This is a genomic window from uncultured Tateyamaria sp., assembly GCF_947504105.1.
In the GTDB taxonomy this organism is placed as follows: domain Bacteria; phylum Pseudomonadota; class Alphaproteobacteria; order Rhodobacterales; family Rhodobacteraceae; genus Tateyamaria.
Genome location: NZ_CANNGP010000001.1, coordinates 112,275 through 168,303 on the forward strand (window position 1 = coordinate 112,275; position 56,029 = coordinate 168,303).

54 protein-coding genes and 2 tRNA genes (2 of these 56 only partly in view) are annotated in these 56,029 nt (G+C 59.4%); 27 read left to right on the forward strand and 29 right to left on the reverse strand.

What is annotated here, in order from left to right; genetic code table 11:
* The 3 genes from Q1A75_RS00550 to Q1A75_RS00560 all read left to right on the forward strand — a co-directional run.
* On the forward strand, positions 1-83 hold the end of the coding sequence (locus tag Q1A75_RS00550; protein WP_299552801.1) for a MerR family transcriptional regulator. The gene continues 1,030 nt to the left of window position 1, outside the view; only the last 83 of its 1,113 coding nucleotides appear in the window; its start codon lies beyond the left edge, outside the window; it ends in the stop codon at positions 81-83.
* A 69-nt stretch (positions 84-152) separates the two neighbouring features.
* Positions 153-229, forward strand: a tRNA-Pro gene (locus tag Q1A75_RS00555).
* A gap of 67 nt (positions 230-296) precedes the next feature.
* On the forward strand, positions 297-1,379 hold the full coding sequence (locus tag Q1A75_RS00560) for a 2'-deoxycytidine 5'-triphosphate deaminase (RefSeq protein WP_299552798.1): 1,083 nt from the start codon (positions 297-299) through the stop codon (positions 1,377-1,379).
* Here the strand turns inward: Q1A75_RS00560 and Q1A75_RS00565 are convergent.
* The 8 genes from Q1A75_RS00565 to Q1A75_RS00600 form a co-directional block, all read right to left on the reverse strand.
* Complete coding sequence (locus tag Q1A75_RS00565) at positions 1,376-2,608, reverse strand: hypothetical protein (protein WP_299552797.1); 1,233 nt, start codon at positions 2,606-2,608, stop codon at positions 1,376-1,378. The two genes, Q1A75_RS00560 and Q1A75_RS00565, sit on opposite strands and share 4 nt — an antisense overlap.
* 101 nt (positions 2,609-2,709) lie before the next feature.
* Entirely contained in the window at positions 2,710-2,940 is a 231-nt protein-coding gene (locus Q1A75_RS00570; protein WP_299552794.1) for a hypothetical protein, read from the reverse strand.
* Between the two features lie 72 nt (positions 2,941-3,012).
* The gene (gene scpB / locus Q1A75_RS00575) at positions 3,013-3,675 is read right to left on the reverse strand and encodes an SMC-Scp complex subunit ScpB (RefSeq protein ID WP_299552791.1); all 663 of its coding nucleotides are present in this window, start codon (positions 3,673-3,675) and stop codon (positions 3,013-3,015) included.
* Positions 3,650-4,453, reverse strand: a complete 804-nt coding sequence (locus Q1A75_RS00580) for a ScpA family protein (protein ID WP_299552788.1) — start codon at positions 4,451-4,453, stop codon at positions 3,650-3,652. Before Q1A75_RS00580 ends, scpB begins: the two co-directional genes overlap by 26 nt.
* Positions 4,446-5,453 (reverse strand): glycoside hydrolase family 3 N-terminal domain-containing protein, encoded by a 1,008-nt coding sequence (locus Q1A75_RS00585; RefSeq protein ID WP_299552785.1) that lies wholly within the window; start codon positions 5,451-5,453, stop codon positions 4,446-4,448. The genes Q1A75_RS00580 and Q1A75_RS00585 overlap by 8 nt, the downstream gene beginning before the upstream one ends.
* A complete protein-coding gene (locus tag Q1A75_RS00590; protein ID WP_299552782.1) occupies positions 5,450-6,442 on the reverse strand; it encodes an SPOR domain-containing protein in 993 nt (330 codons plus the stop codon). Before Q1A75_RS00590 ends, Q1A75_RS00585 begins: the two co-directional genes overlap by 4 nt.
* 112 nt (positions 6,443-6,554) lie before the next feature.
* The gene (gene argS / locus Q1A75_RS00595) at positions 6,555-8,297 is read right to left on the reverse strand and encodes an arginine--tRNA ligase (protein ID WP_299552779.1); all 1,743 of its coding nucleotides are present in this window, start codon (positions 8,295-8,297) and stop codon (positions 6,555-6,557) included.
* A 60-nt stretch (positions 8,298-8,357) separates the two neighbouring features.
* Positions 8,358-9,491, reverse strand: coding sequence for a deoxyguanosinetriphosphate triphosphohydrolase (locus Q1A75_RS00600; protein WP_299552776.1), 1,134 nt, complete (start codon positions 9,489-9,491; stop codon positions 8,358-8,360).
* 80 nt (positions 9,492-9,571) lie between these two features.
* On the opposite strand from Q1A75_RS00600, the gene Q1A75_RS00605 reads away from it, so the two are divergent.
* On the forward strand, positions 9,572-9,895 hold the full coding sequence (locus Q1A75_RS00605) for an iron-sulfur cluster assembly accessory protein (RefSeq protein WP_299552774.1): 324 nt from the start codon (positions 9,572-9,574) through the stop codon (positions 9,893-9,895).
* A 3-nt stretch (positions 9,896-9,898) separates the two neighbouring features.
* Here Q1A75_RS00605 and Q1A75_RS00610 read toward each other — a convergent pair whose 3' ends face one another.
* Together Q1A75_RS00610 and Q1A75_RS00615 are read right to left on the reverse strand one after the other, a co-directional pair.
* Positions 9,899-10,954, reverse strand: coding sequence for a hypothetical protein (locus tag Q1A75_RS00610; protein WP_299552771.1), 1,056 nt, complete (start codon positions 10,952-10,954; stop codon positions 9,899-9,901).
* Between the two features lie 48 nt (positions 10,955-11,002).
* Positions 11,003-11,308, reverse strand: a complete 306-nt coding sequence (locus tag Q1A75_RS00615; protein WP_299552768.1) for a DUF6749 domain-containing protein — start codon at positions 11,306-11,308, stop codon at positions 11,003-11,005.
* A 358-nt stretch (positions 11,309-11,666) separates the two neighbouring features.
* Between Q1A75_RS00615 and xth the strand changes: the two genes are divergently transcribed.
* Positions 11,667-12,449 carry an exodeoxyribonuclease III gene (gene xth / locus Q1A75_RS00620; protein ID WP_299552765.1) on the forward strand — a complete coding sequence of 261 codons (783 nt, stop codon included), beginning with the start codon at positions 11,667-11,669 and terminating at the stop codon, positions 12,447-12,449.
* Positions 12,450-12,470: 21 nt separating this feature from the next.
* On the opposite strand, the gene Q1A75_RS00625 is transcribed toward xth, so the two are convergent.
* The 5 genes from Q1A75_RS00625 to Q1A75_RS00645 form a co-directional block, all read right to left on the reverse strand.
* Positions 12,471-13,034 carry a hypothetical protein gene (locus tag Q1A75_RS00625; protein WP_299552762.1) on the reverse strand — a complete coding sequence of 188 codons (564 nt, stop codon included), beginning with the start codon at positions 13,032-13,034 and terminating at the stop codon, positions 12,471-12,473.
* 155 nt (positions 13,035-13,189) lie between these two features.
* Positions 13,190-13,774, reverse strand: coding sequence for an HNH endonuclease (locus tag Q1A75_RS00630; RefSeq protein WP_299552759.1), 585 nt, complete (start codon positions 13,772-13,774; stop codon positions 13,190-13,192).
* A 314-nt stretch (positions 13,775-14,088) separates the two neighbouring features.
* Positions 14,089-14,754 carry an alpha/beta fold hydrolase gene (locus tag Q1A75_RS00635; RefSeq protein WP_299552757.1) on the reverse strand — a complete coding sequence of 222 codons (666 nt, stop codon included), beginning with the start codon at positions 14,752-14,754 and terminating at the stop codon, positions 14,089-14,091.
* Positions 14,751-15,380, reverse strand: coding sequence for a DNA-3-methyladenine glycosylase 2 family protein (locus Q1A75_RS00640; protein WP_299552754.1), 630 nt, complete (start codon positions 15,378-15,380; stop codon positions 14,751-14,753). Before Q1A75_RS00640 ends, Q1A75_RS00635 begins: the two co-directional genes overlap by 4 nt.
* A complete protein-coding gene (locus tag Q1A75_RS00645) occupies positions 15,377-16,060 on the reverse strand; it encodes a precorrin-6A/cobalt-precorrin-6A reductase (RefSeq protein WP_299552751.1) in 684 nt (227 codons plus the stop codon). Before Q1A75_RS00645 ends, Q1A75_RS00640 begins: the two co-directional genes overlap by 4 nt.
* Positions 16,061-16,151: 91 nt before the next feature.
* Here Q1A75_RS00645 and Q1A75_RS00650 point away from each other — a divergent pair, with 91 nt between their 5' ends.
* Positions 16,152-17,375, forward strand: a complete 1,224-nt coding sequence (locus tag Q1A75_RS00650; RefSeq protein WP_299552748.1) for an MFS transporter — start codon at positions 16,152-16,154, stop codon at positions 17,373-17,375.
* Between the two features lie 28 nt (positions 17,376-17,403).
* On the opposite strand, the gene Q1A75_RS00655 is transcribed toward Q1A75_RS00650, so the two are convergent.
* The 4 genes from Q1A75_RS00655 to cysS form a co-directional block, all read right to left on the reverse strand.
* Positions 17,404-18,168 carry a squalene/phytoene synthase family protein gene (locus Q1A75_RS00655; protein WP_299552746.1) on the reverse strand — a complete coding sequence of 255 codons (765 nt, stop codon included), beginning with the start codon at positions 18,166-18,168 and terminating at the stop codon, positions 17,404-17,406.
* On the reverse strand, positions 18,165-18,890 hold the full coding sequence (locus Q1A75_RS00660; protein ID WP_299552743.1) for a class I SAM-dependent methyltransferase: 726 nt from the start codon (positions 18,888-18,890) through the stop codon (positions 18,165-18,167). The genes Q1A75_RS00655 and Q1A75_RS00660 overlap by 4 nt, the downstream gene beginning before the upstream one ends.
* The gene (gene cimA / locus Q1A75_RS00665; RefSeq protein ID WP_299552740.1) at positions 18,887-20,503 is read right to left on the reverse strand and encodes a citramalate synthase; all 1,617 of its coding nucleotides are present in this window, start codon (positions 20,501-20,503) and stop codon (positions 18,887-18,889) included. Before cimA ends, Q1A75_RS00660 begins: the two co-directional genes overlap by 4 nt.
* 148 nt (positions 20,504-20,651) lie before the next feature.
* The gene (gene cysS / locus Q1A75_RS00670) at positions 20,652-22,052 is read right to left on the reverse strand and encodes a cysteine--tRNA ligase (RefSeq protein ID WP_299552738.1); all 1,401 of its coding nucleotides are present in this window, start codon (positions 22,050-22,052) and stop codon (positions 20,652-20,654) included.
* A 213-nt stretch (positions 22,053-22,265) separates the two neighbouring features.
* Between cysS and Q1A75_RS00675 the strand changes: the two genes are divergently transcribed.
* Positions 22,266-22,622 carry an MmcQ/YjbR family DNA-binding protein gene (locus Q1A75_RS00675; protein ID WP_299552735.1) on the forward strand — a complete coding sequence of 119 codons (357 nt, stop codon included), beginning with the start codon at positions 22,266-22,268 and terminating at the stop codon, positions 22,620-22,622.
* A 113-nt stretch (positions 22,623-22,735) separates the two neighbouring features.
* Positions 22,736-23,908, forward strand: coding sequence for an aminotransferase class I/II-fold pyridoxal phosphate-dependent enzyme (locus tag Q1A75_RS00680; RefSeq protein WP_299552732.1), 1,173 nt, complete (start codon positions 22,736-22,738; stop codon positions 23,906-23,908).
* A 2-nt stretch (positions 23,909-23,910) separates the two neighbouring features.
* Here the strand turns inward: Q1A75_RS00680 and Q1A75_RS00685 are convergent, their stop codons facing one another.
* Complete coding sequence (locus Q1A75_RS00685; RefSeq protein WP_299552729.1) at positions 23,911-24,501, reverse strand: outer membrane beta-barrel protein; 591 nt, start codon at positions 24,499-24,501, stop codon at positions 23,911-23,913.
* 391 nt (positions 24,502-24,892) lie between these two features.
* On the opposite strand from Q1A75_RS00685, the gene Q1A75_RS00690 reads away from it, so the two are divergent.
* Positions 24,893-26,434 carry a trimethylamine methyltransferase family protein gene (locus Q1A75_RS00690; protein ID WP_299552726.1) on the forward strand — a complete coding sequence of 514 codons (1,542 nt, stop codon included), beginning with the start codon at positions 24,893-24,895 and terminating at the stop codon, positions 26,432-26,434.
* Between the two features lie 350 nt (positions 26,435-26,784).
* Here the strand turns inward: Q1A75_RS00690 and Q1A75_RS00695 are convergent, their stop codons facing one another.
* Complete coding sequence (locus Q1A75_RS00695) at positions 26,785-27,033, reverse strand: hypothetical protein (RefSeq protein ID WP_299552723.1); 249 nt, start codon at positions 27,031-27,033, stop codon at positions 26,785-26,787.
* A 236-nt stretch (positions 27,034-27,269) separates the two neighbouring features.
* On the opposite strand from Q1A75_RS00695, the gene Q1A75_RS00700 reads away from it, so the two are divergent.
* Positions 27,270-27,737: a sigma-70 family RNA polymerase sigma factor gene (locus Q1A75_RS00700; protein ID WP_299552720.1), complete on the forward strand. Its 468-nt coding sequence runs from the start codon at positions 27,270-27,272 to the stop codon at positions 27,735-27,737.
* 312 nt (positions 27,738-28,049) lie between these two features.
* Here the strand turns inward: Q1A75_RS00700 and Q1A75_RS00705 are convergent, their stop codons facing one another.
* Positions 28,050-31,706 carry a vitamin B12-dependent ribonucleotide reductase gene (locus Q1A75_RS00705; protein ID WP_299552717.1) on the reverse strand — a complete coding sequence of 1,219 codons (3,657 nt, stop codon included), beginning with the start codon at positions 31,704-31,706 and terminating at the stop codon, positions 28,050-28,052.
* Positions 31,707-32,298: 592 nt separating this feature from the next.
* Between Q1A75_RS00705 and Q1A75_RS00710 the strand changes: the two genes are divergently transcribed.
* Positions 32,299-32,685, forward strand: coding sequence for a hypothetical protein (locus Q1A75_RS00710; protein ID WP_299552714.1), 387 nt, complete (start codon positions 32,299-32,301; stop codon positions 32,683-32,685).
* A gap of 6 nt (positions 32,686-32,691) precedes the next feature.
* Here Q1A75_RS00710 and Q1A75_RS00715 read toward each other — a convergent pair.
* The 4 genes from Q1A75_RS00715 to pdxH form a co-directional block, all read right to left on the reverse strand.
* Positions 32,692-32,768, reverse strand: a tRNA-Pro gene (locus Q1A75_RS00715).
* Between the two features lie 55 nt (positions 32,769-32,823).
* A complete protein-coding gene (locus Q1A75_RS00720) occupies positions 32,824-33,333 on the reverse strand; it encodes a DUF192 domain-containing protein (protein ID WP_299552711.1) in 510 nt (169 codons plus the stop codon).
* Positions 33,300-33,836 carry a cold-shock protein gene (locus Q1A75_RS00725; RefSeq protein WP_299552708.1) on the reverse strand — a complete coding sequence of 179 codons (537 nt, stop codon included), beginning with the start codon at positions 33,834-33,836 and terminating at the stop codon, positions 33,300-33,302. Before Q1A75_RS00725 ends, Q1A75_RS00720 begins: the two co-directional genes overlap by 34 nt.
* 120 nt (positions 33,837-33,956) lie before the next feature.
* Entirely contained in the window at positions 33,957-34,655 is a 699-nt protein-coding gene (gene pdxH / locus Q1A75_RS00730) for a pyridoxamine 5'-phosphate oxidase (protein ID WP_299552705.1), read from the reverse strand.
* Between the two features lie 53 nt (positions 34,656-34,708).
* Between pdxH and fabI the strand changes: the two genes are divergently transcribed.
* The 7 genes from fabI (at position 34,709) to Q1A75_RS00765 (ending at position 42,453) form a co-directional block, all read left to right on the forward strand.
* A complete protein-coding gene (gene fabI, locus Q1A75_RS00735) occupies positions 34,709-35,515 on the forward strand; it encodes an enoyl-ACP reductase FabI (RefSeq protein WP_299552702.1) in 807 nt (268 codons plus the stop codon).
* A 3-nt stretch (positions 35,516-35,518) separates the two neighbouring features.
* Positions 35,519-36,127: a LysE family transporter gene (locus tag Q1A75_RS00740; RefSeq protein WP_299552699.1), complete on the forward strand. Its 609-nt coding sequence runs from the start codon at positions 35,519-35,521 to the stop codon at positions 36,125-36,127.
* A gap of 3 nt (positions 36,128-36,130) precedes the next feature.
* Positions 36,131-36,634 (forward strand): xanthine phosphoribosyltransferase, encoded by a 504-nt coding sequence (gene gpt / locus Q1A75_RS00745; RefSeq protein ID WP_299552696.1) that lies wholly within the window; start codon positions 36,131-36,133, stop codon positions 36,632-36,634.
* A 63-nt stretch (positions 36,635-36,697) separates the two neighbouring features.
* Positions 36,698-37,873 carry an aminotransferase gene (locus Q1A75_RS00750; protein WP_299552693.1) on the forward strand — a complete coding sequence of 392 codons (1,176 nt, stop codon included), beginning with the start codon at positions 36,698-36,700 and terminating at the stop codon, positions 37,871-37,873.
* 77 nt (positions 37,874-37,950) lie between these two features.
* Positions 37,951-39,798, forward strand: a complete 1,848-nt coding sequence (locus Q1A75_RS00755) for a peptidylprolyl isomerase (RefSeq protein WP_299552690.1) — start codon at positions 37,951-37,953, stop codon at positions 39,796-39,798.
* Positions 39,798-41,306, forward strand: coding sequence for an anthranilate synthase component I (trpE, locus tag Q1A75_RS00760; RefSeq protein WP_299552687.1), 1,509 nt, complete (start codon positions 39,798-39,800; stop codon positions 41,304-41,306). Before Q1A75_RS00755 ends, trpE begins: the two co-directional genes overlap by 1 nt.
* Before the next feature lie 109 nt (positions 41,307-41,415).
* Positions 41,416-42,453 (forward strand): succinylglutamate desuccinylase/aspartoacylase family protein, encoded by a 1,038-nt coding sequence (locus tag Q1A75_RS00765; protein WP_299552684.1) that lies wholly within the window; start codon positions 41,416-41,418, stop codon positions 42,451-42,453.
* Between the two features lie 2 nt (positions 42,454-42,455).
* Here Q1A75_RS00765 and Q1A75_RS00770 read toward each other — a convergent pair whose 3' ends face one another.
* Positions 42,456-43,928 carry a divergent polysaccharide deacetylase family protein gene (locus Q1A75_RS00770; RefSeq protein WP_299552681.1) on the reverse strand — a complete coding sequence of 491 codons (1,473 nt, stop codon included), beginning with the start codon at positions 43,926-43,928 and terminating at the stop codon, positions 42,456-42,458.
* 168 nt (positions 43,929-44,096) lie between these two features.
* Here Q1A75_RS00770 and Q1A75_RS00775 point away from each other — a divergent pair, with 168 nt between their 5' ends.
* The 6 genes from Q1A75_RS00775 (at position 44,097) to lexA (ending at position 49,002) form a co-directional block, all read left to right on the forward strand.
* Positions 44,097-44,678: an aminodeoxychorismate/anthranilate synthase component II gene (locus tag Q1A75_RS00775; RefSeq protein ID WP_299552857.1), complete on the forward strand. Its 582-nt coding sequence runs from the start codon at positions 44,097-44,099 to the stop codon at positions 44,676-44,678.
* On the forward strand, positions 44,675-45,691 hold the full coding sequence (gene trpD / locus Q1A75_RS00780; RefSeq protein ID WP_299552678.1) for an anthranilate phosphoribosyltransferase: 1,017 nt from the start codon (positions 44,675-44,677) through the stop codon (positions 45,689-45,691). The genes Q1A75_RS00775 and trpD overlap by 4 nt, the downstream gene beginning before the upstream one ends.
* 84 nt (positions 45,692-45,775) lie before the next feature.
* Positions 45,776-46,591 carry an indole-3-glycerol phosphate synthase TrpC gene (gene trpC, locus Q1A75_RS00785; RefSeq protein ID WP_299552675.1) on the forward strand — a complete coding sequence of 272 codons (816 nt, stop codon included), beginning with the start codon at positions 45,776-45,778 and terminating at the stop codon, positions 46,589-46,591.
* A complete protein-coding gene (gene moaC / locus Q1A75_RS00790) occupies positions 46,592-47,065 on the forward strand; it encodes a cyclic pyranopterin monophosphate synthase MoaC (protein ID WP_299552672.1) in 474 nt (157 codons plus the stop codon).
* Positions 47,062-48,237, forward strand: coding sequence for a gephyrin-like molybdotransferase Glp (glp, locus tag Q1A75_RS00795; RefSeq protein WP_299552669.1), 1,176 nt, complete (start codon positions 47,062-47,064; stop codon positions 48,235-48,237). Before moaC ends, glp begins: the two co-directional genes overlap by 4 nt.
* A 66-nt stretch (positions 48,238-48,303) precedes the next feature.
* A complete protein-coding gene (lexA, locus tag Q1A75_RS00800; RefSeq protein WP_299552666.1) occupies positions 48,304-49,002 on the forward strand; it encodes a transcriptional repressor LexA in 699 nt (232 codons plus the stop codon).
* 81 nt (positions 49,003-49,083) lie between these two features.
* Here lexA and Q1A75_RS00805 read toward each other — a convergent pair whose 3' ends face one another.
* Complete coding sequence (locus Q1A75_RS00805) at positions 49,084-51,165, reverse strand: ComEC/Rec2 family competence protein (RefSeq protein WP_299552663.1); 2,082 nt, start codon at positions 51,163-51,165, stop codon at positions 49,084-49,086.
* An 80-nt stretch (positions 51,166-51,245) separates the two neighbouring features.
* On the opposite strand from Q1A75_RS00805, the gene gltX reads away from it, so the two are divergent.
* The 3 genes from gltX to Q1A75_RS00820 all read left to right on the forward strand — a co-directional run bounded on the left by gltX (position 51,246) and on the right by Q1A75_RS00820 (position 55,866).
* Positions 51,246-52,646, forward strand: a complete 1,401-nt coding sequence (gene gltX / locus Q1A75_RS00810; RefSeq protein WP_299552660.1) for a glutamate--tRNA ligase — start codon at positions 51,246-51,248, stop codon at positions 52,644-52,646.
* Positions 52,647-52,750: 104 nt separating this feature from the next.
* The gene (gltA, locus tag Q1A75_RS00815; protein WP_299552658.1) at positions 52,751-54,046 is read left to right on the forward strand and encodes a citrate synthase; all 1,296 of its coding nucleotides are present in this window, start codon (positions 52,751-52,753) and stop codon (positions 54,044-54,046) included.
* Positions 54,047-54,201: 155 nt separating this feature from the next.
* A complete protein-coding gene (locus Q1A75_RS00820; RefSeq protein ID WP_299552655.1) occupies positions 54,202-55,866 on the forward strand; it encodes a calcium-binding protein in 1,665 nt (554 codons plus the stop codon).
* 147 nt (positions 55,867-56,013) lie between these two features.
* On the opposite strand, the gene Q1A75_RS00825 is transcribed toward Q1A75_RS00820, so the two are convergent.
* A protein-coding gene (locus Q1A75_RS00825) for an enoyl-CoA hydratase-related protein (protein WP_299552652.1) crosses the window boundary here: on the reverse strand, positions 56,014-56,029 show its end. Its footprint extends 761 nt past the window's final position; the window shows 16 of its 777 coding nt (coding positions 762-777); its start codon lies off the right edge, out of view; it ends in the stop codon at positions 56,014-56,016.

Consider the following 56,029-nt stretch of genomic DNA (forward strand, 5'->3'; position numbering starts at 1 on the left):
AGCGCAACATGATCCGCCCTCTGTTGGCGCAGCTGACCGCGTTGCGCGATCAGATGGTAAGTAACCGGCGTGAGCCGCGGTAAGAAGAACGCGATCCTCGTGCAAATCCCCTCTTGCCCCCGGCCAGAAATCGGGTATGACACCCCACACGTCGGGCTATGGCGCAGCCTGGTAGCGCGTCCGTCTGGGGGACGGAAGGTCGCAGGTTCGAGTCCTGCTAGCCCGACCACTAAACACCGCCCCGGCGCTACGGGGTCGCTGGCCGCAGGCCCCACACAACCACGCGAGGGGGCGATATGATCGGCGTACTTCCCGATACGGAACTCAAGGCGATGATCGAACGCGGTGAAATTACCGCAGAGCCAGTTGTGATTCCCGCACAAGTGCAACCCGCGAGCCTCGATCTCCGCGTGGGCACTGTCGCCTACCGGGTGCGTGCGTCGTTTCTTGCCGGCCATGATGCGCGCGTCAGCGACCGCCTGGCGGAATTCCAGATGCATGAGGTCGATCTGTCAGGCGGCGCCGTGTTGGAAAAAGGCTGCGTCTACGTTGTACCCTTAATGGAAGCGTTGGACCTGCCCGAGGGCGTACAGGCCGTGGCCAATGCCAAAAGCTCGACCGGGCGGTTAGATATTTTGACTCGGACGATCACCGATGGCGGGACCGAGTTTGACCGCATCCCGCCCGGTTACACCGGCCCGCTCTATGCAGAGATTTGCCCCCGCTCCTTCTCGGTTCTGGTGCGGCCCGGCATGCGTTTGAATCAGATTCGTTTTCGCGCGGGCCAAGCGGTGCTGAGTGACGATGCGCTGAGCAAGCTGCATGATGACACACCGCTGGTAAACGGGACCGCCGTCATTGATGATGGCCTTGGGTTTTCTGTCGATCTGCGCCTGCAGGATACAACGTTGGTGGGGTACCGGGCCAAGCCGCATACGGGTGTTATCGATCTAGACCGGATTGGACACTACGATCCGGCCGAATACTGGGAAGAGGTGCACGCGCGCGACGGCCACATCATTCTGGACCCGGGTGCGTTCTACATTCTGGTCAGCCGCGAGGCCGTCCATATCCCGCCGGACTATGCCGCCGAAATGGCGCCGTATCTGGCAATGGTTGGAGAATTCCGCGTGCACTATGCCGGGTTCTTCGATCCCGGTTTTGGACATGACGCGGCAGGCGGCACCGGGTCGCGCGGCGTGCTTGAAGTGCGCTGTCACGAAGCGCCTTTCGTGCTTGAACATGGGCAGATTGTTGGCCGTCTGATTTACGAGCGGATGGCGGCACAGCCAGAGCAGCTTTATGGCGCGGGGATTGCGTCGAACTACCAGGGCCAGGGTCTGAAGCTGTCAAAGCACTTCGCAGCGCCGAAAACCTAACCGTCCTGTGCGGGTTGGGCTTCGACGTCACCGTTTTGCGTGGCGGACGGGTCAGGTTTGAAAATACGCTTGCCCGCCGACTGGATCGAGGCAAAAGCGTCTTCGGCCATGAAGCCTGACAGGAAGGCAATAAAGGCCACCGTGTAAGGACTGAGTTCGACGTCGTTGGCAGGCCCGCTGCCCTGTGTCAGGGCCAACATCCCTGCCCCGGAAAACAGGAAGATGGCGATTGCGGCAGCAATCCCCTCACCCACATTCACGAAAAGCCGGGACAGGGTCAGCGTATCGGCATGCTTCGATGAATAGTAACGGCGCGAGAATGCAACGACCGTGCCCAATCCCCCCGATGCGATGGTCACGATCAATGTCAGGAAAATGGTGGGAAAGCTGACAAAGCGCATCAGGATGTCGGGAAAAATCGGAAAGTTGAGCGACAGCGCCGACAGGCGTGCACGCGCAGGATCACCGGGCCCCAACGTGTCTTGTAGTGCAAGGATCTGATCGTTGTGACCAGCCCAGCGTTGCCGCAACTCATCAATTTGGGCTTGCATGGCCGTTTTTTCAGCCTTGATCACTAGCGAGGCACTGTTTGCGGCCTCGACTTCGTTGGACAAAATATCAAGTGCACCGATAGCCTCGTCATGCAAAGCCGTGAACCTGTCCGTGGTGTCCAGATCAACATCGCTGTTCTCAAGTCCGTCGCCCAGCGTCCGCATCAATGCACGCAATTGCAGCTCGGCAGTCTTGGCCCTCAGGGTTGGCTGCGCGGTCGATACGGTCGCGTACAAGGTGTCGAGCGTGGTGTCATATACAAGCCGTTGCGGCCCAGCCAATGCGAACTGGTACTCGGACAGTTTGCCCAAGGTCGCGTCGACCTCGGCCCGCAAAGCTGACTTGGCAACCGAAATTGCACCAAAAGACCGGCTGTATCTGGCTTCGATATCCGACATCCTGGCGGCGTGGATTTGGATATCTTGCGTGACATATGTTTTGGCCCGCTCCAAATCCTGCTCGCGCTTGATGATGAACAGCAAGTTGTCGATGTCCGCCACCAGCGTTTGGTGTTCCTGCGGGGCAGACAGCGCGACCGGTTCGGCCTGCCACGCCGTACGATAGATGTAGCTGCCAAAGCCAATGGTGACGAACAAGACGAATATCACGTACAGTCCGATGACCGTGACACCCAAGGAAATCGAAGATACAAAAAGGCTAGGCTTGGTATGTGCCATAAAAAAATCCCCCAGAACAATGAGGGTTACGCTACGGCACCAAATTTATGCAATCAACGGTGGTTTTCCCCACCTTATTGCCCAATTGAGCAAATAAGTGGCTATTTTCGGGACCCTTTTGCCGCTTGCCGTGCCTGACGCGCTGCGCGTTTGGCACGCCTTTGCTCGCGCACTTCGGCCTGTGTTGGACCATCATGATCGTCCAATTGATCCTGTCGCTGAGGCTGCTGCCGACCGCGCGTGGCGCGGTTCACCCCGGCATCAATACCCTTGCTGATCGCTTTGCGCATGATGATGCGCATGATCATGTTTATGATCTGGTTTGCATTCATGGGACTGCTCCGCCCTGTTCGCTCGGATCCAATATAGCGATAAATACGTCAACTTTCAGACCCAATGTTCCCTCAATCTTCGAAAAGCTCGGACTGGCCCTCTTCGCTTTCGTCTTCGGCGTCGGTTTCAGGACCGGGCAGTGCGCCGGGCGGGGGTCGGTTTTCCAGCAACCCCGCAGCGCGCAGTTCCTTGAGACCCGGCAGATCACGGGCGTTTTCAAGCCCGAAGTGATCCAGAAAGGATTGTGTGACCACGAAAGTGACGGGCCGTCCCGGTGTCATTTTGCGGCGACCAAAGCGAATCCATTCCAATTCCAGCAGTTGGTCCACCGTACCTCGGCTGACACTGACGCCCCGGATCTCTTCAATCTCGGCCCGCGTGACGGGTTGATGATAGGCGATGATGGCCAGCGTCTCGATGGCAGCACGGGACAATTTGCGCGTCTCGACCGTTTCCTTTTGCATCAGGAACCCAAGGTCGGCAGCGGTGCGGATCGCCCAGGCGTCACCGACCTTCATCACCTGAACGCCCCGTCCTTCGTAACGTTTGCGCAGATACACCAACGCCTCGGCCGCATCGCAGCCATGCGGCATACGCGCTTCCAGCTCGCGCGTGGTGACAGGCTCTGTCGTGGCGAACAGGATGGCCTCGACCATGCGTTCCTGTTCGGCCATGGGTGGCGCTTCGAACAGGCTTTCTTCTTGATCTTCAGTTGCTTCGGTCACTTTGTCCATCTCTCTTGCGCAGCTGAATAGGCGCAAATGTTTCGGATTGCCGGATCTCGAGGTGCCCCTCCTTCACCAGTTCCAAGCTGGCGGCAAACGTGGCCGCGGTGGCCGAGCGGCGCTTAGTCGGGTCCATTTCCCAACCCTCGGGCAGATAGGACAATATGTCAGTCCAATCCCCGGCAAAGCCGATCAATCCCCGCATCCGATCCAACGCTTGTTCCATGGTGAAAACCGCGTCACGGTCCATGACAAAGGGACGGAACTCGTCACGCGTACGAATGCGGGCGTAGCCCTGCATCAGATCAAGCAGCGTAGCGGTATATGTCACCTTGCGCACCCGTGTGACCATCTCGGATTGACCGCGGGCAAAGAAATCCCTGCCCAGTTGGTCACGCGCCATCAGGCGCGCTGCAGCGTCACGCATGGCCTGCAAGCGTTCGAGTTGGAAGGCAAGATGAGCGGCCAGCTCTTCGCCCGATGGTCCGTCTTCCGTCGGATCCGGAGGCAACAGCAAGCGCGACTTGAGGAAGGCCAGCCAAGCCGCCATCACAAGATAGTCAGCCGCCAGTTCGAGCCGCAGCTGCTTGGCCTTCTCGACGAAGGCCAGATATTGATGTGCCAGTTGCAGAACCGAAATCTTGCGCAAGTCGACCTTCTGGGTGCGACTGAGGGTCAGAAGCAGGTCGAGCGGCCCCTCAAAGCCGTCGACATCGACAATCAGTGCCTCCGCCGCAAGGCGGTCAGCTACCGATACGCGGTCTTCCTCGAATGTGTCTTCAGCCATGCCCCTGCCCGCTCAAAAGCGCTTCAAGTTCGGCGTTGAGCTCGGCAATGTCAATGTCGTCGGGGGTTTGCCGTGCGGCAAGGGCCGCCTCTGCCCGTGTTTGGGCGGCGTCCGTCATTTCACCAGCAGCGTTGGCCGATGCGACACGATCAGTAAGCGGCGCGTTGCAGTGCAGGATCACATCACAGCCTGCATCGAGCGCGCGGCGCGCAATCTGGTCTGGTGTGCCATCGAGCGCTTTCATCCCGATATCATCGGTCATGATCAACCCGTCAAAGCCGATGTCGCTGCGGATCAGCGCCATGGTGTCAGCGGACAGTGTTGCAGGCGTTTCATCCACCGCCTCGTAGACCACATGGGCCGTCATCCCCATGGGGAGATCGTTCAGAGCGCGGAACGGTGCGAAATCCGTTTCGTGCAAGGTATCAAGGCTCACATCCACGCGTGGCAGATCGTGGTGGCTGTCCAGATCGGTGCGACCGTGACCGGGAATATGTTTCAGGACAGGCAGCACGCCACCATCCAGATGTCCCTGAGCTGCAGCGCGGCCTAAGACAGCGATATCACCCGGCGAGGTTCCATAGCAGCGGTTGCGCAGGAAGTCGTGAGTTTCCTTGACCACGAGGTCGACCATCGGGGCGCAGTTACTGTCAATGGACAGCGCTTTAAGTTCATATGCTATGTATCTGTAACGTAAATATATTGCGCGTTCAGCATCATCGCCCGCTGCATGAATAAACTCCAGTGGCGGCGACCATTCCGTCCAGGTCGGGCCGCGCAGGCGCTGCACGCGCCCGCCCTCTTGATCAATGGTGATCGGCGCATCGCGCCCGACGGCCTCGCGAAACTCGGAACACAGGCCATAGACCTGATCTGGCATGTCGATATTGCGGGCGAACAGGATAAAGCCAAACGGATCGGCGTCGCGGAAAAACGCCTTTTCATCCTTGGTCAAACGCAGACCATCCGCGTCGAGGATGGTCGCGCCAAAGTTGCTCATCGTGTGACGACCGGAATGCAGTCTGCCCCTTCGGCCACAAGGGCTGAACAAAAGCGACGCGCGTCACTGAGGTCTGCGAAGCCATGGGCACGCAACCTGTAGAAGGTGCGGCCACCTGATTGCGCCTGCTGCACGATACGATCCTTGTCACGCAAGAGATCTCCAAAGCGTCCTTGCATCTTGTCCCATTCCGAGCGCGCTACCTCGGGGCTGTCGAAAGCGCCAAGCTGCACCAATCGTGTCCCCGCGGGGACGTTTGTTGCGTCGAGATCCGTGGTTTGCGGTTCTGCCCGTGCAGCGGGTGTCGGCACAACGGTTTGCGGCGCGGATGCGGGGCGCAGCTGGGGCCGCTTCGACGCCTTTGGCCCCGGTCCTTTCACGACCGCCGGAACGGGCGTTGGCGCCTCTGGCAGGTCGGCGGTTGTGACACTGGCGAGCACCGGCTCTGCTTCAACTGCGTCGGCATCAATGGTGTCGACACCGCTTGTCAGTTGCCTGACCAACTCATCGATATCGCCATCGCCAAGTGTGGCTGCCACGTCGACCTGCGCGGCCTCCAGGCTCGCGGCGACATTCAGCGGTTCGGGCTGTTGCACGGGTGCCACCGTTTGGGCGGGGATCGGCTGATCTTCTTCCGTTAACTCGACAGGGCGCGGTGCAAGAACCACCTGATCCACGGGGCCGGATGCCTCGCCCGCAGCAGCCACTTCGTTCACGGCCAGACCTGTATTTCGGGCGAGCTGCCCACCGGGATCTTGGGGACGTACACGCATCTCGCCCTCGGCGGCGCGGACAACCGGTATGCCGGACACATCCCGCATCACCAGCTTGTAACCCCAAACCGACACCCCGGCGATCAGTGCCAGAGATACGGCGGCGCCCGCAAAGTTCGTAAGGTTTTTCAACATGTTCGAGGGCGGCACTGGCGCTTCTTCATGTGCGCCATAGCCCCCGTGACCCAAGTCGTGGGAATAATGCATATCTGCCATCTGTTGCCTCGTTGCCCGCGCGGATACGTGCCCACGCAAGTCGTCTTGTTGATTATGCCCGCCCGGTGGCGCGCCTTGGGATATGTGCCTGTGTGCCCCTTTTGGCGGAGCGTTAACGCAACTCTTCGGCTGGTTTCACCCCAAGAATACCAAGGCCCGCTGCAATTACAACGGCGGAGGCACGCGCCAGCGCGATTTTTGCCTGAGAGGTTGCGACATCGTCCTGCAGGAAGCGCAATTCGGGTAGGTCATTCCCCCGGTTCCACAAACCGTGGAACACGCCCGCCAGATCATAGAGGTAGAATGCGATCCGATGCGGTTCGTTGGTCCGGGCGGCCGTTTCGACCAGCCGCGGCCATTCAGCCAGCTTGGCGGCCAGCGCCAGCTCTGCCTCGTGATCCAGCTTGGACAGGTCAGCAGCCGCAAGCGTTGCATCATCCACCTCGACGCCTGCCTCGGCCGCCTTGCGCAGAACCGACTTCACCCGCGCATGCGCGTATTGAACGTAGAACACCGGGTTTTCCTTGGACTGCTCAAGCGCGGCGTCCAGATCAAAGTCGAACATCGCGTCGTTCTTGCGCGTCAGCATCATGAAGCGAGTCACATCGGGGCCAACCTCGTCCACCACGTCGCGCAGAGTGACAAAGGTCCCTGCCCGCTTGGACATCTTGAATTCCTGCCCGTCCTTGAACAGCTTCACCAGTTGGGTGAGCTTGACGTCCAGCGGCACCTTGCCATCGGACAACGCACTCACAGCCGCCTTCATCCGTTTGACATAGCCGCCGTGATCCGCACCAAACACGTCGATCAGCGCATCGAACCCGCGCTGCACCTTGTCGTAGTGATAGGCAATGTCAGGCGCAAAATAGGTCCATGACCCGTCCGACTTCATCACAGGGCGGTCCACATCGTCACCATGATCCGTGGATTTGAAAAGGGTTTGCTCGCGTGGCTCCCAATCCTCAGGCTTCTTGCCCTTCGGCGGCTCCAACACACCCTCATAGATCAGGCCTTTGCCGCGCAAATCATCCAGCGCCGCCTCGATCCGGCCCGTGCCGTACAGCGACTTTTCGGAGTAAAAGACATCCATCTCAACCCCGAGCGCCGCAAGGTCATCCCGGATCAGGTCCATCATGGCTTCGGTCGCAAACTCGCGCACCTCGGCCAGCCAGAACTGTTCACCCTTGCCAACAAAGGCATCGCCGACCTTGTCCTTGAGCGCTTCACCCACTCCGATCAGGTAGTCACCGGGATATGTGCCATCCTCAAACGCAACCTCCTGCCCGTGCGCCTCGAGATAGCGGAGGTAGACAGACCGGGCGAGAACATCGACCTGCGCGCCGCCGTCATTAATATAGTATTCGCGCGTGACGTCGTGGCCCGCGAAGTCCAACAGCGAGGCCAGCGCATCGCCAAAAACCGCGCCGCGCGTGTGACCGACATGCAGGGGGCCGGTGGGGTTGGCCGACACGTATTCGACATTGACCTTCTGACCAGTACCCAGACCGGACCGGCCATACTCCGTGCCAGCGGCCAGCACTGCACCAACAACCCCCTGCCAGACCGATGGCGCAAGCCGCAGGTTCAGGAAGCCGGGCCCAGCCACTTCGGCACTGGTGATGCGGTCGTCTTCCGCGAGACGCTTGGCCAAGGCTTCGGCAATGTCGCGCGGCTTCATCTCGGCAGGTTTGGCCAGCACCATTGCCGCGTTTGTCGCCATGTCACCATGCGCTGCGTCGCGCGGCGGCTCGACCGTCACGTTGTGCGTCGCCAAATCGGCAGGCAGTTCCCCCGCCTCGGCCATGGCGGCGAGGTTGGTCAGCACAAGAGCGCGGATATCGGCAAAAAGGTTCATGAGGGGCCTATTCATTGGATGCGCGGGGTGTATCACGCGCACCCCAAGCGTCAAGCATGACTACCCGATCAGACGGGCGTGTTCCTGCAGGGCAAAGCGATCCGTCATGCCCGAGATATAGTCGGACACGCTGCGGGCCAGTGCCACCTCATCCCGTGCATCGACATTGCGGCGCCATTCCGAGGGCAGCAGGTCAGGCTTGGACAGGAACAGTGGGAACAGATCGTTGATGATGCAAGTCACTTCTTCGCGTTTCACCATGACCGAGGGGGCGCGGTACATGTTAGTGAACAGGAACGTTCGGATCTGTTGCAGATCTGCCCAAAGCGCATCTGAAAAGCGGACTACGGGGCGGCCAAGATGGCGGATGTCATCAACTGATTTTGCGCCGCTTTCCTTGAGCAGATGGCGCGATGTATGCACGACATCCGTCACCATGGCTGCGAAGACGCGCCGCAGCCCTTCGTGGCGCCGCCGCATCGGTTCGAGATCAGCATGCATCGCATCAATCTCGGCAAAGGCCGGGCCAATCATGGGCAGGTGACAGATGTCGGCTTCGTCAAACAGCCCGGCTCGCAGACCGTCATGCAGGTCATGGTTGTTGTATGCGATGTCATCAGACAGCGCCGCAACCTGTGCTTCTGCACTCGCATGGGTGCCAAGTTCAAGGTCGTGTTCGGAATCGTACTCGGCCAGCGCATAAGGCAGATCACCAATGACTGGACCATTATGTTTCGCAATACCTTCAAGGGTTTCCCAGGTGAGGTTCAACCCATCGAAATCGGCGTAGTGGCATTCCAGCCTGGTCACAATCTTGATCGCCTGAGCGTTGTGATCGAACCCGCCATAGGGGGCCATGAGTGACTGCAGCGCATCCTCTCCGGTGTGTCCGAACGGTGGATGGCCAAGATCATGCGCCAACGCCACAGCTTCGGTCAGGCAATCGTTCAGACCCAAGGCTCCCGCGATCGTACGCGCCACCTGCGCAACCTCGATCGAATGGGTCAGGCGCGTGCGGTAGTAATCGCCCTCGTGCTCTACAAAGACCTGTGTCTTGTGCTTGAGCCGACGAAAGGCAGAGGCATGGATGATCCTGTCCCGATCCCGCTGGAACGGCGAACGGAATGACATCTCTTCCTCCGGCCAGCGCCGTCCGCGGGCACGGGCAGGATCAGAAGCATATGCGGTTGGCATTTCCGGTGATCCTTGTCGGCTGTCTCAGCTGCGCATATATTGCACACGCAGCACGATGAAAACCGTCCGGAGCAGATGCGATGCAATTGCCACCCAAAGTCACAGAACGCGCCTTTGAACGCCTGGCCGAGATCGGAGCCGCCGACCAAGGGCAAGCCTTGCGCGTTGCTGTCGAGGGTGGCGGCTGTTCGGGCTTTCAATACGAAATCGCGCTGGACGACCCAAAGGCGGACGACCTTGTTTTAGAGGGTGCGGGCCAGAAGGTCGTCGTGGACAGCATCAGCCTGCCCTTCCTGTCGAACGCGGTGATTGATTTCTCCGAAGAACTGATCGGCGCGCGCTTCGTCATCGAGAACCCGAACGCCACCAGCTCTTGCGGCTGCGGCACGTCGTTTTCCATGTAGCGGTCAGGCGCGCGCAAACAGCTCGAAGAACGGTTCGAACTGGCTGGTTGACGCAATCGTCGTTTCAAGAACAAACGCCGCATCATCGTCCAGCAGATCAAAGATATAGTCACGCATTTGACCCCAGTCGCAATTGCGCGTTTGTGCAGCGCCGAGTAACGCGGCAGAGACCCCACGCAATGCGCTGGGTCGTTCAACACTTTGTTTGAAAATCGCCGGTCCGTAGGGCACTGCGCCTCCGATATCGTCAAAGCCAAGCGCGCGCATGGCCCAGGATGCCACCAGGTATTCATGATAGTCGTCAGCCACCGGCCCGGCCGGTTCAGTGACGATCTCAAATCCTGCCAGAGATTTGCGCACCGCATCAATCCAGATCGGAGCGGGCTGTTGCCCCGCCTGCAGCAGAGCTACGCAAACCTCGGCCAGCAGATCGATATTCTGCTCCAGATAGGCCAGTATCCCCACATATTCGAGGCTGCGCAGGGTCATCGCATCCAGACCGGGATCGCGACGGCCATATTCAGACAAGTAAAAGACGATATGCGTCAGTTCATAGGCCGCCTTCTTGTTGGGCAGCGCAAATGTCTCGTGTCGTGCTGTGAACGCGCGCAATCGGTCATCCAATCCGGCATCGGCGGCGGCGCAGTTCACGCCCCGCCGCGCCAGCAAACGTCGTGCTTCCGCCCGCTGCAGATCGCTGAGTTCGGCATCCACCACCCCCTGTTGCGCAACCCAGTGGCAAAGCTCTTCCATCTGTGTCCCCGGCACGCCGAGGTCTTCAAGATCCAGACCAATGGACAGCAGGAAGCGATAGTACTGCGGAAAGAACTGCAGGCGCTCTGCAAGCTTGTTATAAAAGTCATGATGCGGGGCAAGTGCATTGGCACAAACGGGCGTGCCAGTGCACTCCAGAATACTCAGTAGCTCCGCATTTTCCTTGAGCCAGAACACGTCATCTTGAAGTCGGCGCTGAGTTGCGAACAAGTCAATCAACCCTTCCGCCCGCTCATCAAGACGCTGTCGGCGCGGCGGGACGTTCAGTGCAATAACATTTGACATTTTATGTTTACCCCTTTGTCTGCTGCATAATCGTCCCGCCGCCCGTCATCAGGATCCTGACGAGAACAGGCTTGTCAGGTCACCACGTAGGGTCGCGCCAGCACCCAAAGAGATCACCTTGGAGGCATCTCCAGGCGCGCTGCTGGTCGAGAACAGTTCGACACCATCCCCAGCTGTTGTTTCATGCGCATTGGGTGCACTGCAGGTGGAAAACATCTCGACACCTTCACCGGCAGCAACGTCGCATGACGTCGGCGTACTGCTGGTCGAGAACATTTCAACCCCTTCACCCGTGTGCAGACCGCTGATCGAAGTGGTGTCCAGAGCGATGTGTGTTTTGCGTAGAGCCGTCATTGCAGCTTCCCTTTCATCTTTTGGTTGTGGTGACCAAAGCGTTGCTCGTTAAAAGAGATTTACAAAGGAAAAATTCTTGTTAAAAGCGAGTTCCGTCTGGTTATCCACATAAGGAAAACCACAGAAGCGTTTGCGCGCACCCAGCTTCACCCCAGAACATTTTTGGAACAAAAAATCTTATCCACAGCACTGTTTTTGCTGCGATTTTCCTGCATTGCACTTGGCAGTAATCGCAATTTAACCCGAATCAATTAGTTAAGAAATAGTTAATTCAGCACCCCAACCGCCAGAACCGTTGGCTCTTGCCCAGAGCAGCAGGATGCGCGACACCAGCGGTGCAGGAGAAACGGGAGCAACCATGAAAATCGCAACCTTCAACATCAACGGCATCAAAGCCCGCCTCGAAGCCCTGCCCCGCTGGCTGGAAGCTGCAAACCCGGATGTTGTACTGCTGCAAGAGATCAAGTCTGTCGACGAAAACTTCCCCCGGGAGCTGTTCGAAGATCGTGGTTATAACGTCGAAACACACGGACAGAAGTCCTTCAACGGGGTGGCGATCCTGTCAAGGCTGCCGCTCGAGGATGTCACAAGTGGCCTGCCCGGCGACGAAGATGACGAACAGGCCCGATACATCGAAGCGACGGTCGTGGGCGATACGCAAGCAGTTCGACTGTGCGGGCTGTACCTGCCAAACGGCAATCCGGTGCCCGGACCGAAATATGACTACAAGCTGGCCTGGATGAAGCGTTTACGGCAACGCGCGATCCACCTTCTGGCCGAAGAAACGCCCTTCTTGATGGCGGGCGATTATAACATCATTCCGCAGGTCGAGGATGCAAAACGGCCCGACGTGTGGCGCGAGGATGCGTTGTTTCGAATGGAAAGCCGCTCTGCCTTCCGCAAGCTGTTGAACCTGGGTCTGACCGAAGCCTTCCGCGCACGCAGCTTTGGACCCGGGCATTATTCTTTCTGGGACTATCAGGCGGGGGCGTGGAACAAAGATGACGGCATCCGTATCGACCACTTCCTACTCAGCCCGAACTGCGCCGACATGATGACGGATTGTCAGATCGACAAGGCCGTGCGGGGCGAGGAAAAGCCATCCGACCACGTGCCGGTCTGGATCAACCTGGCCGCCTAGCCCTGTTCACGAAACGCCGCCCTACATAATCAGTGCGCCCCGCGATTCCTCGGTGAAGACGCGGATGTAGTCCCCTGGTGACGACCCTGCCCAATACACCCACAATCGTGTTGGCAGGTTCTCATCGATCCAGACGTAGTCGCCCTGTTCCAGTCCCCGTAACTCGGTGCTGAGGTAGGTTACCCCTGTATCGGCCAGAAAATCTGTCGCCGCCATCGTGTCCTGAAAAGCTGCTACTCCTAGAATAGGCGCATCAAAATCCACATAGCCTGTGTGAACCCCGGACAGGCTATCGAAAAACACGTAGTGGCTTGCCACAACCGTTCCTGCCGGAATCCACCCCTTTTCACTGCCAATGTCGACACGGATCGGCTCGACCAAAGTGATATTCTGATCTTCGTCGAACCCATAGAGATTGTCGTCGTCAAACGTGTCGGCCCCAACGGCAAATGAGGTCTCAGTGTCCAGCAAAACAAACTGCCCTGCCCCCGCCTGACGAACGATCTTGCCCTGCAGGATCTGTGCAGACACGGGGTGCGCGCATATCAACGCGGCTAAGCCTAGGGCAATCAGAGTATGGCGCATGCCGTCTGTTTACCCGACACCCGCCGGTAGCGCATGGTCAGGCAGATCACGAGCACGTGAGGGCGCAATTCAATTGGCCGAATACATCATCATGGAATGGACCACCACGACCCCATAACGACTTTCGGATTCTCCAAAATCGAGACGCTGGTCTCTCAGGCCTCCAACTCGGCATCCCAATACAGGAAGTCCATCCAGCTTTCGTGCAAATGGTTGGGTGGAAATTTACGACCCATATTGCGCAATTCCTCCGCCCCCGGCTGGCGCGGCGGTTTGCGCAGGGCCATTCCCGTGCGGTGCAACGCCTTGGACCCTTTGCGCAGGTTGCACGGGCTGCACGCAGCCACCACGTTTTGCCAACTGGTCACACCGCCGGATGCGCGCGGCACCACGTGATCAAAGGTCAGATCGCCCCGCGCGCCGCAATACTGGCAGCGGAATTCGTCCCTCAAAAATAAATTAAAGCGCGTGAAGGCCACGCGCTTTTGAGGTTTTACATAGTCTTTGAGGACCACGACAGAAGGTATTCGGATCTCGGTACTCGGGGACCTGACAACCTCGTCATACTCGGCAACGATATCGACCCGATCCAGCCACGCGGCCTTGATCGCCTCCTGCCAGGGCCATAGCGAAAGCGGGTAATAGCTAAGCGGCCTATAGTCGGCATTCAGCACCAAAGCGGGGTGCTGTTTCAACGCAGACGGGCTGCGCGTAAACTCCGTTCTGAAATCGCCGTCCATACGTGACTCCGTCCTCGCCCTGTCTGCCCGCTTGGCACCAGAGCGGGTAACCCGCCCCAGCTTTATACGGTGACTATATCTTGTGGAAAGCGCGTTGCAAGTGCCATGCGCACCACGAGATGTCGCAGTCGCAATAGAACGCTTTGGTGACAGCGATGTGACGTTTTTTTGAGTATCCGGCCCCTTTTGCAGCACTGTCACTCAAGCGCATCCAAAGGCGTGAAATGATCCTGCACCGACGCAGAGAGGATCCAAGTCAGCTGCGAAAGCGCACCATCCTCAAGGATAACAAACCACCCAAGCACATAGCGCCGTCAAAGGCCCAACTTGTCCCGCATAAAGGCCAGCGCCACACTCAGACCATCCGGCGCAATACCATGTGCTGTGCCCTTCATCACATGTGCAAACACATCCTTCCACCCGGCCTCTTGCAATGCGCCGGCAGCCTGCGGCAAGGATTGCGGTGGCACCACATCATCCTGATCGCCATGGATGAGCAAGACAGGCGGGCGGCTGACCACCTCATCGGCCAGCAGTTCAGGGTTCAGCAACCGCCCCGAAAAGGCGACGATCCCCGCGACCGGATCTTCGCGGCGTGGGGCCACGTGCAGTGACATCATCGTGCCTTGGGAAAAGCCAAACAGCACCACCTGTTCGGGCAGCACGTCCTCGTCCACCATCAACGCATCGAGGAAGGCGTTCAAATCCTCGGCAGCGGCATTCAAACCGCGCTCGGCTTCTTCTTCCGATGATCCATCAATCCATGGGATCGGGAACCACTGATAGCCACCGGGATAGCCCGGAATGGCTTCGGGCGCATCGGGGGCTACGAACAGCGTGTCCGGCAAATGCTCACCCAAGGGTTCCGCCAAACCCAGCAGGTCGGCCCCATTGGCACCATAGCCATGCAGGAACACAACGATTGACCGCAACTCACCCGATTGCGGCTCAACCCGCCCTGCATGCAACACCCGTGTCATGTGATCCCCTCTCGACCCTTTGCGACCCGGTAGTAGGTGAAGAACAGCCGGGCAGCAACCGCCCGCCAAGGCGACCAATCATCGGCCATCTGGCGCAGCACTTTTTCCTTGGGCCGCTCCGGCAAATCAAAGATCAGGCGCGCCGCCTCCTGCAAGGCCAGATCACCCGGGGCAAAGACATCCGCCCGGCCAAGCGCGAACATGGCATAGATTTCAGCCGTCCAGACCCCGATGCCCTTCACTGCAGTTAGTGTGGCAATGACATCGGCATCAGGCGCTTGGCGCAATGCGTCGTAGTCGATCCCGGCCTCGGCCAGCGCCAAAGCATAGGCAATCTTCTGACGGCTCAGGCCTGCAGCGCGCAGACCGTCCTCTCCTGCCACAATCACAGGCGCGGGCGCTACCAACCCGGCCTCTTGCATCCGCGCCCAGATTGCATTGGCCGATGCGGTACTTACCTGTTGGCCGATGATGGCATTGAGCAGTGCGGCAAATCCATCTGGCCGGCGCCTGAGCGGCAGAGGACCCGCCAACTCCAGCGCATCCGCCAGCGCCGGATGTTGCGAAGCCAACCACGCAGCACCTTCGGCCACGTCTTCATTGCTGTCGATGATACGCCCGGTCACAGATTGTCCATCCAAGCCAGCAGCGCATCCGTGTCGCTCACAAGCGGCGCGTTGCCTGTGTCAGGTTGCGCAATCAGAATCACCGGCAGTCCCAGCGTCCGGGCGGCCTCAATCTTGGGAAACCCGCTGCTCCCACCAGTGTTCCGCGCCAACAGCACATCAATTTCCAATTCTTTGAACAAAGCCGTTTCTCCGGCCGCGTCGAACGGACCGTTCCCAAACACATAAGCGCAACCGTCCGGCGCAGGATCGTCATGGCGGTGTAATTGTCGCAGGAAGACAGGCCCATCGTGATGCACCAACGTTTCTGCACTGTCGCGGCCAGACGCTGCAAAAACCCGCGCGCCTGACGGCAATGTCGCTACGGCTTGCGCCAGATCATCAACCTCTTGCCAGTGGTCCTCAATGCCTGGCGTCCAGGCCGCCCGGCCCACTCGAACCCTCGGCAAAGCCGGCGAAAACCGCGAGATCATGGCAGGCAAAATCTCGTCAAACGGATGCGTCGCATCGACAACCACATCGGCACTCCGAACGCCAGCACGCAGGGTCGCAGCGCGTGGCAGATCCGCCACCACGGACGCGCGCGACCAATAGACCTGCACGTCATGCCCCGCAGCCTGCAAGGCACGCACCGCAGGTTCGGTCATGGCCGACCCGCCCAGAACAAGGACCCGTGTCATGCCGCCACCCTAGCCCCCTGTCGCCGGTGCGCAACCACCTGTGCTTAATCGCGCACTTGCCGCAGGTCGCGGCCAGGGATAGCCAGCACATATGACCTACGTTGATGACACCCGCGCCAAGCGCAACGTGGCCGTTCTGGTCGCGGCGCAGGCCGTCCTTGGCAGCCAGATCACCATGATGTTCGTGGTGGCTGGTCTGGCCGGACAACAGCTCACACCTTACGCCTGTTTGGCGACGCTGCCCATCTCGCTCATCGTGTTCGGGTCGATGACAACAGCGCCGTGGCTGTCGAACGTCATGCAACGCTTTGGACGCAAGACGGGGTTCATCGTAGGCGCGCTTGGCGGGCTGGCCGGTGCGGCCATCGGGGTCTGGGCGCTAAGCATCGGCAGCTTCTGGCTATTCCTCGCGGGCAGTTTCATGACCGGCATCTACATGTCGGCACAAGGTTTCTACCGCTTTGCGGCTGCTGATACGGCTTCTGACACCTTCCGCCCCAAGGCGATCTCTTACGTCATGGCAGGTGGCCTGCTGTCGGCCATCATCGGACCGCAGGTTGTGGGCTATGTGACCGCAGACACAGCTGATGCCACGGTCACGCGCTACATTCCGATCTATTGGGTTGCCATGGGCTTCAACGTGATGGGCATGGCGCTGTTCATGTTGCTTGATATTCCCAAGCCAGCCCCACCGTCAGCGACAGAAGGCGCGGGACGCACGCGCAAGGAATTGCTTCGGGATCCGCGCATCGTGGTCGCCGTGATCTGTGCCGCCGTATCCTATGCGCTGATGAACCTCGTGATGACCTCCACACCGCTCGCCGTGGTCGGCTGCGGGTTTACTGAACCAGACGCGGCAAACGTGGTCACAGTGCACGTTTTGGCCATGTTTGCTCCGTCCTTTTTCACCGGCCACCTGATCTCGCGCTTCGGAGCTGAGCGGATCATGGGTCTTGGCCTTGGCATCCTTGGTGTGGCTGGCGTTGTCGCACTTCAGGGCGTCGACCTCGCCAATTTCTACTGGGCCCTGTTCTTCCTGGGACTGGGCTGGAACTTTGGGTTCATCGGGGCCACCTCCATGCTGGCCGGGGCCCATTCAGCGCAGGAACGGGGGCGTATGCAAGGCATGAACGACCTGATCGTTTTCGGCGGCGTCACCTTGGCATCGCTGGCATCCGGCGGCTTGATGAACTGCGCAGGCGGAGACCCAGTCGAAGGCTGGGCGGCGGTGAACATCGCCATGGTGCCCTTCCTCGTGCTGGCCGGTGGATCGTTGATCTGGCTTGTGATGCGGAAACGCGCAATCGCCGTGTAAGGCGCATCTTGATGCGCCAGCCTGCGGGCTACAGCATCACGCGCCCAGTCACAGCGCTGAAACTCAGCCGCCAGGGCGCGACGGTGGGCACGCGCCCCTCAACCACCATCGCTGGGTCGCGCGCGATCTGATCCAACACGGACCGGACGCCAATCGCAGGCCAGAGCGCTGCCCGCGCCGATGTGGGCAATCGTGGAACCGTAAGGCGCATCCTGATGCGCCCAGCCAAGGCCGCAACACCGTCCTGAGTGCCATCAAGCAAGGGAATGCGGCCCGCGTCTTCCAGCTTGGGAACAGCCCGCAAAAATGCAACAAGCCCAGCCGCCAAGGCAACGGACCGCACAGAACTTTCCTGACCAGCAGGCGCCCCAAGACATTCTGCTGCGGTCCACATCAGGTGGCCCGCCGTCTGGTCGATATAGCTGTCAAAATGCGCCTCATCTTCAAATGGTTCGCGATAGACATCCCAGCGCCGCGCCGCCACGCTTTCGTCCAACCGCCGCGCCATGGCCGCCGTCAGCACCCCAGCCAAAGGCGTTGTGACCTCATGCTTACGCACCTGTCGCCCCTCCGCAATCTCCTCGAGCGCATCCCGCCACCATTGCAAACGCATCTCGGCAATCATCGCCTCTTGCGTCACCCATGGTGCACGTGACACCTCCACATTCAGGGCATAGTGCGGGAACAACACCGCGCGCGCCGACACCGGCGCCGCCATGACCGTCCGAAACCGATCGGGATCTCCCTGCTCGACAATCCGCGCGCAGGGAATGACCATCTCTGGCAGGCTCATTCCGGTGCCACGATCAACAGCGCATAGGCAATCTCGTCCCGGGCGGCATGCCACAGGTCAATCTCACGCTGGCATTCGGCCACGGCTTCCGCGATCACCGGATCGGTGTTGGTCGCCCGCAAATGGTCAATCCGCGCCTGCATTGGGTCATAGTAGGCCATCCAAGGCGCGCCCACGATCATGCGATGATCCAACACCCGAGAGCCGGCAGCCAAAACACGCGCCTCTATCCCGGCAAGATCGGTGATCTGCGGGTACTCTTCCCAAAACGCCGTTGCGCCGGCCGACAAGGGCCCCAAAGCAACCGGTTCGGAAAAGACGACATGCCCACCGGGTTTCAACGCATCACGCCACAGGGTCAGTCCTTCGGTCACGCCCAGAAAATACAGCGCCCCGGCACACCAGATCAGGTCATAGGTCCCACCCGGCTCGGCCATGCTGCCAAGCTCAACGCGCACACGGTCCCCGAACGGCGCAAGACGCGCTTGTGCATGGGTTACAAACGGCTCTGTCGTATCAACCGCCCTGATCCGCGCCTCGGGCAAAGCCTGCGCCAAGGTGACAGTGTCCCCCCCTGTCGCGCAGCCTGCGTCAAACACGTCAACCGCGCCGGAAATGCCAATTCGGTCCAAGGCCCAATGCACGTCCTCCGGAGCACCCGGCCCTTCGCGTGGCAGGTCCTTGTGGACTTCCAGAAAAGCCGACCATTGTTCAGGGGTCATTCCGCACCGTCCCGTACCAGCTTCCACCGGATCGCATCCAGCAGCGCCTCGAACGACGCATCCACTATGTTCGCTGACACACCCACGGTCGACCAGCGCCGTCCCTGCCCGTCCTCACTGTCAATGATGACACGGGTCACGGCCTCGGTCCCGCCTTGCGTGATCCGCACCTTGAAATCGACCAGACGTATATCCTCGACATTCTTCTGATACCGGCCCAAGTCCTTCGCCAGCGCCTTGGCAAGGGCATTCACGGGGCCTCGGTCAGTCCCAAGCTCATCCATGGATTCCGACACAGACAACATCTTCTTCCCATCGACCTTCACCACGACAACTGCTTCGGACAGGGACACCATCTTGTCCCGCTTGTTCTTGCGGCGCTCAATGGTCACGCGATAGCGCTTGACCTCGAAAAACTCCGGCAATAGGCCCAACTCGTCCCGCGCCAGCAGCTCGAACGACGCCTGCGCGGTGTCATAGGAATATCCGGCATCCTCGCGCGCCTTGATCCGATCCAGAATGCGCGGCAAGGCCGGGTCTTTGGCAGGCACGTCCAGCCCCATCTCGGCCAAGCGCTTACGCAGGTTCGACTGCCCCGCCTGGTTCGACATCGGAATGATGCGCGCATTGCCCACCGTATCCGGGACCACATGCTCATAGGTAGCCGGGTCCTTTAGGATCGCCGACGCGTGCAAACCTGCCTTGTGGGCAAAGGCCGACGCCCCGACAAAGGCCGCCTGCTTCTGCGGCACCCGGTTGAGGATATCATCCAGCATCCGGCTCGTCCGCGTCAGGCCCGCCAATGCATCCATCGAAACACCCGTCTCGAACCGGCTGGCATAGGGCTCTTTCAACAGCAGGATTGGGATGATCGACGTCAGGTTCGCGTTGCCGCAGCGCTCCCCCAACCCATTCAGCGTGCCCTGGATCTGCCGCGCACCCGCATCAACAGCAGCCAGCGACCCGGCCACCGCGTTTTCGGTGTCATTGTGGGTGTGAATGCCCAGACGGTTTCCATCGATGCCCGAAGCAATCACCGCCTTGGTGATAGCATGGATGTCATGCGGCAGCGTCCCGCCATTGGTGTCACAGAGCGCAATCCAACGCGCCCCTGCGTCATAGGCCGCATGGATCGCCTCAAGCGCATAGTCCGGGTTGCTCTTGTAACCATCAAAGAAGTGCTCGGCGTCAAAGATCGCCTCGCGCCCATTCGCGACGAGGTGGGCAAAGCTCTGGGCGATGTTGTCGATGTTCTCGGCCAGTGAGATGCCAAGGGCCTTTTCCACATGGAAATCATGGGTCTTGCCAACCAGACAGACGGCTTGTGTACCGGCATTCAGGACGGCAGCGAGGACATCATCATTCTCGGCACTGATCCCCGCCCGCTTGGTCATACCAAAGGCGGTGAAGGTCGCGCGGGTCTTGGGCGCGTCCTCGAAAAACGCGCTGTCAGTGGGGTTGGCACCGGGCCAGCCGCCTTCGATGTAGTCTATGCCAAGAGTATCCAGCGCTTGCGCGATCTGGTGCTTCTCGGGGGTCGAGAACTGCACGCCTTGGGTCTGCTGCCCATCGCGCAACGTGGTATCGAAAAGGGAGAGGCGTTCCTTGGTCACAACACGTCCCCACTCTTCTCTGCTCCAGCCGTGGCGCGAGCGTCACGGCCAGCCCCCGACCGCCCCCCCAGGCGGGGGCTACCCCCCCACCCGCAGCCGGGAGCTGGTCTTTGATTGTGATTCAAACTAGTTGCAAGGGCGATGTTCATCATTCGCCCCCCCAGACCCGAGCTAGTTCATCGACATCGAAACTCGGAAGCTTCTCAGGTTCCGGCCCACTCGGCAAATCGACAACTTTCACCCCAGCGCGCTGCAAACCGTCTCGAATTCGATCAGCTTCCACAAAGTCTTTGTTCCGCCTCGCAGCGTCCCGCATTCGCAAGAGATCAAACACCGCACCCATTTCACCATCATGGAAACCAGGCACTGAAGCCCAAACCGGAACGCTACCCGACCAAAGACCCAGAAGCTCAAGTCCAAAGCGCAGCGAATTGACGTCGCCAGCGTTGGCAAGTTGGTGCAGACGGGTGATTGCCTCAGGTGTATTCAAGTCATCTGCAAGTGCATTTTTGGTTACGGGATCTGGCTCAGATCCTCCAGCGAGACCGACAATGCGATACCACTTCCGCAATGTCTTTTCCGCCTCAGCTCGCTTCTTCTCTGTCCAATCCATCGGCTTGCGGTAATGCGTTGACAGCATCACAAACCGGATCACCTCCCCGGGCACGCCCTGATCGAGCAAATCCCGAACGGTAAAGAAATTGCCCAAGGACTTGGACATCTTCTTGCCCTCGACCTGCAGCATTTCGTTGTGCATCCAAAACCGGGCAAACCCGTGACCAGCGCATTTTGACTGCGCAATCTCATTCTCATGGTGGGGAAACTGCAAGTCGTTGCCCCCACCGTGAATGTCGAACGTATCACCCAGCAAATCATGCGCCATGGCCGAGCATTCGATATGCCAACCGGGCCGCCCCCGTCCCCACGGGCTGTCCCACCCGGGCAGCTCGTCATCCGATGGCTTCCACAGCACGAAGTCCATCGGGTCTTCCTTGTAGGGCGCGACCTCGACCCGCGCACCTGCAATCATGTCATCAACGGATCGACCCGACAGCGCGCCATACTTGTCATACCTGCGCACCCGAAACAGGACATGACCGTCCTTGGCATAGGCAAAGCCTTTGCCTATCAGATCTTCGATCATGGCAACCATTTGCGCGATGTATTGGGTGGCCCGAGGCTCTTTCGTCGGGCGCAATGCACCCAGCGCATCCATATCCGCGTGATACCATTCGATGGTCTCGTCCGACCGCTCGGCAACCAGTTCTTCCAACGTGCCCGATGCACCCGCCTCTTTCCGCGCAAGTGCGGTGGCATTGATCTTGTCATCCACATCTGTGAAGTTTCGCACATAAGTCACTGCATCTTCGCCATAAACATGGCGCAGCAGCCGGAACAAAACATCAAACACAAGCACTGGCCGCGCATTGCCCAGATGTGCGCGGTCGTAGACCGTGGGACCGCAGACATACATGCGCACATTGTCAGGATCGAGGGGCTCGAACACCTCTTTCCGGCGGGTCGCAGTGTTATGAAGCTGGATTGTCATGGCAGGGTCTCGCAAGGCATGAATTCGGGCGCAGGGTTGGCGCGGGCCTAGCAATTCTGATCTGTCATGGAAACAAAGAACCGGCCCGCTGAAGAAATCAGCAGATAATGCAGCAAATGATGCAGATGGTCCGGGTCATAAACTGTCAGTAACGCGCAGGGGTGACACCGGTCAACCCTTGTTTCGGCGCACTGGCCCCGGCACAGTCGGACCATGACACTTGATGACGCAAACCGCATTTGCGCCGCACTCCCCGGCGCGTGGTATCACTCCAGCGCCGACGGCGGGCTTGAGGCGTGGAAAGTCGGCGACAAGATGTTCGCCTGCTACGGCCACGCGCTCGACGGCATCTCGGTCAAAACCGCAGATGCCGAAAGCGCCCAATTCTTGATCGAGATCGGGGCTGCCGAAAAAGCAAAATATTTCCACCGCTCTTGGGTTCGTATCCCCTTCGATCACCCGGGGGCTGAGGCGCTTAAGGACCGCATCCACACCTCCTATGGCATCATCCGCAACAGCCTACCCCAAAAAGCCCAAGCCGAACTCGCCGCCTGGCAAGACGGTACCTGACCTTCTTCTGGCTTAAAATACCTCGGGGGTCTGGGGGCTGGCCCCCAGTCCATGTGTTGACATCCCCCGCCCCCTCTGACCCCTTGGCGCCAACACATGCCAAGGAGCCAAACATGAACCTCTCCCAACGTATGCAAACGCTGACAGGCGGTGGGTCAGATGGCTGGGACGTGTTCATCAAGGCGCGTAAAATGATCGCCGAAGGCACACCGGTGACAGAGCTGACCATCGGCGAACACGACATCCGCACCGCTGCCCTCATCCTCCAGGATATGCACAAAAGCGCCCTTGGCGGCCATACCGGCTACGCCATGGTCCCCGGCACGGACACGCTGCGCGACACGGTGGCAAAACGGACCAGCGAACGGACGGGCGTCCCCACAACCCACGACAACGTGCTGATCACACCGGGTGGGCAGTCAGCCCTCTTTGCCGCCCACGCAGCGGCCTGCGACCCAGGTGACACGGCGCTCTACCTCGACCCGTACTACGCCACCTATCCCGGCACGATCCGCGGGGTCTCCGCCATCCCCCACGCGATCCAGACCCGGGCCGAAGACGCCTTCCAGCCCCGCGCTTCAGACATCACCGCGCACGCCCAAACTGCCAAAAGCCTGCTGATCAACTCGCCCAACAACCCAACGGGCACGGTCTATTCCCGCGACACGCTTGTCGGCATCGCCAAGGTCTGCATGGACAACGACCTGTGGCTGATCTCGGACGAAGTCTATGACACGCAGGTCTGGGAGGGAGAACATATCTCACCCCAGTCTCTGCCTGACATGGCGGAACGCACACTGGTCGTCGGTTCCATGTCAAAAAGCCACGCCATGACCGGCTCGCGCTGTGGCTGGGTGATCGGACCGGAAAAGGTGATTGCGCACCTGATCACGTTTGCGACACACACGACCTATGGCGTGCCCGGGTTCATTCAGGACGCCTCGGTCTTCGCACTGGATCAGGGCCCGAACTTCGAAGCCGAGATTGCCGCACCGTTCAAACGCCGTCGCGCCATCGCACAACGGGTATTGTCAGGCCAGAACACCATCGGCCTGATCCCGACCCAAGGGGCCATGTACCTGATGCTGGACATCCGTGCGACGGGAATGACCGGTGACGACTTCGCGAACGCCCTTCTGGACGAACACCACGTAGCTGTCATGCCCGGCGAAAGCTTTGGACAAGCTGCCGCCGGTCACATTCGGGTCGCCATGACAATTGACGACGCCGACTTTGAACAAGCACTGCACACGCTTACGGCATTTGCCGAAGCCCGCGCAGCCTGAGATCAGAACCGGATCGAACCGCGCACGGTCAGCGTTGTGGCATCCGCATCGACGCCCGAGCCGTCGATGTCGTCAAAGCTGTGCTCCAAAAGCTCCGCCCCAACGGTGTAGCGGTCGTTGATCTGATACGCGACGCCAATACCATAAAACTCGCCCGTTTCGGACCCGATCGATGTGTCCAGATCGGCGACACCGGCTGTGAAGTACCCCAACGTCCGACCGAAATCATAACCGGCCTGCAACTTCAGACGGGCTACGCTATCAACATCGGCCGCACCATTCAGGTCGATATCGGCAAAGTCATAGTCAAGCTCACCGCCCAGAACGAAAGTGCCGAAGTCATATCGGTACCCGACATGCGCACCATATAGAATATCGTCACCATCGGCATCGCCGGATCCATCAACATCGCCATAGCCCAACTGCAAACCGGCATAACCACCCGTCCAGTCACCGCCGAAAGTCTGTACAGGCGCGGGGGGCGGGGGTGCGACAGGCGCCGCAGGTTCGGGTGCTGGGGGCTCCAAGCTGCCAGCAAGGGCCGGGCCAGCCAGGGCCGTTACCAAGCCAATCGCAAAAATGCGCGTCTTCATAAGTCTGCTCCTTTTTTCGTGGCACAGCGCGATCACGCGCCGCCCCGTACACAACGGTGCATGACGCGGCACAGTTCCAGTCCTCACCGCTCACAGTGTAGTAACTGCGCATCAGACCGCCCAAATCCACGCAAAGTTGCAGTAATAAGCCGCGTGCACAGTGTCGCAAACAGACAAGACAGGCGGCGTTTCGCACGTCAGCGTGACAAAGAGTGACATGTTGAAACAAAGGTGACAGGGGGAGTCGCACGCCGTGCAGGGCACCTTTAGCAAGATTTCACTGGTGGCACGTACCATCGGGGCCGAACGCGGCAGAGCCGCGCGTGGGCGACCCCTATCGTTGTGATCTGACCTCACTCGATACCTCGCCACTTACCCACGGACCATGCAAATGAACGACCAATCACCCTCTCGCTCTGGCGGCCGGGCTGCTCGCCGCGCCGCGCGCGCCACCGCCCTCCCCGACCATCTGCGCCCGGTGCGCCCCGGCCTTGAAGGCGGGCGCTACAATCCACTGACCGACGCAGAGGTTCAGCGCATCCACACGGCTGCACTCAACGCTCTCGAAACCATCGGTCTCGCCGACGCTCCACCGTCAGGTGTGGAGTACCTGACCAATGCAGGCGCGATCCTGGGCGAAGATGGGCGCATTCGTTTCCCTCGCGCACTTGTCGAAGACACCATTGCGCGCGCGAACAGATCCATCACACTATGCAGCCGCGACGGCAAGCACGACCTCGGCCTCAGCGGCTCACGCGTCCATTACGGCACGGCGGGTGCGGCTGTGCATATGGTCGATATTGACGGACGGAACTACCGCGACAGCACAGTGCAGGACCTGCACGACGCGGCGCGTATATGCGATGTGCTCGACAACATTCACTTCTGTCAGCGGCCGATGATTTGCCGTGACATCCCCGACACGGTCGAGATGGAGTACAACTCGGTCTACGCTTGCGTATCGGGCACAACCAAACATATCGGGACCAGCTTTTCCGAACCGCATTGCGTGGCTCCGGCCGTCGAAATGCTGCACATGATTGCAGGCGGGGAAGACGCCTGGCGCGCCCGGCCCTTCGTCTCCAATTCGAACTGCTTCGTTGTCCCGCCAATGAAATTCGCGTCAGAAAGCTGCCAGGTGATGGAAGAATGCATCAAGGCTGGACTGCCCGTCCTGCTCTTGTCGGCAGGAATGAGCGGGGCCACTGCTCCCTCGACCATCGCTGGCGCAATCGTCCAAGCGGTCGCCGAATGTCTCGCTGGCCTGGTCTATGTCAACGCTGTCAAACCGGGTGCGCCAGCCATTTTCGGCACATGGCCCTTCGGCCTTGACCTGCGCACGGGGGCCATGTCGATCGGATCAGGCGAACAAGCGCTGCTCACGGCGGGCTGCGCACAAATGCACCGCTTCTATGACCTACCGGGTGGGGCCGCCGCCGGGGCGTCCGACAGCAAGATGCCCGACATGCAGGCCGGATGGGAACAGATGTGTTCCAACGTCATGGCGGGCCTGTCTGGACTGAACATGGTGTATGAAGCGGCGGGCATGCATGCCTCGCTTCTGGGCTTCTGCCACGAAAGCCTGATCCTGAGCGATGACATCATCGGCCAGGCCCTGCGCTGCACGCGTGGGATCGAGGTGACAGATGAAACGCTGGCTCTCGACCAGATGGCCGATGTCTGCATGAATGGCCCCGGCCACTATCTTGGCACGGAACAGACCCTCTCGCGGATGCAATCCGATTGCGTCTATCCCAGTTTCGGCGACCGCACATCGCCCAAGGAATGGGCAGAGCTGGGCAAACCGGATCTATTGGAAAAGGCCACCGCCCGCAAAATAGACATCCTTGTGACACGCCCCGCAGCAGGCTTTGCCAAGGATTTGGACGTGGATATCCGGAACAGGTTCAACATCCACCTTCCGCCATACTGACGCGGTCACACGCCGAACCCAAACTCATCAAACATCCCTCCGATTCACAGCCGGGGGGATTTTGCCCAAACGAGGTCATATGACGCCCCGCGCCAATATGCGTATCCGGTGATCACCGTACGTTGCTTCAAAGCCTACCTGAGCGCCCGTCCCCGGTGCACAGGGGGCGTGCAGAGTGTGGCGCCCTGTCACCGAGCTTAATCTTCATGAAAACAAGGGGAATCCAAGTGCAAATCCTTCACCGCCCTACCTCAACAAAATGAGGCCCGGCCCCTGGGGGGAGACCGGACCTCACACCCCCACCATTCACCACGCGGACAATGACACGCGGCAAAAGTCGGGTGTTCTGGTTAGCCGTCGGTTGGCGGCATCAGACCCGCTTCTTGAGCAGCGGCCACTTCATCAGCGTCCAGAGCGCCATCGGCGTTCAGGTCCATCGCGGTGAAAACATCTGACGTTACATCGGGAAAGCTTGCTTGAACTTCATCGATGGTCAGTACGCCATCCCCATTCGTATCAAGTTCTGCTGCGCCTTGGCCCATGGCAAAGGCAGGAATGGTCAGCGCGGCTACGAATGTCAAAGAAGCAATCTTAGTCATTAGGTGAACTCCTATTGAGTTGGTTGTTGAGGGGCCGTTTCCGGCGCCCTCACTGTACATGAGCACAAATTGCGCCAATACATCCCCGCCTTCACACCCAAGGCCCCAATCGCGCGACCGCCTGCCGATCGGGGTCGTTACAATGCGCGGCGGACTGCCCAAAAAGGGCGCACAAAAGAGATCGGCGAAAACCCCCGGGCTGTTCAATGGATTTGGGAAAGCCCAGCCTCATACACATGACACAGCACATCACTCCCCGCCGCCTGGTGTCGCTTATCCCCTTGTTGACAAGGCGCGCCCGCAGGCTGGCCCGCAGTCGCGCCGAAGCCGAAGATCTGGTGCAGGACACGCTGCTCAGCCTCTGTCAGCGGTTGCATGACGGCAGCCGGGTCGACGATCTGCCTGCTTACGCGATGCGGATGCTGTCCAACCGTGCGCGCCGTGGCTTGCGGGTGCAGGCCACGGATGAATTGGAGGATGATCACGCTCTGACAGAGCCTGACGCACTTCTACGCCTCGATTGTGCCGACACGCTTGCCGCGATTGCAAAGCTACCAAAAGCACAGCGTCAGCTAATGGATCTGGTGGTGGCTGGGGAAACCTCGCCCCGCGCGCTCTCGAACGCCACAGGCCTACCGCTTGGCACTGTCATGTCACGTCTGGCCCGGGCACGGGCAAAGCTGCGGTTTGTTTTGTCTGACTAAGAACCTGAACCATCCCCGCTTTGAAGGGGCGGTGGGTGGGCGAATTTGCAAAGCAAAGAGCGCACTCCACCGCAAAGAAAAAAGGGGGACCAAAAGGCCCCCCTGTGAGTTTCGCCGTTCAGGCTCAATATGTTAACCGCCCGGTACTTTTCTGCCTGCGGCCTGAACGTCGTTAGGGGCGAGCGCACCCGCCCCGTGTAAAGGTGGGAAGGACTAAAGTCGCGCCCCACCCTATTCTGTCTTCGTCGGGAGCCAGACCAGACGAACCGGTCCAGCCCCCTCGCGCCCCTTCCCCGGGGTGCGTAACTTGGCTCAGCTACACCCAGACGTCCCGCCGCAAGTGTTGCATTTCATGCAGGTGCCGTTGCGCACCAGCGTGTAGTTTCCGCACTCTCCGCAGGCCTCTCCTTCGTAGCCCTGCATCTTGGCCTTTGTGCGTGCGTCCATGGTTGTCGTCGCCGCTGTCACGGTGGTCGTCGACACGGACGCAGCTCCATTTACAGCCACTTCTGGAACCAGCGTTTGCAATGCGACCTCGGCGTCCAGACCTGTTTCGGCCATGCCACCCTGTAACACCACAAGGTCCTGCGGCAGACGCTTACGCAGGTAGCCGGTCGAACTGATTTGCTTCAGCACTTCCAAGGACTTGGACGCCGCTGTTTCGGACAGTTCAGAAACATTGCTCACGCCCTCTTCCTCACCACGACCGATGTCATCGAACGTGGCACCCTCGGGTTTCACGTGCGCCAGATCGGTGCGGTCCAGGTAGGACACGGCCAGTTCACGGAACACGTAGTCGAGGATCGACGTGGCGTTCTTGATGCTGTCGTTGCCCTGCACCATGCCAGCCGGTTCGAACTTGGTGAAGGTGAACGCGTCCACGAACTCTTCGAGCGGCACACCATATTGCAGGCCAACGGATACAGCGATGGCAAAGTTGTTCATCATCGCACGGAAGCCAGCGCCTTCCTTGTGCATGTCGATGAAGATCTCGCCCAAGTTGCCGTCTTCATACTCGCCTGTTCGCAGGTAGACCTTGTGGCCCCCAACGATAGCTTTCTGGGTGTACCCTTTACGGCGCTGAGGCATCTTTTCGCGGTGAGATTTCACAATCTCCTTCACGATGATTTTCTCAACAATCTTCTCGGCCAGCACGGCGGCTTTCTCGGCGGGTGCACCGCTTTCCAGCACCTCTTGCGCGTCCTCGTCATCCTCGACCAAAGCAGCAGCCAGAGGCTGCGAGAGTTTCGAGCCGTCGCGGTAAAGCGCGTTGGCCTTCACACCTAGCGACCAGCTGAGTTCGTAGGCACGTTGGCAATCCTCAATGGTTGCATCGTTCGGCATGTTGATGGTCTTGGAAATCGCACCTGAGATGAAGCTTTGTGCTGCGGCCATCATGGTGATGTGGCTGTCAACGCTAAGGAAACGCTTGCCTTTCTTGCCGCAGGGGTTCGCACAGTCGAAGATATGGTAATGCTCTTCCTTGAGGTGCGGGGCGTCTTCCAGCGTCATCGTTCCGCAAACGTGATCGTTCGCAGCGTCGATATCGGCCTTCGAGAAGCCCAGCGATTTCAGCAGGTCAAAGGTTGGATCGTTCAGCTTTTCGGCCGGAATGCCCAGCACGCCTGTGCAGAACTCTTCGCCGAGCGTCCACTGGTTGAACACGAACCGGATGTCGAAGGCGCTTTCCAACGCCGCATCCACTTTGGCCAGCTCATTTGCACCAAAGCCATGTCCGGTCAGAGTCGTATGGTTGATCGCTGGTGAATTGCCGATGGAGCCATGGCCCACCGCGTAGCTGATGATCTCTTCGATCTGAGCCGATCCGTAGCCGAGGTTTTCCAGCGCCGCAGGCACCGAACGGTTGATAATCTTGAAGTAGCCACCACCGGCCAGCTTCTTGAACTTCACCAAGGCAAAGTCCGGTTCGATCCCTGTGGTGTCGCAGTCCATAACCAGACCGATGGTGCCGGTCGGTGCGATCACGGTGGATTGCGCGTTGCGGTAGCCGTTCTTCTCGCCCAGTTTCAGCGCTTCGTCCCAGGCCCCCATGGCGACGTCGATCAGACGTGGATCAGGGCAGTTGGCGTGGTCCAGAGCGACCGGTTTGACCGCCAGCTTCTCATAGCCTTCGGTCGCGCCATAGGCGGCGTTGCGGTGGTTGCGCATGACCCGCAGCATGTGGTCAGCGTTTTTCTTATAGCCCGGGAACGGACCCAACTCACCCGCCATTTCGGCGGAGGTGGCATAAGACACACCCGTCATAATCGCCGTCAGAGCGCCACACAGGGCCCGGCCTTCGTCGCTGTCGTATCCGTGGCCCATGTTCATCAGCAGACCACCGATGTTGGCATAGCCAAGACCCAGTGTACGGAAGTCGTACGAGCGTTGCGCGATCTCTTTCGACGGGAACTGCGCCATCATGACCGAGATTTCCAATGTCACGGTCCAGAGACGGGACGCATGCATGTACTCTTCGACCTGAAACTTTCCGTCCTTGAGGAAGGTCAGCAGGTTCATCGATGCAAGGTTACAGGCTGTGTCGTCCAGGAACATGTATTCCGAACAGGGATTCGAGCCTCGGATTTGTCCGTCTTCCGGGCACGTATGCCAGTCGTTTACGGTGTCGTGGTATTGGATACCAGGATCGGCACAGGCCCATGCGGCGTGGCCCACCTGCTCCCACAGATCGCGCGCCTTGATAACTTTGGTCACAGAGCCATCAATGCGGCTGGTCAGTTCCCAATCAGCATCTTTCTCGACAGCCGTCAGGAAAGCGTTGGTTACGCGGATCGAGTTGTTCGAGTTCTGGCCCGAAACCGAATTGTAGGCTTCAGAGTCCCAATCGGTGTCGTATGTCGGAAATTCGATCGAGGTGTGGCCCTGCCGGGCGTAATCAAGCACGCGCTTGACGTATGTCTCCGGGATAGCAACCTTCTTGGCTGCTTTTACCGCGTCTTTCAACGCATTGTTTTTCTTGGGATCGTAGGCGTCCGCTTCGGCGCCGTCCCATGTGCCGATGGCTTCAAAGATGCCGTTCAGCTTTTCCTCGTGCATCTTGGAGCCTGCGACGATGCTCGCCACTTTCTGCTCTTCGATGACCTTCCAGTTGATGAAATCCTGAATATCAGGGTGGTCCGCATCCACGATCACCATCTTGGCCGCACGGCGTGTTGTGCCGCCGGACTTGATGGCCCCCGCTGCCCGGTCACCGATTTTCAGGAAGCCCATCAGGCCCGAGGATTTACCGCCGCCGGACAAGCTTTCGCCCTCGCCGCGCAGCGACGAGAAGTTGGTGCCGGTGCCCGAGCCATACTTGAACAGGCGCGCTTCGCGAACCCACAGGTCCATGATGCCACCATCGTTTACCAGATCATCCGCCACTGACTGGATAAAGCAGGCATGCGGCTGCGGATGTTCATAGGAGGACTTGGATTTGGTCAGCTTACCAGTCTTGTAGTCGACATAGTGGTGGCCTTGAGCCGGACCATCGATACCGTATGCCCAGTGTAGACCGGTGTTGAACCATTGAGGCGAATTTGGCGCGGCGCGCTGGGTCGCCAGCATATGGCGCATCTCGTCATAGTAGGCACGTGCATCTTCCTCGGTCGAGAAATAGCCACCCTTCCAGCCCCAGTATGCCCATGCACCTGCCAAGCGGTCGAACACTTGCTTGGACGACGTCTCGCCACCCATCTCTGCATCGCCAGTCGCTTCGGAACGCCACAAGAATTCCGGTACGTCCTTCTCTTCGACTTTTTGCAGCTTGGACGGTACGCCCGCTTTGCGAAAATACTTCTGCGCGATGACGTCGCTGGCCACTTGGCTCCATGTGCCTGGTACTTCGACCTCGTCCAGGCGGAACACCACGGTCCCGTCGGGATTGCGGATCTCGGACGCGGTCGTCACGAAATCAAGGTCCGCATAGGCGTCCTGACCGGCTTTGGTGAACTGTCTTTCAATCTTCATCGCGCTGCCTCGTTCCCAGCTGGTGTTCCGAAAGGTGCACCTGACGTTGCAGGGCCCCATGTTGATGCCGACACGAAGTCACTGAACCACCCACCAGACCTGCGTGAGTGTCTGACAAAGCCCCTAACATATGGCGGTGTTTCTGTCCCTCGTGCCCGGCGCGTCACCCATAGTGTTGACCACTAAATGTAGTGGTGATGCACCCGGCTCACACAAACTGACGTATAGGGAGGGTACACGTCAACGATATTTTAAAAGTTTTTTGACATCTTTTTCCTTGACCACTGCAGTCGGTCTTATCGAATGGCATGCCACCCGATTCACTTCGTTAACGCGCTGGCAATGCGACAAAATTTAATCCCCCGATGTCATGCAGAAAACTCGTGCCAATCTGACCACTTAAACAAAGATGTGGATGCTTCACGTGAAGTTATCCACAGTTAACACACGTTAAGACAGAAAGGTTTTGCCGCGCTGCGGAAAATGTGTTGAGTTCGGCCTATCCCTGAACAGAGGCCCTTCAATGCGACCCTTTATAGCCTGTTTCGCGGTCGCGCTTGGCGCCTGCGCACCACAATATGTAGAAACAGTTGTGACATCAGAACAAGATCTGCCCGTTCGACGGGCAACCTTTGCCGCGAATCCCGCGCCGCTGGATGATGCTTTCCGCTCATCTTGCGATGCGCCCGGAGACGAATTGCGGGTGGTATCCGGATCAGTTGTGCAATGCCGGATTTTGCCACCGCCAGATGTCGCAGCTTTTCTGGTGCTGCAATATGACGGTGCGCTCGAAGCACCAACACTCGTGGTGCAAAAGGAAACCGACCGGAACGACGGCGCCTTCGTGGTCGAGCTATCGTATTTCGCGGAAGTCGTGCAAAAATCCGGCAACCCGCGCCGCATCTACATCAAGCAGCGTGCACTGGATCAACTCATGGATCAGTTGCTGGTTGCGACCGGCGGAACAGCATCGAACTAGGTGAAATGGTCGGAGCGAGAGGATTCGAACCTCCGACCCCCTGTACCCAAAACAGGTGCGCTACCAGGCTGCGCCACGCTCCGACCGTGGCGCTGTCTTAGACGGCGTGCGCGCGATTGAAAAGCCCAAAGAATGCAATCAGCAGGGCCAAACTGCGATATCTTGATCAAAGCTGGGGTGTCGCAGTTGTGCGCCTTCACGGATCCCCATCAGACGGGCCAAGCCACCGTTGATTTCAAGCACGTGCGTCAGCCCGTCCCCGCCGGGAATCGGAGTTTCATCCAAAGGAACGGCCTCGTGATGAACTCTGGTAACGGTTCCTGTCGGATCAACGAACAGCATGTCGAGCGGAATAAGCGTGTTCCGCATCCAGAAAGACAAAGGTTGAGGACGGGGATAAACAAACAGCATCCCTTCGCTTGTCGGCATTGAAGGTCTGTTCATCAGCCCAATGGCCCGTTCGCGATTGGTGTCGGCAATCTCAACGTTAAAGCGGGCCGAGCCAAAGTCACCGCGGATCCAGACGGTATCATATATGCACTTTGCTGCACCAATCTGGGCGCAAAGACAAAAAAAGGCTGTTGCGAGGGCCCGACACAGCGGGTTCAGCACGATCAATCGTCCTTTTTGGGTAGCGCAGCTTCCCATGCAAGAACTTCAGCTGCCATGTGACCTCGTTTGCCGTCGATCACCCGCAATGCCAACGCTTCACCGGGCTGCAGGTCGGAAAGGCCAGAACGGCGCAACACCTCTACATGCAGGAATACGTCATCTGAACTGCCAAACACGTTGGCAAACCCAAAGCCCTTGCCTTTGTCGAACCATTTGACACGGCCCGGCTGAAGCGGCGCATCGGTGACATCGTGATGCTCCATCTCTGCCAGGTCGTTGAGGGACGACGAATCCGTATGGTCAGGCGGCGTGATGGAAATGACCTCAACCGCCTGAACGCCACGCTCAGTGTGTTGGACACGGACATTTACATTAGCCCCATCTGCGACTGATGATTGGCCAAAATTCCGCAACACATTGACATGCAGCAGAATATCCGGACCGCCGGCATTGGCCACGATAAAGCCAAACCCTTTTACAGGATCGAACCACTTTACTGTTCCAATGACCACATCCGTATCTTGAGTGTGTTCTGACACGACTTGTCTTTCTATGAGTGCATTATGCCGCATAACAAGACTTGCGCCATTTTCACCTCATAATTCAAGCACGAAATACTGTTTATAATTCAGATATTTACATTTCACGTTACATGAAATTCACGGGCTGAGCCGCGTCACGTGCCACGCTGAACCGGGTTTTTCGCGCCGCCAACAGAACCGATCATGCAGTCGAAACGCGCCGTCAGCCCAGAATTCGATCTCAACGGGTGTGATCCGGTACCCCCCCCAGAAAGGCGGTCGGGACGGGTTTGTGCCTTCCCGCGCCGTGACCTTCGCCACCGTAGCCATCAATGTTGAGCGGCTGTCCAGCGGCGCACTTTGGTCTGACGCCCATGCACCGAGGCGCGATTTTAATGAGCGCGAAGCATAATAGGCGTCGGCCTTTGAGCCATCCTCCTTTTCGACAATGCCACGCACCCGCACCTGCCGCCGCAGCGATTTCCAATGCATGACAAACGCCGCCTTGCCCGCCTGATCCAATTCCGCTGCCTTCGCGCTTGTATAGTTTGTATAAAAGACAAAGGCGTCATCTTCGACGTCTTTCAGCAAGACCATGCGCGCGTTTGGCAAACCCTCCGCATCCACGGTGCTGAGAGCAATGGCGTTGGGATCGTTCAATTCGGTCTCATCTGCGTCCGCCATCCATGCGCGCACGATGTCAAAAGGGTTCTCACCCTCAAATTTCCCGCCCCGGTCTGCCATGTCCGTCTCCTGTTGAGTTTTGAAACAGCTAGCCTCGCGCGCACCCCGGTTCAACTGCTGCACCCTCTCTTGATGCGTCTGGGGCAATGGCATAAAGCTGGCCGCCAGACACAAAGCCGATAACGAGGGACGGGATGGGCAGTAACATGGCGAGCAATCTGATGACGGGCAAGCGGGGTCTGATCATGGGTCTCGCCAATGACAAATCCATTGCGTGGGGCATCGCCCGCACCCTGCACGCGGCTGGGGCGGAACTGGCGTTTTCCTATCAAGGGGATGCTTTGAAAAAGCGTGTTGATCCACTGGCGGCCCAGCTGGGCAGCGACATCGTGCTTCCTTGCGACGTGGGCGACGAAGCATCGATTGATGCCCTCTTTGACGCACTCAAAGAGCGTTGGGGCAAGTTGGACTTCATCGTTCACGCCATCGGTTTTTCAGACAAGAACGAACTGCGCGGCCGCTACGTTGATACGAGTCGGGACAATTTTACCCTGACCATGGACATCTCGGTCTATTCTTTCACAGCCGTAATGCAGCGCGCGGAAAAAATGATGACGGATGGCGGCAGCGCGCTGACCCTCACCTATTATGGGGCCGAGCAGGTCATGCCGCACTACAACGTCATGGGTGTCGCCAAGGCCGCACTTGAGGCGTCGGTCAAATATCTGGCCGAGGATCTAGGCAAGGACAACATTCGCGTCAATGCGATCAGCGCTGGGCCGATCAAGACCCTCGCAGCCTCAGGCATCGGCGACTTCCGCTACATCATGAAGTGGAACGAGTACAACTCGCCCCTGCGGCGAAATGTGACCATCGATGATGTTGGCAAATCGGCGCTGTTCCTGCTGAGCGATCTGGGGTCTGGCACGACGGGCGAAAATCTTCACGTCGACGCGGGCTACCACGTGGTCGGCATGAAGGCAGTCGACGCGCCTGACATTGAAAAAGGGTAACGGATGAGCCTGACACTGGCAGAGCTTGTTGCCTTCAATACCGTCCTGCTGGCTGCATTGCTTTCGCCCGGAGCCGCCATGCTGTTTATCACCAAGGCGACCGTAGCCGGTGGCCGCGCCGCCGGGATTGCCACAGGCATTGGTCTTGGAACTGCAGCGGCGATGTGGACCCTCGCGGCATTGCTTGGACTTGAGGCTGTCTTCACGCTCTTTCCATGGACATATACCGCCCTAAAGGTCGGAGGGGCGCTGTACCTGATCTGGATTGCGATCCAAACATGGCGACATTCGCGCGACCCGCTTGGCGATGCTCCAAAACCACGGGGACAAGCGATCTTGTCCGGAATGCTTTTGAATCTGGGCAACCCGAAGTCGATGCTGTTTGCCGCCGCCGTGATTGTCGTTGTCTTTCCCAAAGGGCTCGCGCCGGCAGATATCATGGTGATCGTGCTGAACCACTGGCTACTCGAACTGGCGTTTTATACTCTTCTCGCTCTTGCGCTGAGTACCCCGCACATTCGACGCGGCTATGTCAGCCTCAAACCTGTTTTCGACCGCATCGCGGCTACACTGCTTGGCGCGCTTGGCCTGCGCCTGATCCTGGAGAAGTAGACAATGGCAGACCGCCTCCCCCACGAAAAAGGGTTCCACATCAGCTGGGATCAGATCCACCGCGACAGCCGGGCACTGGCCTGGCGTCTTGATGGGCAAGGACCAGACAATGGTGCCTGGCGGGCCGTGGTTGCGATCACGCGGGGCGGCATGGCACCGGCGATGATCGTCAGTCGCGAGTTGGACATCCGCACTGTGGATACGATCAGTGTCAAATCCTACCACCACCAAAGTCAGGGCGAAGTTGAAGTCCTGAAAGCACCTGACGCAAACCTGATGGGGGATGGCACAGGCATCCTTGTCATTGATGATCTGGTGGACTCAGGCCGCACCCTCGAAGTTGTGCGCGATCACTACCCAAAGGCACATTTTGCCACTGTGTATGCCAAGCCCAAGGGCGAGCCGATGGTTGATACGTTCATAACCGGCGTCAGTCAGGACACATGGATATTTTTCCCATGGGACATGGCCCTGCAATATGTCGAACCATATCGCGGCACCGACTAATCTCCGTCATCTTGCCAGATAACTACCGTCGGAGGCTCCGGCGCTTTTGAAACGAGCGACCTCATGACCCTGACGCGCACCGCATCCACTTTCGCTCCTCCGGTGATGGAGGCGCGGCGCTGGATTGAAGGCGTCAATTTCCCTGAAGACCGTCCGCTGATCAACGTGAGCCAGGCCGCTCCGGTCGATCCTCCACCGGATGCCCTGCGCCAAGCCATGGCCGATGCAGCTCTGACCAAGGACGACGCGCATCTCTACGGTCCGGTTCTAGGCATGACGGCCCTACGCGCCGGATTGTCTGACCAGATCAACCGACACTATGACGCGCGCACGACGGCAGAAAACATCGCCATCACCTCCGGCTGCAATCAGGCCTTCGCCGCGGCAATAGCCGCACTATGTAACGAAGGAGATGAGGTGATCCTTCCAACCCCATGGTATTTCAATCATAAAATGTGGTTGGACATGAGCGGGGTTGCCTCTGTGCCACTGCCTGCCGGGGACGATATGTTGCCGGATGTCGCAGCCGCGGAGGCTTTGATCACAGACCGGACACGCGCCATCGCATTGGTCACGCCGAACAATCCAGCCGGAGTTGAGTATCCGGACAGACTCGTGCTGGATTTCTTCGAATTGGCAAAGGCGCGCGGAATTGCCCTGATCGTCGACGAAACATATCGCGACTTTGACAGCCGCAGTGGCGCGCCCCACACCCTTTTCCAGCAGGATGGGTGGGATGAGACGTTCATCCATCTCTATTCATTCTCCAAGACATATCGATTGACCGGTCACCGGGTCGGCGCGTTGGTCACATCCCCTGCGCGCTTGGCCGAGGCAGAGAAGTTCCTGGACACGGTTGCCATATGTCCCGGCCAGATCGGGCAATATGCCGCCTTTTGGGGGCTTGAGAACCTTGGCAATTGGGTCGCCGGAGAACGGAACGAAATCCTTGTTCGTCGCAAGGCCATTGCCGATGGGTTTCCTGTGTTGGCGGACAAAGGTTGGGAGCTTATGGGTTTGGGCGCGTATTTCGCCTACATGAAGCACCCGTTCGATATGTCGTCGGCCGAGCTTGCCCCGAAAATGGTGCAGGAGGCGGGCATCCTATGCTTGCCCGGTACAATGTTCTGGCCGGAAGATGCCGTCGAGGGGCGCCAACAATTGCGCATTGCCTTCGCCAATCTCGACGCCCGCGGCATAGATAACCTTTACACAAGGCTGTCAGCTCTGACCCTTTGAATCCCACGCGCTCTTGCCCGTCTCAGGCAGTGCCGTTAGACATCCTCAACCGCAACGACACCCGTTAGAAGGCGCACATGGCCAAGAGCAAAACATCCATCTCGAAAATCGCCGTTTGGATCCTTCTGGGCCTGTTGTTTGTCGGTCTCAGCCTCGGCTTCGGCCTTGATGGTCTGGGCGGTACAATCCGCACCGTCGGCAAGGTCGGCGACAGGCATATCGACGTGCAAACCTATGCCAACACGCTGCAGCGCGAAATGCAGGCGGTTGGGCAACAGACTGGCAGCCCACTGACGTTTGCGCGCGCGCAGGCGATCGGCCTTGATCAAGCCGTGCTGGCTCGATTGGTTCGTGCTCGTGCACTGGACCACGAAGCGGGCCAGATGGGTCTGAGCGTGGGTGACGAAACGATCCGCGATGAAATCCTCAACATCCCGGCGTTCCGCGGGCTCGACGGTTCATTTGATCGCGATGCCTACCGCTTCGCCCTTGATCAGCAGGGCACCAGCGAATCCGAATTCGAGACCCAATTGCGCGAGGAAGTGTCCCGCTCGATCCTTCAGGGTGCCATCCTGTCCGGCATCAGCATGCCCGAAACATATGCCCGCACGCTTGTCTCCTTCCTTGGCGAAACACGCGACTTTACATGGGTGCGTCTGGGGCAAAGTGATCTTGAAACTACGTTACCCGCCCCTTCGGACGAGGTGCTGCGCGCGTATTACGAGGACAATCTGGACGACTACGAGCTGCCCGAAACCAAACGCATTACTTACGCTGCACTGACACCCGACATGATCCTCGATTCCATGGAGGTAGAAACAGCCACTCTGCAAGCCGAGTTCGAGGCGCGCGCGGATCAATACAACCGTCCGGAGCGCCGCTTGGTCGAACGCCTGGTGTACCTTGACGCGGACGCCGCTGAACGCGCCGCCGCACAGCTCGATGTGAACGGCACCACGTTCGAAGCGTTGGTGACCGAGCGTGGATTGGAGCTTGGTGACGTTGATATGGGTGATGTGACCCGCCTTGAACTGGATGCTGCAGGCGAAGCCGTGTTTGGCGCAGAAGTTGGTGATGTTGTCGGTCCCCTACCCTCGTCATTGGGCCCGGCCTTGTTCCGTGTGAACGGCGTCCTGCCCGCGCGGCAGACCAGCTTTGAAGATGCGGAACCCCAGTTGCGCCAGGAATTGGCGTTGGACGCGGCGCGGCGGCAGGTTGCCGTTCTTGCCGAGGAGTTCGACAACTTGTTAGCTGGCGGCGCCACGCTCGAAGAGCTGGATGTCGAAACCGACATGCAGCTGGGCACTATCGACTGGTTCCCGGCTATGGGCGAAGGGATTGCCGCCTACGATGGTTTCCGCGATGCGGCCGTGGAATTGACCCAAGACGACTTCCCAGAAATCGTGCAGTTGGATGACGGTGGTATCTTTGCCATGCGCATGGATGATACCCTGCCGCCCCGCCCCGCGCCGTTTGACGAAGCCAAATTGAATGTTCAGGGCAACTGGGAAGCAGAACAGACCGAAGCCCGATTGACCGAAAAGGCCGAAGCGCTGCTGCCCGCATTGGAAGCCGGCGAGAGCTTTGCCAGCCGGTCGCTCGAATCCATTGTAGAAACTGATCTGGACCGCAGCGCGTTTGTACAGGGCACACCGCCCGCATTCATGCCCGCCGTGTTCGAAATGGAGCCCGGCGACGTGCGCATCATCTCGGGCTACGGAGCGGTGTTGGTGGTGCGTCTTGATGCGATCAACGAAAGCGGCGACACGCCCGAGACACAGGCTGAAACTACCGCGCTGAGCGCTGAGATGGGTCAAATCCTGGCCGGTGAAATCTTCAACATCTTTGGTGAAGATGTCGTGCTGCGCGCAGGGACCCAGATCAACCAGCAGGCGCTGGATGCCGTGCATGTGAACTTCCCCTGATGGCACTTGTCCCCGATTTTGACAGCTTTGCTGCAGCGTATGCCGCAGGCGAAAACCAGGTGGTCTACACACGTCTGGCGGCGGACCTCGACACGCCAGTATCGCTCATGCTGAAATTGACGGGCGCACAAAAGGACGCGTTTGTCCTTGAATCAGTGACCGGCGGCGAAGTGCGCGGACGCTATTCCATCATCGGTATGAAACCGGATCTGATCTGGCGCTGCGACGGCAAAACGTCGTCCATCAACCGGATGGCCCGTTACGATGCGGATGCGTTTGAGCCGCTGGAGGGCAATCCGCTCGACGCGTTGCGCGCACTGATCAAAGAAAGCCGCATCGAACTGCCAGACGATCTGCCACAAGCCGCCGCTGGTCTGTTTGGCTATCTCGGATACGACATGATCCGGCTGGTTGAACGCCTGCCGGACGTAAATCCGGACCCGCTAGGCCTGCCCGATGCGTTGATGCTGCGCCCGTCCGTCGTTGCGGTTCTTGATGGCGTAAAGGGTGAGGTCACTGTCGTCTCGCCTGCATGGGTGAGTGACGGACAATCGGCGCGTGCCGCCTATGCACAGGCGGCGGAACGGGTGATGGATGCGGTACGCGATCTCGAACGTGCAATGCCAGTGGAAACCCGCGATCTGGGGGACGCCAGCCCGCAGGCAGAGCCGGTGTCGAACTTTACCAAGGACGGCTACAAGGCCGCCGTTGAAAAGGCGCGTGACTACATCAAGGCCGGTGACATTTTTCAGGTTGTGCCAGCCCAGCGATGGACGCAAGAGTTTCGGGAGCCTCCCTTCGCGCTCTATCGCTCCCTGCGCCGTACGAACCCGTCACCGTTCATGTTCTACTTCAACTTCGGTGGTTTTCAGGTCGTTGGTGCCAGCCCCGAGATTCTCGTCCGGGTGTTTGGCAGCGAAGTCACGGTCCGCCCTATCGCGGGCACCCGTCCCCGCGGGGACACGCCGGAACAGGACCGGGAACTAGAAGCCGATTTGCTGGCCGACAGGAAGGAATTGGCAGAACACCTCATGCTGCTTGACCTGGGCCGCAACGATGTTGGTCGCGTGGCCAAGATTGGCACCGTGCGCCCGACCGAAGAGTTCATCGTCGAACGCTACAGCCACGTGATGCACATCGTATCGAATGTTGTCGGTGAATTGGCCGCGGGCAAGGACGCGCTTGATGCGTTCTTTGCCGGGATGCCTGCCGGAACCGTATCGGGCGCACCCAAGGTTCGCGCCATGGAGATCATCGACGAATTAGAGCCGGAAAAGCGCGGCGTCTATGGCGGCGGCGTTGGCTATTTCAGCGCCGGTGGCGACATGGACATGTGCATCGCCCTGCGCACAGCAGTGGTTCAGGACCAGAAGCTTTATATCCAGGCCGGTGGTGGCGTTGTGTATGACAGTGACCCCGAGGCCGAATTCATGGAAACGGTCCACAAATCCGGCGCAATTCGACGAGCGGCGGCGGATGCCGCACGCTTTGGCGGCGGCAATCAGTGACGCCCTTGCATTTAGGTAGGTGGATTGGGTCAATCCACCCCATCAGGCAGGGTGTCCAACGAACACGGAAAGACTGGATCTGCATCTCTGGTCTGGTACGATCCCGTTGATGGCATGCCCCGCGTTTCAATTGGGCGGTGTGGATATTGCACCTGACACGCGGGCATCGGTCGCGCTGCCCGTCTCCACCCTTCAGGATCACACACCCGTGTCCCTGCGCGTTGAGGTGCTGCACGGCAAGCGCCCCGGCCCCACCATGTTCGTCAGTGCCGCTGTCCACGGAGACGAGGTAATCGGGGTGGAAATTGCCCGCCGCCTGCTCCGTACGCCACAGCTCGAAAAAATACGAGGCACACTCCTCGTGGTGCCGATCGTCAACGCCTTCGGCTTTCTCGCAAGGTCCCGCTATCTGCCTGACCGCCGTGACCTGAACCGTTGCTTCCCAGGCAGCGCTGGCGGGTCACTTGGATCACGGCTGGCGCATATCTTTCTCCATGACGTCGTTCTGCGCTGTGACTTTGGCATCGACCTGCATTCGGCAGCCGTTCACCGCACCAACCTACCCCAGGTCCGTGTCACGCCCGGCGATCAAACAACTGCACACATGGCCCGCAGCTTTGGCGCCCCCGTCATCCTGAAGTCGTCCTTACGCGATGGATCACTGCGCGGCGAAGCGGCAGAACAGGGCACGCCCATCCTGCTGTATGAGGCAGGCGAAGGCCTGCGCTTTGGCGAGTTTGCCGTGCGTGCCGGCGTGGCCGGCATACTGCGTGTGATGCGCGATCAGGGGATGTTGGCCTCAAAGGGCATCGCCCGCGCGCGGACCCCATCGCTGATCTGCAACGGCTCTACATGGTTGCGCGCGCCGTCAGGCGGGTTGTTACGCACATTCAGGGCCGAAGGCGATGTGGTCGAGAAAGGCGACGTTCTGGCCGCCGTCTCGGATCCTTCAGGCTCGACGGAAACAGACCTCATTGCGCCCGCGTCCGGCATCCTGATCGGGCGTGCCGTCCTGCCGGTCGTGAACGAGGGTGACGCCGTGTTTCACCTGGCGGATATCAGCCCAACAGCCGACGAAGACACGGTCGAGGCGATGACCGCCCAGTTGGAAACTGACCCGCTTTTTGACGAGGACGAGATTATCTGAAGTTACTGCTGTTGCTCTGCGAGCAGTTGAAGGACGGCAGACACCGGCGCCAGCGCCACGCGCTCCGCCCTGTCCTGCAGCCCCCAAAGAAGCAGTGCCGAGATCGTGTCTGGACGCACGCGGCCTACCATGATCACACCGCCCTCTTGTCCCGCACGAAACGCTGCCTGGTCCAGGAACCGGCGGATCACCGTGGGTGTTTGCCCGGCACTATCAAAGTCACGGAAAATCAATCCAGCGGGAACCCCTTCGCGCGCGGCAAGCTTTTGTGCAGTATTGAGCCCCTTGGATTGCAAGACCAATCCGTGGCCAGTGGCCAAGACTGCAGCGGCAATTTGGTCAGACGCAGCGCGCGTTTCTTGCAGACCGACCCCAGTCCCTTCCATCACAGCGACCGCCTCAGGCACGGCATCCAGCGCCGCCGATAGCGTGACCTCGGTGTCAGAGGGCGTGGCACCTGCCGGAAGGTCAAGAAGCGTCGCAACCTCGAACCCCTGCGCCCTGTACTCTGCCGCGCGTTCCGCTGCATCCGAGAGTGAGGCATTGACAGCAAAGGTCAGCGGATAAGGAAAACTCTGCAGGGCGGCAAGTCCGACACTCCCCCCCGTCAGGTCCGCGCCCTCGTCTATGAGCACGATGGACATCAGGGGGTTGTCTTCCGGGTTCTCGAATGGCGCGGCAAAGGCCACGAGGGGCGGTGCACCCGGGGCAGCAACATCTGCCGCTTCATCGGTAACGACGCCCGGCGCGTCCTCGTCCCCATTGCGATCCACCAAGGACGTCGCAGGTCGCCCGATCGTGGGTCGCCGCGTGTCTATCGTTGGATCCAGCGCCGATGGAAGTGCGGCGGATTGTTCTGGTGATGGATCCGGATCTGTCGGTGTATCTGCAACTTCGGGGGCATCAGGTGCGGGGGTTGCCTCTGGAGTGCCCGGCGCCGGGGCTTCTGCGGTTGGTGTATCCGTCCCGTCAGAGATTTCGGAGGCATCTTCGGCAAATGCGGTTGGCGTATCCGGCACTTGTGGTGCTGGCGGTTGCGCTGGATCAGTCGAAATCGACAACTCCGTCTCGCCGACGGGCGCTTGCGGCGCATCCGTCTGGACACCGGGTTGAAGCGGTGCGTCCGTATCAATTGCAACAGTCGCGCCCTCGCCTGCCTCGGCCGGATCGGCCAATCCCTCTGCCTGACCGGTCTGTGGAACCGAAGGCGTATCCGCCCCGGCCGCCTCCGCCGCATTCACATCATCGGCTTGAGGACTGCCCAATTGTGGCGCATCACCATCCATGACGAGATCGGCATCACCACGTGATTGCGGTGTCTCTCCAGCACCCGCCTGAGGGGCGTCGGCACCTTGCGGTGCCTGAACAACGGCGTCCGGTCCGGTCGGGCTGTCGCTGACAATGGACAGGGCCGCCGCGCCCGCAACGCTCACAACACCACCCCACAAAATGCCGCTCAGAAAACCCCGTGCCATATGTGACCTCTTTGCCTGTCCCGCAACAGCCCCGCTTTGCGGTGTGCCATCGCCTGCTCTTCGTGCCTGTCCTCGCGCCTCCCGCCCCTTGACGCTGGCGGGCAAGCCTGAACATGTATGGCGCAACTATACCGGCCAACGCCCGCCCTTGGAACACAGAATACGCCCATGCTGCTGCTGATCGACAATTACGACAGTTTTACCTACAACCTCGTCCACTATTTGGGATCTCTTGGGGCAGATGTGCATGTCTACCGCAATGATGCCCTGAACGTGCAGGAGGCGATGGCGCTCAAGCCAGAGGGCATCCTTCTGTCGCCCGGCCCGGGCACACCGGATCAGGCCGGAATTTGCCTCGCGCTCACCGCTGCAGCAGCCGAGACGCGCACACCCTTGATGGGTGTCTGCCTTGGACATCAAACCATTGGTCAGGTTTTCGGAGGTAAGGTCGTGCGCGCCGACGAGATCGTGCATGGCAAGATGGGGACGATGCACCATGACGGCATGTCAGTGTTCAAGGGGCTGCCGACGCCGTTCGAGGCCACGCGTTACCATTCGCTGATCGTCGACCGTGACAGCCTGCCGGATGAGCTGGAAATCACCGGCGCGCTCAAGGACGGCACGATCATGGGCCTCGCCCACAAGGAATTGCCGATCCACGGTGTGCAATTCCATCCGGAATCGATCCGCTCAGAACATGGGCATGCGATGCTGCAGAACTTCCTGGATCTCATGCCGGTGGCCGCATGAGTGACGCACTGAAACCGCTCATTGATGCGGCGGCAAACGGACCCCTGTCACGCGATCAGGCCGAGGCAGCCTTCCAAATCCTTTTTGACGGCGAAGCAACACCCAGCCAAATTGGCGGATTACTGATGGCCCTGCGTACACGTGGCGAAACGGTCGACGAATACGCGGCCGCCGCCGCCGTGATGCGCGCCAAGTGCAACCCGGTCAAAGCGCCTGAGGGCGCTATGGACATCGTTGGCACAGGTGGGGACGGCAAGGGCACGCTGAATATCTCGACAGCCACCGCATTCGTCGTGGCAGGCGCAGGCGTGACGGTCGCCAAACACGGCAACCGCAACCTCAGTTCGAAGTCCGGGGCAGCGGATGCGCTGACCCAGATGGGCATCAACGTTATGGTCGGCCCTGACGTCGTCGAAAAAGCAATCGAGGGGGCCGGCATCGGCTTCATGATGGCCCCCATGCATCACCCGGCCATTGCCCACGTGATGCCGACGCGGGCCGAGCTGGGCACGCGCACAATCTTCAACATCCTCGGTCCCCTTACAAATCCCGCGGGCGTCAAGCGGCAACTAACCGGCGCATTCTCGCGCGACCTGATCCGCCCCATGGCCGAAACACTGGGTCAGCTTGGGTCCGAAGCTGCTTGGCTGGTGCATGGGTCGGATGGGACAGATGAGCTCACGATCACAGGCGTGTCGTGGGTTTCCGGCCTGTCCGAGGGTACAGTCACCGATTTTGAAGTGCACCCAGAAGAGGCTGGCCTGCCCACCCATCCGTTCGAGGCCATCGTGGGCGGTACCCCCGAAGAGAACGCCAAGTCGTTCTCGGCCTTACTTGATGGTGCACCCGGCGCCTATCGCGACGCTGTGCTTCTGAATTCCGCCGCCGCACTCAAAGTTGTTGGCACCATCACGGACTTGAAGGAAGGTGTCGCACGTGCGGCCGAAAGCATCGATAGCGGCGCCGCACGAGACAAAATCAAGATGGTAGCAAAGATTACGCAAGCGGGTTGATGCTCTTTCATCTTGCCAGATAAACTCCGGGGAGTGCGAGGGGCTGGCCCCTCGTTCCCACCGTCAGACAAAAAAGCGCGACAGATGACTGATACGATCCTCGACAAGATCAAAGCCTACAAACTTGAGGAAGTGGCGGCCGACAAGGCATCCAAACCGCTCGAAGCGGTGGAAGCCGAGGCGCGCGAGGCGTCCCCTATACGCCCGTTCACACATGCATTGCAGGTTGCGAACCGCGAAGCCTATGGCTTGATTGCAGAGATCAAGAAGGCCAGCCCATCCAAGGGGCTGATCCGGGCCGACTTTGATCCGGCAGTGCTGGCCAAAGCCTATGAAGACGGTGGCGCCACATGCCTGTCTGTCCTGACGGACACCCCAAGTTTTCAGGGCGCAAAGGCGTTTCTGACACAAGCCCGCGACGCCTGCGCACTGCCCGCCTTGCGCAAGGATTTCATGTACGACACCTACCAGGTTGCCGAAGCACGCGCACTTGGGGCCGATTGCATCCTGATCATCATGGCCTCGGTCAGCGACGCGCAAGCGCAGGAATTGGAAACGGCGGCCTTCGAATGGGGCATGGACGTGTTGATTGAAGTACACGATGCCGAAGAGCTGGAGCGTGCGTCAAATCTCAAAAGCCCTCTGATGGGGATCAACAACCGCAACCTCAAGACATTCGAGGTGACGCTGGACACGACCCGCACCTTGTCGAAACAGGTACCCGCAGATCGCACCATCGTGGCCGAAAGTGGGCTCAACACCCCCGCCGATCTGGCGGATTTGGCAATGTACGGCGCTCGCACATTCCTGATCGGGGAAAGCCTGATGCGGCAGGAGGACGTGGCAATTGCTACGCGGACGCTTCTGGCCAACCCACTCACCGCAGGCGGGGGCATGTAGATGGCACTCACACATTTCGATGATCAGGGTGCCGCCCACATGGTGGATGTGTCAGACAAGGACATCACTGACCGCATTGCCGTTGCAGAGACGTGGGTGAAGATGAAGGCGGAAACCTTTGATATCATTACCGAAGGTCGCGCAAAGAAGGGTGATGTCATCGGCGTCGCCCGGCTGGCCGGTATCATGGGGGCCAAGCGCACCGCAGACCTCATCCCGCTCTGCCATCCACTGCCCATCACCAAAGTATCCGTCGATCTGGAACCGGATGCAGACTTGCCGGGGCTACGCATCACCGCAACCGTCAAGATGACCGGCCAAACGGGGGTCGAGATGGAAGCGCTGACCGCCGCCTCCACAGCCGCTCTCACAGTCTACGACATGGCCAAGGCCGTAGACAAAGGCATGGAGATCGGCGGCCTGCACGTTGTCCTGAAGGATGGCGGGAAGTCGGGACGTTACGAGGCGACATGATCACTGTCACCCAAGCGCTTGAGCACCTGTTCACCCTGGCGGACGAGATGCCTGTCGAACACGTCCCGCTCGTAGAAGCCGACGGTCGGGTTCTGGCGCAGTCTGTCGCGGCACGCCGCACGCAACCACCCTTTGCCGCCTCATCGATGGATGGATACGCCGTCAAAGCGGTCGAAGCTGACCAACACGCGCAGTTCAAAGTTGTTGGCGAAGCCGCAGCCGGACATGGTTGGAATGGTACGCTCGGTGCCGGTCAGGCCGTGCGCATCTTTACGGGTGCCCCTGTCCCTGATGGCGCCGACAAGGTCGTCATTCAGGAAGATATCACCCGCAACGGCGACCTGATCACCATCACGGATGATCCCGGCGCCAAGGACAATATCCGCCCTGCTGGCATCGACTTTGCTTTGGGCGACACGCTCGACGCACACCGCGTTCTGGCACCTGCTGACATAGCACTTCTAGCCTCCATGAACATCGCCGACATACCGGTGCGCCGAGCACCAGTTGTGGCGCTGATCGCGACCGGTGATGAGCTGGTCATGCCCGGCGAAGTCCCCGGCCCGGATCAGATTATTGCATCGAACACGTTCGGGCTTGCCGCAATGTTGCGGCGTCTCGGCGCTGTGCCACGCATACTGCCCATAGCGCGGGACAGCGCTGTGTCGCTCACCACTGTTTTCGGTCTGACAACGGGGGCTGACCTGATCGTTACCATCGGCGGCGCATCGGTTGGCGATCATGACCTTGTCGGCCATGTCGCCGGTGAGCTTGGGATGAATCGCAGCTTCTACAAGGTTGCAATGCGGCCTGGCAAACCGCTCATGGCCGGACGGCTGAACGGTACACCCATGGTTGGTCTGCCCGGAAACCCGGTCTCCGCCATGGTCTGTGGCACCGTGTTTCTGACGCCCATGATCCGCGCAATGCTTGGCTTGGGTCAGGCGCAAGCACCACGGGTAAAAGTGCCTCTGTCCACCTCACTGGCTGCAAATGGACCACGTGAACATTACATGCGCGGCCGCGTCAGGGCCGGGGCTGTCGAGGATGCCGGACTTCAGGACAGTTCACTGTTAAGCGTGCTTGCGGATGCCAATGCCCTGATCGTACGCCCGCCCAACGATCCCGCCCGCGATGCCGGTGATATGGTCGATATCATACATTTGAACTGACCCGTTGACACAAAAGGGGAACGTCCGTAGAACAAACCCAAACCAATCGGGCTTGGAGGACGAACAATGTTGACCAAGAAGCAGCTTGATCTGCTCGAATTCATTCACAAACGGGTGCAGCGCGATGGTGTACCCCCCAGTTTCGACGAAATGAAAGAGGCGCTGGATCTGCGGTCCAAATCGGGCATTCACCGTCTGATCACGGCGCTGGAAGAACGCGGGTTCATTCGCCGCCTCGCCCACCGTGCGCGCGCCATCGAAGTGGTGCGCCTACCCGAAAGCCTGGGCGGTGCACCCGGTGGGTTCCAACCCCGCGTGATTGATGGCGACAAGCCCGATGCTCCGCCCCCGGCGGCGGCCCGCCCTGTTGAAACCGCAGATGCTATAACGCTGCCTGTGATGGGCCGGATTGCCGCCGGGGTGCCAATCTCCGCCATTTCCGAGGTCTCTCACTCCGTCGCGGTGCCTGGGCAGATGTTGTCCGGCCAGGGCGATCACTATGCGCTTGAGGTCAAGGGCGACTCGATGATCGACGCCGGTATCAATGATGGCGATGTGGTGGTCATTCGCGAGACATCGACCGCAGATAACGGGGACATTGTTGTCGCGCTGGTCGAAGATCATGAGGCAACGCTGAAACGCTACATGCGCAAGGGTGACACTATCGCGCTCGAAGCAGCCAACCCGGCATATGAGACACGGGTTCTCCCGGTTGGCCAGGTCAAAGTGCAAGGGCGCTTGGTTGGTCTGATCCGCACCTACTGAACCGGGCGCGCACGACACGTGCGCCTTACAGTTGCGATTGCCGCGTGATCTTGGTGCCGTAGGGCGGACCATGGGTCCGCCCTACTTGCTTTGTGCGACAATCCAGTTGTCTGGAACAAGGGCCGTCAATTGGGGCTGCGGGTCTTTGGACCAGCCAGACCACATGCGATCCCCTGCAACGTCGCGCGCCGTCCGAAGATGTAACGTACCCCCCGTTTCAACCAATGCGACGGCCCCTGTGCGTCGAAGAATGGGTGGGGTCAGGACCAGACAAGGCAGCTTTGTGGCTTCGACAAGATCCGTATTGCTGACAACGATATCGCCTTTCACACAGCCGGTGAATGCAGCTGCTGCGCGTTTGCCACTCAAATGCACGATCTGCGGGCCAGTCCCATTTTCCCAACGGGCCGCTGCGGCCACCTGATCAATGCCCTCTCCGTCATTCTCCAACCAGTTGCGAGCGACAAAACCAGAGCCCTTTGCCCGGCTCAATGCACGCCCTTCATCGGTCATCAGCCCGACAATCCCGCCGGTATCTGCCACAAGCACCTGCGGGCGCGACCCGGTTTGCCACAAAAGCAAGGCAAGACCGACGGCCGTCACCCCCACGAAACGTGCACGCCCCTGCCACAGGATGACAAAGAGCATACCCAAAGCCATCAAGGGCAACACGGCGGGGCTGGGTCCCGCAACATAACCCTGCGCGCCATCCAAACTGGAGACCGCATCTGCGACCCAAAGAATCCAGCGCAATCCCAACCCCATCAACCACAAACCAAGGATATCGAGGCCGACGGGTGCCAGGATCAGCGCAAGCACGGCTGCCGGGATCACAAGCGTCCCCATCAAGGGAACGCTCGCAAGGTTCGCAATCAACCCGTAGTGCGCCATCGTGTTGAAATGCGCAGCACCAATAGGTGCGGTCGCAAGCCCCGCCACGGCCGAAGAGATCACCACCCCTAAAACGGGCTGGATCCACTTTGGGCCAAGTGACCAATCAAGATCACGAATCCAGCCAAATACGGCGACAAGCGCCGTGGTGGCGGCAAAGGACATCTGGAACCCCGGCCCCATCAACGCCTCAGGTCGCAACGTCAGGACGATCAGCGCAGCCATGGCAACCGATCGCAAGCTGATGGCACGCCGATTGACCAGCACCGCGCAAAGGGCAACGGCCACCATGACATAGGCACGCTCGGTCGCGACGTTGCCCCCGGACAAAGCAAGGTAGACCGACGCAGCGATCAAGGCGCCGAATGCGGCCAGTTTTCGGGCAGGCCAATACAGCGCGACACGCGGAACCAAGGCAAAGATCAGGCGCAACAGGCCAAACACAAAGCCAGACAACAGGCCCATATGCAGCCCTGAGATGGCCAACAGGTGGGCCGTGTTCGAGGCGCGCAGATCTTGTAACGCGTCCTGACTGATCCCACTGCGGTCCCCTGTGGTCACAGCCGCAGCAAACCCTCCCACATCTCCGGGCAGGACAGAACGAACATGGGTCGAAACAGACATGCGGATGCGAAACAGCGTTTGGCGCAGGTCGAATTCCGCCATGCTGATGGCGACCAGCGGCACGCGGGTATAGCCGACCGCACCCAATTCTGCGAACCAGGCATGGCGCTGGAAATCAAAACCACCTGGCTCTACCGGGCCGCCCGGGGGGCCGAGATGCGCGGTTGTCATGACCCGCAAGCCGGGTTCTGGTGCGACACCCAGACCAACCTCTCCATGCAATGAAATACGAACGCGCTTGGGTGTCTTGGACGGCGCGACGCGGTCCAGCTTGACGTGATCCAAGGTCAGGCGCACCGCATCGGATGCACTGCGATCCATACCAACAATGCGCCCCTCGACCGGCCCATAATACCGCCAGTCCAGCACCGGGCCCGCCACGGAATGGGCGCGCCATCCAGCGAGCACAAAACCGAGCGCAATCATTGCAAGGAACACCAATAGGGGCGACATCACTTCTCCGACGCGCCGGGCTGCAAGCGCAACCCCTGCCCCGGCCCCCCCGACACTCAGGATTAGGACAATGGATGGCTCAAATCGAAGACCGAAGAACAGGGCAATCCCGCATGCCATCCCAACCGGGCACCATCCAAACAGGTGACCACGCTGGATCAGCATCACGTGGCGAAATCCCAGGCCATGCCCCATGCTTGCCCCTCTCGCCCATGGTGAGTATCAGGAGCGCAAACCGTAGACTCTTCGTGGTTAAACAAAGGTAAACGCACACCATGTCCCAACCCGTCGTCACCCGCTTTGCCCCCTCGCCCACCGGCTTCCTGCACATCGGCGGCGCACGCACGGCGCTGTTCAACTGGCTGTATGCACGCGGGCGCGGAGGCACTTTCCTGCTCCGGATCGAAGACACCGACCGCGCACGCTCGACACCGGAAGCCACGCAAGCAATCCTTGACGGAATGGCTTGGCTGGGCCTTGACCACGACGGCGACGTGATCAGCCAGTTCGCGCGCGTAGACCGGCACGCCGAAGTGGCCAACCGGCTTTTGTCGGACGGCAAGGCATACAAATGTTTCTCGTCGCAAGAAGAGATCGCCGCGTTCCGCGAAGCTGCCCGGGCCGACGGCAAATCGACCCTATTCCGCTCGCCCTGGCGCAACGCTGACCCAACCACACATCCCGATGTTCCCTTCGTCGTGCGGATCAAGGCTCCTCAAGTGGGCAACACCGTGATCCGTGACGAGGTGCAAGGCGATGTGACCATCCGCAATGACCAGTTGGACGACATGGTCCTGCTGCGCGCCGACGGCACCCCCGTCTACATGCTGGCCGTCGTGGTCGACGACCACGACATGGGCGTGACTCACGTGATCCGCGGCGATGACCATCTGAACAACGCGGCACGCCAGATGATGATCTACGATGCGATGGGTTGGGACGTTCCGGTCTGGGCCCACATCCCACTGATCCACGGACCTGATGGCAAGAAGCTTTCGAAGCGTCACGGGGCGCTTGGGGCGCAAGAGTACCAGATCATGGGATATCCGGCAGCCGGGATGCGCAACTACCTCGCGCGTCTGGGGTGGAGCCATGGCGACGACGAGTTCTTTACGGATGCGCAAGCCAGGGAATGGTTTGATCTGGGCGGGATTGGAAAAAGCCCCGCCCGGTTCGATGTAAAGAAGCTCGAAAACCTGAGCGGGCAGCATATCGCACAAACCAATGACGCTGCATTGCAGCAAGAAATTGAAAGATATCTGGAGGTCGCTGGTTTAGAACAACTGAAACAATCGCAGAAAGATGGGCTGCTGACGGCATTGCCGCATGTCAAAGAGCGAGCCAAGACTTTGCCGGAACTCCTTGAAAAAGCATATTTTGTTCTGACAGAGAGACCAATAACGCCGGATGAGAAAGCATCAAAAGCGCTTGATAGTGTATCCCGTAGTATACTGTCGCAATTGACGCCGCAGTTGCAAACCGTTACTTGGTCTCGTGACAGTTTGGAGGCGGTCCTGAACAATTTTGCTGCGTCGCAGGACACGAAATTCGGCAAGCTGGCAGGTCCTTTGCGGGCCGCCCTTGCAGGTCGGGCCGTAACGCCTTCGGTCTTTGACATGATGCTGGTGCTGGGGCGCGACGAAACCCTTGCCAGGCTTGAGGATGCTGCCGCCTGACGAGGTTCATCAATCGTTCATGGTGCGCAGTCTAACGATGGGCACGCGGGTATGCCGCGGCCCTTGGCGGCTGCGCCCGCCACGCGACGAAAGGAACGACCCAGATGGCCGATACCCAAAAATCCGCAACCCTGACAATTGGTGACGACAGCTACGACCTGCCGATCCACTCGCCCACCGCCGGCCCAGATGTGCTGGACATCCGCAAACTCTATGGTCAGGCGGGTGTGTTCACCTACGATCCAGGCTTCACCTCGACAGCCAGCTGCGACAGCACCATCACCTTCATCGATGGTGGCAACGGCGTATTGTTGCACCGCGGCTACCCTATCGAACAACTGGCCGGCAAATCCCACTACCTCGAAGTGTGCTATCTGTTGCTTTATGGTGAACTCCCATCGGCATCGCAGCTGGAAGAGTTCGAGAGCCTGGTCACCAACCACACCATGCTGCACGAGCAAATGCAGTATTTCTATCGTGGCTTCCGCCGTGACGCGCACCCGATGGCGATCATGACCGGCGTTGTCGGTGCGATGTCCGCCTTCTACCACGATTCCACCGACATCCATGACGAACACCAGCGCGAGGTCGCTTCGATCCGCCTGATCGCCAAGATGCCGACAATTGCGGCTTGGGCCTACAAGTTCTCGATCGGCCAACCGTTCATCTATCCGCGCAACGATCTGGATTATGCTTCGAACTTCCTGCGCATGTGCTTTGCCGTCCCGGCCGAGGATTACGAGGTCAACCCGATCCTGTCCCGTGCCATGGACCGCATCTTTACGCTGCACGCGGATCACGAGCAGAACGCCTCGACCTCGACCGTGCGTCTGGCTTCGTCCTCGGGCGCAAACCCGTTTGCCTGTATCGCGGCTGGCATTGCGTGCCTCTGGGGGCCGGCACACGGTGGTGCGAACCAAGCCTGCCTCGAGATGCTGAAAGAAATCGGCAGCGTCGACCGTATCCCGGAATTCATTGCGCGCGCTAAGGACAAGAACGATCCGTTCCGCCTGATGGGCTTCGGGCACCGCGTCTACAAGAACTTCGACCCGCGCGCGACAGTCATGAAACAATCCGCCGACGAAGTTCTGGAACTGCTTGGTGTCGAGAATAACCCGGTCCTGCAGGTCGCCAAGGAACTAGAAAAACAGGCGCTTCAGGATCCGTATTTCGCCGAGAAGAAGCTGTTCCCGAATGTGGACTTCTATTCCGGTATCATCCTCGAGGCGATGGGCTTCCCCACGTCAATGTTCACCCCGATCTTTGCCATGTCGCGGACGGTGGGCTGGATCTCGCAGTGGAAAGAAATGATCGCCGATCCACAGAACAAGATTGGCCGCCCGCGCCAGCTTTACCTGGGCGAAACGTCACGCGACTATGTCGATATCGAAAGCCGCTGACGTTTACAAACCCCCACCATCGAGTGGGGGTTTTTCGTTTCAATCGCATGACTTCTACGGTGCTGTTTCTGTCAGTGAAACAATGAACTTCGTCGTCTTGACTGCCTGAGTGGTCTGCCACTAAATCGCCACATAACCATGTGGGGACGGTGAAGATGGGTATCGGTATTACGTTACTTACGTTGTTGGGTGTTGGACTTCTGGTCAGCGTTTTTAATGATGACGACGACGACACTTCAAAAGACGCTGAAAAAAGCGATGATGAACGTTTCGACGGCAGTGACACGAACGACAGTGTCGACGCCGGCGCCGGGAATGACACAGTATTTGGTGGTGGCGGCAACGACGCTTTGTTGGGCGGTAGCGGTGGTGATGCCATATTTTCTGGTGCTGGTGACGACTTGGCTTTTGGCGAAGCCGGAGGCGACGCACTGTCCGGAGGATCGGGCGACGATGAGATCTTCGGCGGTGCCGGAAATGATACGATGATGGGTGGTGCAGGTGATGATTTCATCATCGGCGCGGACATTATCGACGGACCAGGTCTGTTCCGGACAGCGCAGGACCTGGAACGAGACCTGACAGACGAGGAAATTGAGGCTTTTGTCGACCTGACAGCCGACCCTGGCGAGGCGGATACGCTCGATGGGGGTGATGGCAACGATATCCTATTGGCAGGCAGCTCAGATCTGGTCACGTCCGGCGACGGGTCCGATGAAATCGTGATTGGTGAATGGGTCGATCCGTCTGAACCGGTGACCATCACCGATTTTGACACTGCAAACGACGTGATCGAATACCAGTTCAACGAGACATTTCCTTCCACAGCCGGTTTTGTGGAAAGTGACGACGGGACACCCGGTTTTTCGGTGAATGGCGATATTGTCGCCCTGCTGCCCGGTGTTTCCCTCGGGGCGCTGCTACAAGACGGGCAGTTCAACCTTTTGCGGCTGGAAACGATCGGAGACGAAGGCGAAGTCCTGCTTGGGACAGGCGGACCCGACAGTATCGCTGGCGGACCCGGGAACGATATCGTGGATGCCGGACCCGGAAACGACACCATATCAGCGAGTGGTGGCGACGATTCCGTGCTTGGCGGCGACGGTGACGACATTGTTCAAGGTCAGGGCGGCGACGATCTGATCTTTGGCAATACGGGCAGCGATTTCCTGCAGGGTCGCGGCAACACGGATACGATCATGGGGGGCGACGATGGCGACTGGGTTAACGGCAATGACGGCAACGATGAAGTTGCCGGCGAAGGCGGTCAGGACACGGTTGTGGGCGGCGCGGGCGAAGATACCGTGCGCGGCGGTGCAGGTGCCGATCAGATATTTGGTGGCAGTGTTGTAGGCGACCCGCTTACAACATCCCAAGCTGAGGCACTGCAGGATGGTTCACGATCCCTGGCTGAGGTTTTGGGTGTTGCGCCCGGAACCGGACTGACGATTGAGGATGACAATGAAGTCGACCTTCTTGATGGACGGGCCGGCAACGATGCGCTGACATTCGGAGCGGGCGACATTGCCACGGGCGGTGCGGGCGAAGATGATTTCATAATTATCGCAGACTCGGCGGGTAACTCTGCTGGCGAAAGCACGATCACCGACTTCGACGAAGAGGATGACAGCCTCGTGGTCATGCGTGCGGTTGGATCTTCTCCCGTCAACATCACCATTTCCGAAGCGGGCAGCGACGTAAACATCTTCGTCGACGGCGTTCTGACAACGGTGGTTCAGGGCGGCGCGGGACAGATATTCCAGACCGATATCATCCAGATCGAAGGGTACAACGTCGATTTGCTTGAATCGCGTGCCTAGCCGCAATTTTTGAAACACGTGCGCCCTGCATGTGCAGGGCGCCGTGCAACATCGTTTTTCTGTCCAAGAGCGGCATGAGCCAACGTGCAGAAACCGCGGCTATGCCAAGATCAGGCACCCTGTATGCGCGCCTCGGCAACCGTCGAATTACCGCCCCTCGAAA

What these genes read in the sequence shown, in the direction of transcription:
- Q1A75_RS00560 (WP_299552798.1), top strand. Translation starts at nt 297, where the DNA reads ATGATCGGCGTACTTCCCGATACGGAACTCAAGGCGATGATCGAACGC.
- Q1A75_RS00565 (WP_299552797.1), bottom strand. Translation starts at nt 2,608, where the DNA reads ATGGCACATACCAAGCCTAGCCTTTTTGTATCTTCGATTTCCTTGGGT.
- Q1A75_RS00570 (WP_299552794.1), bottom strand. Translation starts at nt 2,940, where the DNA reads ATGAATGCAAACCAGATCATAAACATGATCATGCGCATCATCATGCGC.
- scpB (WP_299552791.1), bottom strand. Translation starts at nt 3,675, where the DNA reads ATGGACAAAGTGACCGAAGCAACTGAAGATCAAGAAGAAAGCCTGTTC.
- Q1A75_RS00580 (WP_299552788.1), bottom strand. Translation starts at nt 4,453, where the DNA reads ATGGCTGAAGACACATTCGAGGAAGACCGCGTATCGGTAGCTGACCGC.
- Q1A75_RS00585 (WP_299552785.1), bottom strand. Translation starts at nt 5,453, where the DNA reads ATGAGCAACTTTGGCGCGACCATCCTCGACGCGGATGGTCTGCGTTTG.
- Q1A75_RS00590 (WP_299552782.1), bottom strand. Translation starts at nt 6,442, where the DNA reads ATGGCAGATATGCATTATTCCCACGACTTGGGTCACGGGGGCTATGGC.
- argS (WP_299552779.1), bottom strand. Translation starts at nt 8,297, where the DNA reads ATGAACCTTTTTGCCGATATCCGCGCTCTTGTGCTGACCAACCTCGCC.
- Q1A75_RS00600 (WP_299552776.1), bottom strand. Translation starts at nt 9,491, where the DNA reads ATGCCAACCGCATATGCTTCTGATCCTGCCCGTGCCCGCGGACGGCGC.
- Q1A75_RS00605 (WP_299552774.1), top strand. Translation starts at nt 9,572, where the DNA reads ATGCAATTGCCACCCAAAGTCACAGAACGCGCCTTTGAACGCCTGGCC.
- Q1A75_RS00610 (WP_299552771.1), bottom strand. Translation starts at nt 10,954, where the DNA reads ATGTCAAATGTTATTGCACTGAACGTCCCGCCGCGCCGACAGCGTCTT.
- Q1A75_RS00615 (WP_299552768.1), bottom strand. Translation starts at nt 11,308, where the DNA reads ATGACGGCTCTACGCAAAACACACATCGCTCTGGACACCACTTCGATC.
- xth (WP_299552765.1), top strand. Translation starts at nt 11,667, where the DNA reads ATGAAAATCGCAACCTTCAACATCAACGGCATCAAAGCCCGCCTCGAA.
- Q1A75_RS00625 (WP_299552762.1), bottom strand. Translation starts at nt 13,034, where the DNA reads ATGCGCCATACTCTGATTGCCCTAGGCTTAGCCGCGTTGATATGCGCG.
- Q1A75_RS00630 (WP_299552759.1), bottom strand. Translation starts at nt 13,774, where the DNA reads ATGGACGGCGATTTCAGAACGGAGTTTACGCGCAGCCCGTCTGCGTTG.
- Q1A75_RS00635 (WP_299552757.1), bottom strand. Translation starts at nt 14,754, where the DNA reads ATGACACGGGTGTTGCATGCAGGGCGGGTTGAGCCGCAATCGGGTGAG.
- Q1A75_RS00645 (WP_299552751.1), bottom strand. Translation starts at nt 16,060, where the DNA reads ATGACACGGGTCCTTGTTCTGGGCGGGTCGGCCATGACCGAACCTGCG.
- Q1A75_RS00650 (WP_299552748.1), top strand. Translation starts at nt 16,152, where the DNA reads ATGACCTACGTTGATGACACCCGCGCCAAGCGCAACGTGGCCGTTCTG.
- Q1A75_RS00655 (WP_299552746.1), bottom strand. Translation starts at nt 18,168, where the DNA reads ATGAGCCTGCCAGAGATGGTCATTCCCTGCGCGCGGATTGTCGAGCAG.
- Q1A75_RS00660 (WP_299552743.1), bottom strand. Translation starts at nt 18,890, where the DNA reads ATGACCCCTGAACAATGGTCGGCTTTTCTGGAAGTCCACAAGGACCTG.
- cysS (WP_299552738.1), bottom strand. Translation starts at nt 22,052, where the DNA reads ATGACAATCCAGCTTCATAACACTGCGACCCGCCGGAAAGAGGTGTTC.
- Q1A75_RS00675 (WP_299552735.1), top strand. Translation starts at nt 22,266, where the DNA reads ATGACACTTGATGACGCAAACCGCATTTGCGCCGCACTCCCCGGCGCG.
- Q1A75_RS00680 (WP_299552732.1), top strand. Translation starts at nt 22,736, where the DNA reads ATGAACCTCTCCCAACGTATGCAAACGCTGACAGGCGGTGGGTCAGAT.
- Q1A75_RS00685 (WP_299552729.1), bottom strand. Translation starts at nt 24,501, where the DNA reads ATGAAGACGCGCATTTTTGCGATTGGCTTGGTAACGGCCCTGGCTGGC.
- Q1A75_RS00690 (WP_299552726.1), top strand. Translation starts at nt 24,893, where the DNA reads ATGAACGACCAATCACCCTCTCGCTCTGGCGGCCGGGCTGCTCGCCGC.
- Q1A75_RS00695 (WP_299552723.1), bottom strand. Translation starts at nt 27,033, where the DNA reads ATGACTAAGATTGCTTCTTTGACATTCGTAGCCGCGCTGACCATTCCT.
- Q1A75_RS00700 (WP_299552720.1), top strand. Translation starts at nt 27,270, where the DNA reads ATGACACAGCACATCACTCCCCGCCGCCTGGTGTCGCTTATCCCCTTG.
- Q1A75_RS00705 (WP_299552717.1), bottom strand. Translation starts at nt 31,706, where the DNA reads ATGAAGATTGAAAGACAGTTCACCAAAGCCGGTCAGGACGCCTATGCG.
- Q1A75_RS00720 (WP_299552711.1), bottom strand. Translation starts at nt 33,333, where the DNA reads ATGGGAAGCTGCGCTACCCAAAAAGGACGATTGATCGTGCTGAACCCG.
- pdxH (WP_299552705.1), bottom strand. Translation starts at nt 34,655, where the DNA reads ATGCCATTGCCCCAGACGCATCAAGAGAGGGTGCAGCAGTTGAACCGG.
- fabI (WP_299552702.1), top strand. Translation starts at nt 34,709, where the DNA reads ATGGCGAGCAATCTGATGACGGGCAAGCGGGGTCTGATCATGGGTCTC.
- Q1A75_RS00740 (WP_299552699.1), top strand. Translation starts at nt 35,519, where the DNA reads ATGAGCCTGACACTGGCAGAGCTTGTTGCCTTCAATACCGTCCTGCTG.
- gpt (WP_299552696.1), top strand. Translation starts at nt 36,131, where the DNA reads ATGGCAGACCGCCTCCCCCACGAAAAAGGGTTCCACATCAGCTGGGAT.
- Q1A75_RS00750 (WP_299552693.1), top strand. Translation starts at nt 36,698, where the DNA reads ATGACCCTGACGCGCACCGCATCCACTTTCGCTCCTCCGGTGATGGAG.
- Q1A75_RS00755 (WP_299552690.1), top strand. Translation starts at nt 37,951, where the DNA reads ATGGCCAAGAGCAAAACATCCATCTCGAAAATCGCCGTTTGGATCCTT.
- trpE (WP_299552687.1), top strand. Translation starts at nt 39,798, where the DNA reads ATGGCACTTGTCCCCGATTTTGACAGCTTTGCTGCAGCGTATGCCGCA.
- Q1A75_RS00765 (WP_299552684.1), top strand. Translation starts at nt 41,416, where the DNA reads ATGGCATGCCCCGCGTTTCAATTGGGCGGTGTGGATATTGCACCTGAC.
- Q1A75_RS00770 (WP_299552681.1), bottom strand. Translation starts at nt 43,928, where the DNA reads ATGGCACGGGGTTTTCTGAGCGGCATTTTGTGGGGTGGTGTTGTGAGC.
- Q1A75_RS00775 (WP_299552857.1), top strand. Translation starts at nt 44,097, where the DNA reads ATGCTGCTGCTGATCGACAATTACGACAGTTTTACCTACAACCTCGTC.
- trpD (WP_299552678.1), top strand. Translation starts at nt 44,675, where the DNA reads ATGAGTGACGCACTGAAACCGCTCATTGATGCGGCGGCAAACGGACCC.
- trpC (WP_299552675.1), top strand. Translation starts at nt 45,776, where the DNA reads ATGACTGATACGATCCTCGACAAGATCAAAGCCTACAAACTTGAGGAA.
- moaC (WP_299552672.1), top strand. Translation starts at nt 46,592, where the DNA reads ATGGCACTCACACATTTCGATGATCAGGGTGCCGCCCACATGGTGGAT.
- glp (WP_299552669.1), top strand. Translation starts at nt 47,062, where the DNA reads ATGATCACTGTCACCCAAGCGCTTGAGCACCTGTTCACCCTGGCGGAC.
- lexA (WP_299552666.1), top strand. Translation starts at nt 48,304, where the DNA reads ATGTTGACCAAGAAGCAGCTTGATCTGCTCGAATTCATTCACAAACGG.
- Q1A75_RS00805 (WP_299552663.1), bottom strand. Translation starts at nt 51,165, where the DNA reads ATGGGGCATGGCCTGGGATTTCGCCACGTGATGCTGATCCAGCGTGGT.
- gltX (WP_299552660.1), top strand. Translation starts at nt 51,246, where the DNA reads ATGTCCCAACCCGTCGTCACCCGCTTTGCCCCCTCGCCCACCGGCTTC.
- gltA (WP_299552658.1), top strand. Translation starts at nt 52,751, where the DNA reads ATGGCCGATACCCAAAAATCCGCAACCCTGACAATTGGTGACGACAGC.
- Q1A75_RS00820 (WP_299552655.1), top strand. Translation starts at nt 54,202, where the DNA reads ATGGGTATCGGTATTACGTTACTTACGTTGTTGGGTGTTGGACTTCTG.